Annotated in this window: 45 protein-coding genes and 1 rRNA gene (1 of these 46 only partly in view); 41 read left to right on the forward strand and 5 right to left on the reverse strand. The window is 46.3% G+C overall.

All coding sequences use genetic code 11. The features are described 5' to 3' along the window. Both cyoD and cyoE read left to right on the forward strand, forming a co-directional pair. On the forward strand, positions 1–28 hold the end of the coding sequence (cyoD, locus tag KO501_RS15555; protein WP_216030571.1) for a cytochrome o ubiquinol oxidase subunit IV. Its footprint begins 299 nt before the window's first position; the window shows 28 of its 327 coding nt (coding positions 300–327); its start codon lies beyond the left edge, outside the window; the stop codon is at positions 26–28. 55 nt (positions 29–83) lie between these two features. Continuing rightward, on the forward strand, positions 84–971 hold the full coding sequence (cyoE, locus tag KO501_RS15560; RefSeq protein WP_216030659.1) for a heme o synthase: 888 nt from the start codon (positions 84–86) through the stop codon (positions 969–971). A gap of 55 nt (positions 972–1026) precedes the next feature. Here cyoE and KO501_RS15565 read toward each other — a convergent pair whose 3' ends face one another. Then, positions 1027–1890 (reverse strand): alpha/beta hydrolase, encoded by an 864-nt coding sequence (locus KO501_RS15565; protein WP_216030572.1) that lies wholly within the window; start codon positions 1888–1890, stop codon positions 1027–1029. Positions 1891–2119: 229 nt separating this feature from the next. Between KO501_RS15565 and KO501_RS15570 the strand changes: the two genes are divergently transcribed. From KO501_RS15570 to KO501_RS15665, 20 genes are all read left to right on the forward strand, one after another. Next, positions 2120–2710 (forward strand): porin family protein, encoded by a 591-nt coding sequence (locus KO501_RS15570; protein WP_216030573.1) that lies wholly within the window; start codon positions 2120–2122, stop codon positions 2708–2710. A gap of 319 nt (positions 2711–3029) precedes the next feature. Further along, entirely contained in the window at positions 3030–3743 is a 714-nt protein-coding gene (locus tag KO501_RS15575) for a beta-ketoacyl synthase chain length factor (RefSeq protein WP_216030574.1), read from the forward strand. Beyond that, entirely contained in the window at positions 3740–4507 is a 768-nt protein-coding gene (locus KO501_RS15580) for a lysophospholipid acyltransferase family protein (RefSeq protein ID WP_216030575.1), read from the forward strand. The genes KO501_RS15575 and KO501_RS15580 overlap by 4 nt, the downstream gene beginning before the upstream one ends. Then, complete coding sequence (locus KO501_RS15585) at positions 4500–4757, forward strand: phosphopantetheine-binding protein (RefSeq protein WP_216030576.1); 258 nt, start codon at positions 4500–4502, stop codon at positions 4755–4757. Before KO501_RS15580 ends, KO501_RS15585 begins: the two co-directional genes overlap by 8 nt. 5 nt (positions 4758–4762) lie before the next feature. Continuing rightward, the gene (locus tag KO501_RS15590) at positions 4763–5008 is read left to right on the forward strand and encodes an acyl carrier protein (protein WP_216030660.1); all 246 of its coding nucleotides are present in this window, start codon (positions 4763–4765) and stop codon (positions 5006–5008) included. A 5-nt stretch (positions 5009–5013) separates the two neighbouring features. Then, positions 5014–5568: a hypothetical protein gene (locus KO501_RS15595; RefSeq protein WP_216030577.1), complete on the forward strand. Its 555-nt coding sequence runs from the start codon at positions 5014–5016 to the stop codon at positions 5566–5568. Positions 5569–5570: 2 nt separating this feature from the next. After that, positions 5571–6911 (forward strand): AMP-binding protein, encoded by a 1341-nt coding sequence (locus tag KO501_RS15600; protein ID WP_216030578.1) that lies wholly within the window; start codon positions 5571–5573, stop codon positions 6909–6911. Then, on the forward strand, positions 6904–7263 hold the full coding sequence (locus tag KO501_RS15605) for a thioester dehydrase (RefSeq protein WP_216030579.1): 360 nt from the start codon (positions 6904–6906) through the stop codon (positions 7261–7263). Before KO501_RS15600 ends, KO501_RS15605 begins: the two co-directional genes overlap by 8 nt. Beyond that, the gene (locus KO501_RS15610) at positions 7256–7993 is read left to right on the forward strand and encodes a glycosyltransferase family 2 protein (RefSeq protein ID WP_216030580.1); all 738 of its coding nucleotides are present in this window, start codon (positions 7256–7258) and stop codon (positions 7991–7993) included. The genes KO501_RS15605 and KO501_RS15610 overlap by 8 nt, the downstream gene beginning before the upstream one ends. Further along, on the forward strand, positions 7990–8946 hold the full coding sequence (locus KO501_RS15615; RefSeq protein WP_216030581.1) for an acyltransferase: 957 nt from the start codon (positions 7990–7992) through the stop codon (positions 8944–8946). The genes KO501_RS15610 and KO501_RS15615 overlap by 4 nt, the downstream gene beginning before the upstream one ends. Before the next feature lies 1 nt (position 8947). After that, on the forward strand, positions 8948–10498 hold the full coding sequence (locus KO501_RS15620; protein WP_216030582.1) for an aromatic amino acid ammonia-lyase: 1551 nt from the start codon (positions 8948–8950) through the stop codon (positions 10496–10498). Then, complete coding sequence (locus KO501_RS15625) at positions 10485–10913, forward strand: acyl-CoA thioesterase (RefSeq protein WP_216030583.1); 429 nt, start codon at positions 10485–10487, stop codon at positions 10911–10913. The genes KO501_RS15620 and KO501_RS15625 overlap by 14 nt, the downstream gene beginning before the upstream one ends. Then, positions 10910–11461 (forward strand): outer membrane lipoprotein carrier protein LolA, encoded by a 552-nt coding sequence (locus KO501_RS15630; RefSeq protein WP_216030584.1) that lies wholly within the window; start codon positions 10910–10912, stop codon positions 11459–11461. Before KO501_RS15625 ends, KO501_RS15630 begins: the two co-directional genes overlap by 4 nt. 10 nt (positions 11462–11471) lie before the next feature. Then, the gene (locus KO501_RS15635) at positions 11472–13688 is read left to right on the forward strand and encodes an MMPL family transporter (RefSeq protein WP_216030585.1); all 2217 of its coding nucleotides are present in this window, start codon (positions 11472–11474) and stop codon (positions 13686–13688) included. Then, positions 13685–14923 (forward strand): NAD(P)/FAD-dependent oxidoreductase, encoded by a 1239-nt coding sequence (locus tag KO501_RS15640; RefSeq protein ID WP_216030586.1) that lies wholly within the window; start codon positions 13685–13687, stop codon positions 14921–14923. Before KO501_RS15635 ends, KO501_RS15640 begins: the two co-directional genes overlap by 4 nt. 122 nt (positions 14924–15045) lie before the next feature. After that, positions 15046–15492, forward strand: coding sequence for a DUF3261 domain-containing protein (locus KO501_RS15645; protein WP_216030587.1), 447 nt, complete (start codon positions 15046–15048; stop codon positions 15490–15492). Positions 15493–15494: 2 nt separating this feature from the next. Continuing rightward, positions 15495–16688 (forward strand): beta-ketoacyl-ACP synthase, encoded by a 1194-nt coding sequence (locus KO501_RS15650; RefSeq protein WP_216030588.1) that lies wholly within the window; start codon positions 15495–15497, stop codon positions 16686–16688. After that, the gene (locus KO501_RS15655) at positions 16675–17100 is read left to right on the forward strand and encodes a 3-hydroxylacyl-ACP dehydratase (RefSeq protein WP_216030589.1); all 426 of its coding nucleotides are present in this window, start codon (positions 16675–16677) and stop codon (positions 17098–17100) included. Before KO501_RS15650 ends, KO501_RS15655 begins: the two co-directional genes overlap by 14 nt. Positions 17101–17121: 21 nt before the next feature. Continuing rightward, positions 17122–17847 carry a 3-oxoacyl-ACP reductase FabG gene (gene fabG / locus KO501_RS15660; protein ID WP_216030590.1) on the forward strand — a complete coding sequence of 242 codons (726 nt, stop codon included), beginning with the start codon at positions 17122–17124 and terminating at the stop codon, positions 17845–17847. Further along, entirely contained in the window at positions 17847–19070 is a 1224-nt protein-coding gene (locus KO501_RS15665; protein WP_216030591.1) for a beta-ketoacyl-ACP synthase, read from the forward strand. Before fabG ends, KO501_RS15665 begins: the two co-directional genes overlap by 1 nt. Before the next feature lie 46 nt (positions 19071–19116). Here the strand turns inward: KO501_RS15665 and KO501_RS15670 are convergent, their stop codons facing one another. Continuing rightward, a complete protein-coding gene (locus KO501_RS15670) occupies positions 19117–19500 on the reverse strand; it encodes a hypothetical protein (RefSeq protein ID WP_216030592.1) in 384 nt (127 codons plus the stop codon). A gap of 144 nt (positions 19501–19644) precedes the next feature. On the opposite strand from KO501_RS15670, the gene KO501_RS15675 reads away from it, so the two are divergent. The 3 genes from KO501_RS15675 to KO501_RS15685 all read left to right on the forward strand — a co-directional run bounded on the left by KO501_RS15675 (position 19645) and on the right by KO501_RS15685 (position 23317). Then, a complete protein-coding gene (locus KO501_RS15675) occupies positions 19645–20202 on the forward strand; it encodes a 4'-phosphopantetheinyl transferase superfamily protein (protein ID WP_216030593.1) in 558 nt (185 codons plus the stop codon). 233 nt (positions 20203–20435) lie between these two features. Beyond that, a complete protein-coding gene (locus KO501_RS15680; RefSeq protein WP_216030594.1) occupies positions 20436–22628 on the forward strand; it encodes a VTT domain-containing protein in 2193 nt (730 codons plus the stop codon). Next, positions 22616–23317 (forward strand): endonuclease/exonuclease/phosphatase family protein, encoded by a 702-nt coding sequence (locus tag KO501_RS15685; RefSeq protein ID WP_216030595.1) that lies wholly within the window; start codon positions 22616–22618, stop codon positions 23315–23317. The genes KO501_RS15680 and KO501_RS15685 overlap by 13 nt, the downstream gene beginning before the upstream one ends. Before the next feature lie 16 nt (positions 23318–23333). Here the strand turns inward: KO501_RS15685 and KO501_RS15690 are convergent, their stop codons facing one another. Beyond that, positions 23334–24308, reverse strand: a complete 975-nt coding sequence (locus tag KO501_RS15690) for a LysR family transcriptional regulator (protein WP_216030596.1) — start codon at positions 24306–24308, stop codon at positions 23334–23336. 791 nt (positions 24309–25099) lie between these two features. Between KO501_RS15690 and KO501_RS15695 the strand changes: the two genes are divergently transcribed. The 16 genes from KO501_RS15695 (at position 25100) to KO501_RS15770 (ending at position 44376) form a co-directional block, all read left to right on the forward strand. Beyond that, positions 25100–25921: a sulfite exporter TauE/SafE family protein gene (locus KO501_RS15695; protein WP_216030597.1), complete on the forward strand. Its 822-nt coding sequence runs from the start codon at positions 25100–25102 to the stop codon at positions 25919–25921. Between the two features lie 32 nt (positions 25922–25953). Next, entirely contained in the window at positions 25954–27123 is a 1170-nt protein-coding gene (locus KO501_RS15700) for a histidinol-phosphate transaminase (protein ID WP_216030598.1), read from the forward strand. A gap of 277 nt (positions 27124–27400) precedes the next feature. Further along, complete coding sequence (locus tag KO501_RS18510; protein ID WP_216030599.1) at positions 27401–28588, forward strand: methyl-accepting chemotaxis protein; 1188 nt, start codon at positions 27401–27403, stop codon at positions 28586–28588. 86 nt (positions 28589–28674) lie between these two features. Beyond that, positions 28675–29040: a response regulator gene (locus KO501_RS15710; RefSeq protein WP_216030600.1), complete on the forward strand. Its 366-nt coding sequence runs from the start codon at positions 28675–28677 to the stop codon at positions 29038–29040. A 20-nt stretch (positions 29041–29060) separates the two neighbouring features. After that, the gene (locus KO501_RS15715) at positions 29061–31061 is read left to right on the forward strand and encodes a chemotaxis protein CheA (RefSeq protein WP_216030601.1); all 2001 of its coding nucleotides are present in this window, start codon (positions 29061–29063) and stop codon (positions 31059–31061) included. 15 nt (positions 31062–31076) lie between these two features. After that, positions 31077–31913, forward strand: a complete 837-nt coding sequence (locus tag KO501_RS15720; RefSeq protein WP_216030602.1) for a CheR family methyltransferase — start codon at positions 31077–31079, stop codon at positions 31911–31913. Continuing rightward, positions 31906–32517, forward strand: coding sequence for a chemoreceptor glutamine deamidase CheD (locus KO501_RS15725; protein WP_216030603.1), 612 nt, complete (start codon positions 31906–31908; stop codon positions 32515–32517). Before KO501_RS15720 ends, KO501_RS15725 begins: the two co-directional genes overlap by 8 nt. Before the next feature lie 11 nt (positions 32518–32528). After that, positions 32529–33575, forward strand: coding sequence for a chemotaxis response regulator protein-glutamate methylesterase (locus KO501_RS15730; RefSeq protein ID WP_216030604.1), 1047 nt, complete (start codon positions 32529–32531; stop codon positions 33573–33575). A gap of 180 nt (positions 33576–33755) precedes the next feature. Continuing rightward, positions 33756–34121, forward strand: coding sequence for a response regulator (locus KO501_RS15735; RefSeq protein ID WP_216030605.1), 366 nt, complete (start codon positions 33756–33758; stop codon positions 34119–34121). Next, entirely contained in the window at positions 34118–34702 is a 585-nt protein-coding gene (locus KO501_RS15740; RefSeq protein WP_216030606.1) for a chemotaxis protein CheC, read from the forward strand. The genes KO501_RS15735 and KO501_RS15740 overlap by 4 nt, the downstream gene beginning before the upstream one ends. Beyond that, positions 34702–35970, forward strand: coding sequence for an ATP-binding protein (locus tag KO501_RS15745; protein ID WP_216030607.1), 1269 nt, complete (start codon positions 34702–34704; stop codon positions 35968–35970). The genes KO501_RS15740 and KO501_RS15745 overlap by 1 nt, the downstream gene beginning before the upstream one ends. A gap of 136 nt (positions 35971–36106) precedes the next feature. Beyond that, entirely contained in the window at positions 36107–37915 is a 1809-nt protein-coding gene (locus KO501_RS15750) for a GGDEF domain-containing protein (RefSeq protein ID WP_216030608.1), read from the forward strand. Between the two features lie 3 nt (positions 37916–37918). Continuing rightward, positions 37919–40297 (forward strand): DNA polymerase II, encoded by a 2379-nt coding sequence (locus KO501_RS15755; protein WP_216030609.1) that lies wholly within the window; start codon positions 37919–37921, stop codon positions 40295–40297. A 102-nt stretch (positions 40298–40399) separates the two neighbouring features. Beyond that, the gene (locus KO501_RS15760) at positions 40400–40612 is read left to right on the forward strand and encodes a hypothetical protein (protein ID WP_216030610.1); all 213 of its coding nucleotides are present in this window, start codon (positions 40400–40402) and stop codon (positions 40610–40612) included. Positions 40613–40731: 119 nt separating this feature from the next. Beyond that, entirely contained in the window at positions 40732–44016 is a 3285-nt protein-coding gene (locus tag KO501_RS15765; RefSeq protein ID WP_216030611.1) for a winged helix-turn-helix domain-containing protein, read from the forward strand. Next, on the forward strand, positions 44017–44376 hold the full coding sequence (locus KO501_RS15770; RefSeq protein ID WP_216030612.1) for a DP-EP family protein: 360 nt from the start codon (positions 44017–44019) through the stop codon (positions 44374–44376). 57 nt (positions 44377–44433) lie between these two features. Here the strand turns inward: KO501_RS15770 and KO501_RS15775 are convergent, their stop codons facing one another. Continuing rightward, positions 44434–45381, reverse strand: a complete 948-nt coding sequence (locus tag KO501_RS15775; protein WP_216030613.1) for a sensor domain-containing diguanylate cyclase — start codon at positions 45379–45381, stop codon at positions 44434–44436. A 430-nt stretch (positions 45382–45811) separates the two neighbouring features. Continuing rightward, positions 45812–45927: ribosomal RNA gene (gene rrf / locus KO501_RS15780) — 5S ribosomal RNA — on the reverse strand. Positions 45928–46051: the final 124 nt, after the last annotated feature.

Below are 46051 nucleotides of genomic sequence, written 5' to 3' on the forward strand. Positions count from 1 at the left end.
CGAGTCCAACGCGATGATGATGTACTAGCTTCGGCTAGTGCATCTTACGCACGGTGAATACTGTGAACGGGAGAATACACCCCATGTTTCGTCGTTACTTAACTGTGACTAAGCCTGGCATCATAATGGGCAATCTGATTTCCGTAGCCGGCGGTTTCTTACTGGCTTCTCGGGGAGATATTGATCTCGTACTGATGGCGGCAACGCTCGTTGGTTTGTCTTTGGTTGTGGCCTCTGGGTGTGCAATCAACAACTGCATTGACCGAGATATTGACGCTAAGATGGCTCGCACCCGCTCGCGGGTGACCGTCACTGGCGAAATGTCTGTTAGAGCAGCATTCTGGCATGGTGTGGTGTTAGGCATCATGGGGTTCAGCCTGTTAGCGTTTTTTACCAATGCCACCGCCGTGTTCTTCGCAGCTCTAGGCTATGTGGTGTACGTAGGCATATACAGCCTATATATGAAACGCAACTCAGTCTATGGCACCTTGGTAGGTAGTCTATCTGGCGCAGTCCCTCCTGTTGTGGGGTATTGTGCGGTAAGCGGCCAATTTGATGCCGCGGCAGCGATTTTGCTAGTGATGTTTAGTTTGTGGCAAATGCCCCATTCTTATGCCATCGCGATTTTCCGTTTTGATGACTACGAAGCAGCAGGAATACCTGTACTGCCCGTAGCTGAAGGGATCAGCAAAGCCAAGCGTCACATAGTGCTATACATTGCCGTATTTGCCTTGGTTACCTTGTTGCTTCCCATTAGCGGTTATACAGGCATAGGTTTTATGGCTGTTGCTGCCACCACCAGCTTTTGGTGGCTGCTAATGGCGCTGCGCGGCTATCGTCCCGATATCGATGTTAATGGCTGGGCACGTCAGGTATTTGGTTTTTCTATACTCAATATTACCTTACTGTCTATTGCCATGGCGGTTGACTATCACGAAGCAGGGTCGGCTTTATTTGCCTTCACCCTTTAAGTGCTTACTCAATTAAAAAAGCCCGATTTTATCGGGCTTTTTTTTGCTTTGCTGTTTAGTCCCCATAACCTTGAATGGCAAGCCACTCGGCTAAGTTAGCCAGCCAATCGGTCTGGTTATGGACACCAAAACCATGCCCACCTTTGGGTAAAAGTAACATCTGAACGGGCACCCGCTTTTCTACAAGTGCCTGATGAAAACAGAGCGCATTTGCCACAGGCACCGACTTATCATCGTTGGCATGTACGATAAATGCTTGCGGTGTATTGCTGGTCACCTGCTTGTGAGCACAAAATTCCTCCACCTGTTGGTGAGATGGATTTTGCCCTAGCAGCGCATGACGTGAACCTAAGTGGGTTATTCCGTTTTCCATAGATATAACGGGGTAAATCAGTATCTGAAAATCGGGCCGCAGCCTTTTTTTCCCATAATGCTCTCGCTGTGGTTTTTTAAACCAGGTAGATAAAGTAGCGGCAAGATGCCCTCCTGCAGAAAACCCCATTACCCCCACTTTGGCTTCATCAATAGCAAAATGCGCAGCCTGTGAACGGATAGTCCATATCGCTTGTTGGGCATCTTCTATTGGCCCAACTGACGGGTTAGGCATACGGTTGGCACAGGGCAAACGATATTTCAAAACAAATACTGTGATCCCCCTGTGCGCTAATCGCGACGCTACATGAAATCCTTCTTTATCCATCGCCAAGCGCTCGTAGCCACCCCCTGGGCACAGTAAAATAGCGGTGCCGTTGCGCTTCTGACGCGGTGGAGCCACCAGCGTCAGTTCGGGTTTATCAGCCCCCACCACCGACATTTCACCTTCCCGATTTGTAGTGATAAATTCCGTTGATGGCTGAGCATTTTCCACTAAGCTACCTGCAGGATATAAATCTATCGCATGTCGAATTATCGTGCTCACCCTATCTCCGCGTTAATGTTTTACACCACTGCGTCTCAATACGCCTTGTAAACCCTACAAACATTTTGCATCTGTTTCACGCTCTTTGTTTTCCCTGTTCACTATTCCCACAAATTTAAGGTTTACCTCCCTTATTTCGTCCAATTTTCAAACAACCCAAATGGCATGAGGATTGAAATAGATAATGTGTTCCATTCAATTAAGTTAATCTAAAAAGAGGACATTTAGGATGAAAAAATCACTTCCAATCTTCGCGGGCATTGCAGCGCTAACCTCACTGACTTCCACTGCCGCTTTTTCACAGTCTTTAGATACACCGTGGCAGGATGATCCTGGATTCTATGTTGGTGGTAACTACGGTTACCTAAAAGTGGATGGCAATGACGATTTTGATGACGACAACGACGTTCTGCAAGGTATTGTGGGGTATCGCTTCAATCGTTACTTCGCCGTTGAAGGCTCTGCCATCGACTTTGGTGATTATGGTAACGACATTTCAAGCGCCGACACCGATGGTTGGACGGCCGGAGTAAAAGGGATATTACCCATTACCAACAAATTTGCAGTGTATGCGAAAGCCGGACAACTCTGGTGGGAAACCGACTACGACGTAGCCGGGGTATCGGGAAGCTATGACGACGAAAGCTTGTTTATTGGCGCAGGTCTGTCGTACAACATCACCGAAAACTTCCTAGTCAATGCCGAATACACGGTGTACGACGCCGATATGGATGCGGATACCTTCTCCGATGACATCGATGATGCTGATTTTGACACTGATCTTAAACAAGCAAGCATTGGTGTAGAATACCGCTTTTAATGAATTGATAACCGAATAAAAAGAAGCTGCGGTTTACCGCAGCTTCTTTTTTTGTGCCTAAGTTTCTCCCTAGACTAAAATTTAATGTTATTACCCACCTAAAAATAACGCCCCAAATAGAACAAAAAAATCTTATTTTATCAAAATCTTGCCTTAGTGCTTTTGGCGTAAAGCCGGGCTCATGTCTGGCACCCGTTAAGGTGGCTTCAATAGACTGTATCTCGCCCTAATGGTAAGATTTCGCTCTTTTTAAGCAGTTACGTAGTAGTTAACGGAAATTACGGATAGTCTCTGTTCGGTAAACTGGCATGTATAGACAATGGATTTAACCTTTCATTTAACCAACATGACTTATTGGCAGAAAGCCCATGAGTCAGATAGCCTCCCCCAAGCGGCCGGCGATCCTATTGCCGTGGATAAAAAAGGCTGGCCGACACTGCCGTGGGTGCCTGCTATGCAAAGACGAAGATTATCGCCATTTATGAAGATGGCCTTACACTGTGCCTATGAAACCAGTACCGCCTACAATCAGCCTTTAGCCACGGTGTTTAGCTCTCGCCATGGCGATTTAACCCAAACGTCATCGTTATTAGAAACCCTGGCAAACAACGATCCCCTTTCACCTACTGGGTTTAGCTTATCGGTGCATAATGCGGTAGCGGGCTTATTTTCAATATTAAATGCCTCAACGACCCCTTCAACAACAATCGCCGCGGGACAAGACACCCTTGCAATGGCCATCGTCGATGCCATAGCCAAAGCGCAACAACAGCAAGCCCCAATATTGCTTGTCCATGCAGATCAGGCAATGCCTTCCCGCTATGCCGACTTTGAAGATGAACGGCAGATAAGCCATGCCCTGGCTTTTATCATCGAACCGACGCTAAAAGCCAATGTACGGTTAACGCGAATTCCATCATCCACCTCCCAACCGACAACCGTGCCATTTTCGGTCGCGTTTGGACAAAACATCTCTAGTGCTCAACAGACGGTAACACAAAGCCAAGACTGGCAATGGAAATACACGCCATGATAGCTTTTTTAGCGTATGCCTATCGTGTATTGGCAACCGGTTTTTGCTTTGCTGTGTTTGGTCTTGGCGGCCTGGTGCTTTCCTTCACGCTTTTTCCTTTGTTGTCGATAATTTATCGACAACCACACAAAAAGCAGCAAGCGGCAAAAAAATGGGTCAGCCGAACCTTCCGTTTTTTTGTGAATTTAATGCAATGGGTTGGCGTGGGTCACTTTCAGGTTCCTGATGCCCATTTACTGGCCCAGCAACAAGGCAAGCTGGTGATGGCAAATCATCCATCGCTGATTGATGTGGTAGTGCTTATTGCCTATTTGCCTAGTGCAGATTGTGTGGTTAAAGCGTCATTGCTTCGCAACCCTTTTATGAACCGTGTGATCCAGGCCACAGGCTACATTAGCAACGATGACCCCGAAACGGTTCTAAGTGCTTGCAAAGCGTCATTAGCAGCTGGAAACAACCTGATTATCTTTCCCGAAGGCACCCGCACAACCCCCGGACAGCCCCCAAAACTGCAACGAGGGGCGGCCAATATTGCGGTGCGATGCGGTGCAACGCCCTTGATCTTGGGTATTGATGTGTCGCCATCTACCCTCACCAAAGACAAACCTTGGTACCAGGTACCAAAAAAGAGATTTACCTTTTCGGTCAAGATAAAAGATAATGCACCGTTACCCATAGAAGGTGACGTAATTACAAAAGAAACGCGGCGCTATACCCGCTCGCTTCAAGCTTTTTTTTCAGAGGAAATACACCAATATGAGTGAGTTAAAACTCGAATTAAAAACGCTCATCATCGACGCCCTCGACCTAGAGGATATGACCCCCGAGGATATTAAAAACGATGAACCGCTTTTTGTTGATGGCTTAGGTTTAGATAGTATCGATGCACTGGAGCTCGGTTTGGCTATAAAAAAACAATATGCTATTAGCATTGATGCCAATGCGGAAAATACCAAACAACATTTTGCTACCATCGATAATTTGGCGGCGTTTATAGAATCACAAAAGCAGTAATCATGATGAAAACACAAGATGAACTTTTTACTATGCTCAAAGATGTGCTCATCGAGGACTTTGAAATTGAAGAAGACGCAATCACTACCCAAGCGCATCTTTATGAGGATTTAGATCTAGATAGCATTGATGCCATCGATCTGGTGGTCAAATTGCGAGAGCTAACCGGTAAGAAAATTGAAGCGGAAGCCTTTAAAAAAGTGCGCACCGTAGACGATGTTCTGTCCGAACTCCACGCTCTACTTAATTAAACAGAGTGAAAACCCTCATCATCTGGGGTATTGGTGCTGTGTTAGCCCTATACCCGTTTGTGGTGTATTTCGGTTTACAGGTGCTGTCTCCCGCAACGTTAGCTAGCATCCTTCTTTGCACTGTCGCGCTAAGGGTGTGGTTTTCTGCTGCCAGTCAATCAGTGTCGCCTTGGCTAACTTGGGCTCCATTAGCAGCAATCCCGGTTCTACTGGTGAGCTTTTTCGCCGATACTGCAACCGGCATTAAATTGTATCCCATTGCCATCAATCTCATGTTGCTTGTTATTTTCGCGGTCTCCTTGGTTAAACCGCCATCGATCATTGAAAGCTTAGCCAGATTACACCAGCCCAATTTGCCTTCTTCAGGGGTACGCTATACCCGCAATGTAACTGCAATTTGGTGCGTGTTTTTTATCGCAAACGGGCTGATTAGCGGTTATACCGCCATGTACAGCGACTTACAAAGTTGGATGTTGTATAACGGTTTTATTGCTTATATTGCCATGGGAGTGTTGTTTGCAGTGGAGTTTTTATTTCGCAAATGTGTGATGAAAGTATGACGATGGCCAATCTCTTATTGCCCTTAACCGGCGCACTGTTTTATAAAAATAACCAGTTTGTGGATGCACAAACCTGGCAACAAGACATCACCGCATTTAGGCAAAAAGTGCAAACGATGGCATTGGCCAATCAAACCGTACTTTTGTTCTGTGAAGACACTTATGAATTTGCTGTACGCTTGTTTGCCTTAGGCATGGAAAGCATCGATATTATTTTACCGCCCAACAACCAGCCACAAACCCACGCCGAATTGGCAAAACTGGCCAGTGCCTATTGTGGCGACAAAATCATAGATACCCCTCTTTCACGCATCGACGAGTACGCCGGGGAAAATGCCCTGCCCCACAATGACACCTTGTTTTGGCCTCATACTGGCAAGCTGATTTTTTTCACTTCAGGCTCCACGGGCAAGGCTAAACCTATTGTTAAGCATTGGTGGCAGGTCAATACCGAAGTGGCGTGTTTAATAAATAGCTTTTTTCCCACCCCGTCGCCAAGCAACACTGGCGTATTAAGCACCGTATCTCATCAGCACGTGTACGGATTATTATTTAAATTATTGTTGCCCCTTGCCTCGTCCATGACCATTTATCCTCAATACTTATACCCTGAAGATATGGCGGCAACCCTTACCCGTATAGAAAACGCGATTGTGATAGCCAGCCCCGCCTTCTTGGTGAGGCTAGTGCAAGATAACTTGCTTATTCGATATAAGGCACAGCTGAACAAGGTATTTTCGTCAGGGGCGCCTTTGCCCGATAAGGCCGCGACAACCTTGTACCAGCAACTGTCGTTGCCAGCCACCCAGGTGTACGGCAGTACGGAAACTGGGGGCATTGCTTGGCGAGAAATCACCGGCACCGACACGGGTTGGCGACCATTTGCTGGCATTGAAGTGGCATCAGGAGACGATGCAACATTGCGCATTCGCTCACCTTATTTGGTCGACGATTGGACGACCTTAGCCGACCGCGTCAAGATTACAGAAAACGGCACCTTTACCCTGCTTGGTCGCACTGACAGAATAGCCAAGGTGGAAGATAAACGGTTAGACATGGAAGACATGGAACGTCACCTGCAACACCACCGAGCAGTTCATCGTTGCCGACTCCTACAGCTAGCGGGTGAAAAACGCAGTCTTGCCATTGTGGTTGAACTCAAACCAGACTATCTCCCACAATCGGCGGCCAGCAAAAGAGCTTTAGTGACCCAATTAAAACAGTTTCTTACGGAGCGATTTGAGCCTGTTTGCTTCCCTCGCAAATGGCGCTTTGTTACTGAACTGCCATTTAATTCCCAAGGGAAATTATCTTACTCATCTCTGGAGGCACTTTTTGTCTGAACATTACCCTAAATTGCCCACACTCGTGAACTGTGAACAGTCCTCCGAATCAGTAAAACTCGATCTGTTTGTGCCGGCCAATTTGCATTGGTTTCGCGGCCATTTCCCCGAGCAACCGATTTTACCGGGCGTGGTACAGCTAGACTGGGCAAAACACTATGCTGCAACCTACTTGTCGTTATGTTCGTCACAGGTAAAGCAGGTAGAAGTACTGAAATTCCAAGTGGTGATTGTGCCACAGACACATATTACCCTTTCGCTAGAGCAGAAAAGCGACGAGAAGTTCCTGTTTAATTACACCTCATCAATGGGCACACATGCTTCCGGCCGTGTGATCTTATATCGTGACTAAGTATTGCATCATCATACCTAACTATAACCATCATCAGCAGATACATGAGGTGGTGCGCACATTGGCCCCGTTTAATTTGCCCATATTTATGGTCAATGACGCAAGTAGTGACAAAACACGTGATGTGCTAGAAGCGTTAGAACAAGATACACCGCTATTGACCCTGGTTCACCATCAAACCAATCAAGGTAAAGGTGGTGCTGTGCAAACCGGTCTGAATACCGCTTATGCCCAAGGCTTTACTCACGCCCTTCAAATTGATGCTGACGGTCAACACAACTTAGCCGATATTGCCCCCATGCTAGCCCTGAGTCAGAACAACCCAAAAGCGGTAATTAGTGGTGCGCCAGTCTTTGATGACAGCATTCCTAAACACCGTTTTATCAGCCGTTACATCACCCATTTTTGGGTCACCATCGAGACCCTTTCTTTTGCATTAAAAGACACCATGTGTGGTTTTCGTGTTTATCCGCTGGCCCCTTATGATTCGCTACAACGCCGTGTGCCATTGGGCAAAAGAATGGATTTCGACATCGAGATCCTGGTGCGTTTGTATTGGCAAAATACACCTGTGATTTTTAGGCCGACCAAGGTTACCTACCCGGAAGATGGAGCTTCACATTTTAAGCTGTTTAAAGACAACCTTTTAATTTCGTGGATGCACACCCGGTTGTTTTTCGGCATGCTGCGCCGAATTCCTTCACTATTGGGGCGTAAATTTCAGTCATGAGTGCACCGCAACACTGGTCTAAAATTCAAGAACGGGGCACCCTTGTTGGTATGCAGATCCTACTGGGTATCTACCGTGTGGCCGGCAGGCGTATTCTTATGTGTGTCATGGCGCCGGTGGTATTTTATTTTTATTTATCCGGTAAGCAAGCCCGCCATGCATCTGCGGTTTTTAGGCATCGGGCCGCCCGCTTCAATCCACAGGTCAATACGGGTTTTTGGAGTGGTTACAAACATTTTTTATGTTTCGCCAACGCCGCTTTTGACAAAATAGACGCATGGCTTGGACGGCTATCTATTGCCGACCTCACCTATACCAATGAAGCCTTATTCCAGCAAATTCGAACCTCGGGACGGGGAGCCATTTTTATCGGTTCCCACCTAGGAAACCTTGAAGTCTGTCGGGCCTTAAATGCCCACAAGTACGCCAGCCCCATCAATGTTCTGGTGTTTACCCAGCACGCCATTAAATTTAATACCCTACTGCAAAAAATCCATCCTGATGTCAGTATTAATATGATGGAAGTCAGCAATATTACACCGGCGTTGATGATCCAGTTACGAGATAAAATTGATGATGGTGAGTCTTTGGTTATTGTGGGCGATCGTACCAGTGCGTCAGTGTCTGGCAGAGTCAGTTACGTGGATTTCATGGGCCAACCGGCGCCGTTTTCCCAAGGCCCCTTTATTCTAGCTTCATTACTGGAATGCCCAGTTTACTTGCTGTTCTGCCTGCGAGAAAACAACGGCTATCACATGATATTTGAGCATTTCAGTGACCTACTCACGTTGCCAAGAAAAAACCGTCACATGCATCTTGATGAGGTGATTGCCCGTTACGCCCAGCGGCTTGCCCATTATGCCGGGCAATATCCTATGCAATGGTTCAATTTTTATGATTTTTGGCAGCAAGACGAATCTGTCACGCGGTCACCTAATACGGAGAATAATTAGTATGCACGGCAAACCTACCGTTGTTTTTGGCGAGCATCCTCTTACCATAGAAGACGTCAATGCCATCGCCTCTGGCAAGGCGTCAGTGAGTCTGTCAGAAAATTCAGCATTTTGCCGCAAAATCGACGCGGCATTAGCTTTTCTCGACAAGCTTTTAAAAGAAGATGGGGTGATTTATGGCGTGACCACCGGCTATGGCGACTCGGTGACCACCGCAGTGCCTCCTTCCTTGGTGCCAGCGTTACCCCTGCATTTGTCTCGATTCCATGGTTGTGGAATGGGAGAGTATTTTTCCCAATCTCAAGGACGTGCCATCTTAGCAGCTAGGCTGGCGTCACTGTCGAAAGGATACTCGGGGGTGAGCTGGGAACTGCTTCACCTGCTAATTAATATGGTTAACCACGACATCGTCCCACGGATCCCCCAAGAAGGCTCGGTGGGCGCAAGCGGAGATTTAACCCCATTGTCCTACGTTGCTGGCGCCCTAGTCGGAGAACGAGACGTGTATTTTGAAGGTACCGTCTGTCAAAGTAGCCATGCGTTTAAACAACGTCAACTATCGCCTATCGAGTTACGCCCCAAAGAGGGGCTAGCTATCATGAATGGTACCGCCGTCATGACCGCCATAGCCTGTGAAGCCTTTGGTCGCGCTGAGTACTTAATGCAATTAATGACCCGTATTACAGCGATGTGCAGCTTGGCGCTAAAAGGGAACAGCAACCATTTTGATGATAAACTGTTTGCCGCCAAGCCCCATCGGGGACAACAGCAAATCGCCGCTTGGATCCAACACGATCTTAACCATTTTACCCATCCGAGAAATTCCCACCGCTTACAAGATCGTTATTCTATAAGGTGTGCGCCCCATGTTATTGGTACCTTAGCGGATGCTTTACCTTGGTTACGTACACTCATAGAAAATGAACTCAATTCAGCCAACGATAACCCGCTGATTGATGGTGAGGGTGAGCACGTACTTCATGGCGGGCACTTCTATGGTGGGCACATTGCTATGGCCATGGACACCTTGAAAGTCTTGGTCGCCAATCAAGCTGATTTAGCCGACAGGCAACTCGCCTCACTGGTCGACACCCGTTACAATAATGGTTTAGCACCCAACTTAAGCGGCGCTGATCCTGCCACCCGTTTTATTAACCATGGTTTTAAAGCAGTGCAAATTGGCGCGTCTGCCTATACCGCAGAAGCCCTCAAACATACCATGCCTGCCAGCGTATTCTCTCGTTCTACAGAGTGCCATAATCAGGATAAAGTGAGCATGGGAACCATTGCATCACGGGATGCGTTACGGGTTTTACAACTTACCGAGCAGGTTTTGGCCAGTACGCTGTTAGCCGCCGTTCAGGGGCTACGTTTACGTTTTGCCCAAGGGGAATTAGAAAAATCCACCCTCACGCCACCGGTTATTGCTATGTATGATGATGTTGTGTCATTTTTTGAGCCTCTTACCGAAGACCGGCCATTAGAAGCACTGCTGCGCTTTACCGTTGAGGCCATAGAAAGTAAACGTTGGAGTTTGTATGAACAGTCGTAATAGCTTGCTCAGTGCCAAAGTAGAGATAGAGATCCCGTTTCATGACTGCGACCCCATGCAGGTAGTTTGGCATGGCAATTACCCTCGCTACATGGAGATTGCTCGTTGTGAACTACTGCGGTTATTTGACTACGACTACATACAAATGAATGCATCCGGTTACCTGTGGCCGATTATCGATATGCAAATTAAATACGTCAGTTCCGCCCGTTTTACCCAACGTATTGAAGTGACCGCCTACCTAAAGGAAACCGAAAACCGGCTTAAGATTGATTACTTAATCAAAGATAAAGCCACGCAAAAAACACTGACCAAAGCTTACACAGTACAGGTTGCAGTAGATATGGCTAGCGAAGAAATGCAATTTGCTAGCCCAGCAATCTTGCACGAAAAACTGGCAAAGGTTCTGTCATGATTCATCGATTTACCGTATTTGTTTGCTTATGGTTGCTCACTGTCTGTGCGTATGGAAAAGACATCAGTATTGATACTGCCAAAGCACGGCTTGCCTTAGAGGTTGAGCTGCCAGCTCAAGGCGATTTCACACAAGAAAAACACTTGGCAATATTGAAACACCCCTTTGTTTCCAGTGGCCGCTACCGTCTTAATCAGGAGCAGTTAGTCTGGGAAACCCTCGCTCCTGCGCCGCAAACTTTGACCATGGAAAAGCAAAACGTTTTTTTGTGGGATGAAGCCGCCGGTCGCAGAGAAATGCCCCAAGCCAAGCCCTTTGCCTCGTTAATACAGCAGTTATTAACCGGTAATCTTGATGCGTTAGCAAATAGTTTTACTTTTGCTGATGAGCCCAACCGCCCTAACTGCGTGTCTATGCAGCCGAAATCCCGTTCCATCGCCTCGGTTTTTGCAGGTTTTTTAGTGTGTGGAAAATCCCACATAACCACCATTACCATGACCGACAATGATGGCAATATCACCCTTATCTCTTTAACTCCAACGCGGTGATATGTCCCCTATGAAGCTTGGTCGAGGCCCATGGATTTATTTGATTTTAATAATCGGTTGCACGGTGTTTGCCGCCTACGATGTCATTACACAGCGCACCCAATACAATGCCGATATTCGCGCCGCTCTACCCGCGGCCAGTCATTCTCGCCAAGCTAACGCAGACCGCTATTTTTCTGCGCAGGCCATGCATCAAGGAATTATCTCTGTTCGTGCAGACAGCAATAAAACGCTGCTGTCAGCCATACATCAATACCTAGCTGAACACCATTTTGTGTCACAGCAGCAACCTGACAGACAACTGCAAACCTTGGCGCAATTTTACGCCCCTTATAGCCCGCTGATTACAAGTCCGCACTTTTCCCAAGCTCTACAAACATCGGCAAACTATTCTCGTTATTTTTATACTCGGCTTTCCGAAACCGCCTCGCCATTTGTATCAGCCTCAATGGCTTTAGATCCCACCCTCAATACGGCGGCGTTTCTTGCTTACATGACACAGCAAACCACCTTATTTAGCCTAGACAACGACAATCTGATTGTTAATGGTGAACGCGGCCCGCGGATTTTTATTTTCTTCGATTATCAGGGTCAAGAAAACACAGAAATTCAGCAATTTGATCACTTAGCTACTCACCTAAAACAATGGCAAATCTCGTATCCAAATGCTGATTTAATGTATTCTGGCGCCCCTTTTCACAATGCTGAAAACACCCAGCTAGCAAAGCAAGAAATGGCGCTATTTAGTACCCTTTCTTTGGTGATTCTTGTGGTGGTGATGGGCATCACATTCCGTAACCTTTATACCTTTATGTATATTCACTTATCGGTACTGGCTGCCATACTTGCCGGTTTTGGCGTGTTGCTGATGGTGTTTGCCACCGTACATGTTTTAGCTCTGGTCTTTGGTATTACCCTTATTGGTATCGCCGTTGACTATACTCTCCACGTTATCGCTCACCAAGATAGTGAGAAAAGCCCCTATCTGAAAACAATAAAGACAGCCATTTCCTTAGGTTTTGTTACCACGGTACTGGGATATTGCAGTTTCTTATTTACTGGGGTTTCAATGCTTATTCAGGTTGCGGTGTTTGTTGTGGCCGGATTAACGGCGGCGTGGGGGTTTGCCATGTGGATGGTGCCTGAGACGGCAACCCCCACCTTTAAAAACAGTGTACTTTTTCGGTTTTCGTTGCGCTATAACCGTGTTTTGTGTCAAGTTTCACCCCGTACCCTACTGACAATAAGTACACTGCTAATCATACTGGCATTGACTTACCTTCAGCCTCATTTTGTGCAATCACCCGCTGTACTTAATGCCAGTTCCGCCCAGCTAAAACAGCAGGAAGCCATTCACTATCAATACCTATTTGCCAATCAACAGCGCTACCTTGTACACGCTTCTTCAGCACAGCAGTATCTGGAAAAAGAAGCCAAACTTATTACGCAAATACAAACACACTATCCGAGCGCACGCTTCGATGCCATAAGCCTATGGCTCCCCCCGGTTTCCCAGCAATTGAAAAATCGGCAACATTGGCAGCAGGCGGTAAACACGGGCACTTTTTCTCCTGTTAGCGAATGGGTATCCGCGCCCATTCCTGCTCTCCCTGAGACACTGCTAAGGCCTAGTGATTTTACACGCCCCCCGTTAAGCACCCTCTATGATAGTCATATCTATGAACAGTCAGATGGGGTAACTGGGTGGTTTTCTGTCACCTTAGCGCCGGAAGCGGCATTCAGCGCCTCTTTGGATCTCGAGGAAGGGGTGAAATACGACAAAGTGCTTATCTTGTCTCAAGCGATGGCTAGCCTTATTCATCATGTAGCAATGATTGCCCTAATAACCCTTGGTATTATCTGTGTGGTTATTTTTGCCCGCCATGGAATAGGCCGCGCGCTGTTATCTCTTATTGTCCTTGTTAATATTGTTGGCGGCGCACTACTTGTAAGCTTTAGCATTGACGCCATGCTCACCTTATTTCATCTGCTTGCCGTGATGTTAATTCTTGCTCTTGCCGCCGACTATCTTATTTTTTATTTAAGTCAGGGCCGTGAGCCCAATACCCAGTTTGCCATCACACTGTCGGGCATAACCTCCCTAAGTGTGTTTGGCGTATTAGTCTTCAGTCAAACACCGGCTATCCACCAGCTAGGATTGACTGTCTTAACTGGCGTGCTGCTCACGCTCATTTTAACGCCACTTGTGACAAAGGAATTTACGTGACTACAGAGGATTATGATGTAGTAATTATTGGCGCAGGCCCAGCCGGCGCTTTGGCGGGAAGTTTGTTAGCCCAGGCGGGTTGGCGGGTGTTGGCATTAGAGAAATCCCACTTTCCCCGTTTCAGCATTGGTGAAAGCTTGCTACCCCAAAGTATGGTGTATTTAGAGGCGGCTGGATTTACTGACCGCTTACATGCCCATGCCAAAGACCTCGGGTTTCAGTTTAAAGACGGTGCAGCATTTGCCAAAAATGGGCATCAAACTCATTTTAACTTTAATCAGAAGTTCACGCCGGGGCCGGGCACCACTTACCAAGTAAAACGCGCTGCCTTCGATAAATTATTGGCCGATGAAGCCCAAAATAAAGGCTTAAACATTCGATTTGGCCATCAGGTTACCCGTGTTGAACTTTCCGATAACAAACAACTGCTTGATGTGAATGGCGACGCTGGAGATTACAAAGTCTCAGCGCAATTCGTATTGGATGCCAGCGGCTTTGGACGAGTACTGCCTCGACTTCTAGATCTTCATCGTCCCAGCTCTCAGCCCACCAGAAAGGCCATATTCACCCACGTAGAAGACAACATTTCAGATCCGAGCTTTGATCGTAACAAGATCCTCATTTCGGTACATCCACAACATGAAGATATTTGGTATTGGCTGATTCCTTTTTCTGACGGCACCTGTAGCCTAGGTGTGGTAGGGCTAAGTGAGCAAATCCAAAGTCAGAACTCCCCCTTAGCCACATTGCAGCGTTTTGTTGCACAATCAGATAATCTGCAGCCTTTGTTAGCGAATGCACAATGGCAACAAGAAGCAAAAACCTTGGGAGGATACAGCGCGAGCGTTTGTTCTCTTCATGGCAAAGGCTACGCATTACTTGGCAATGCCGGTGAATTTTTAGATCCTGTTTTTTCCTCTGGCGTGACCATCGCGTTGCATTCTGCTTCACTCATCGCGCCATTAGTGGATCGAATTTTACACGGAGAGTCTGTGGATTTAGAAAAAGAGTATGCCGAGCCGTTAAAACAAGGCATTGATTGTTTCCGCACCTTTGTGAATGCGTGGTACACCGGTGAATTTCAAACAGTTATCTTTTCTGCTGCCCAGCAGGACAAGGTGCGCGACATGATTTCATCCATTTTAGCTGGCTATGCGTGGGATACAACAAACCCTTATGTCGCCCAAAGTGAACGCCGACTCCGGGTGCTTCACAGTGTATGTAAAGAGCTGTGATCATGGGCCGATCCTCTGTACTTCTTGTGTTCCTAATCAGCCTCAGCCTTCTTTCAGGCTGTATAAGTACTCCAATTTCACACAACACCGAGAATAAGGTTAGCCTAAGTGACGGGATCTATTTGCAACTCTCTGCTCCCCCGGCGTCACTGTGGGGGACAAGCCGTGCAGAGCTGCTTACCGCTTATTACAACAACACAACAAAACAGGCCGTGGTGCAAACCGAATTTAGCGAAGGGCGTATTGTCATTGCTGCCTTTACCTTATCTGGCGTACCCATTATGACCATGGTTTGGCAACCAACAGTAGGAACAACCGCGAAAACCTATTTTGAGGTGGAAAATTTAACCCCATCCTTTATTATTGCCGACCTTCAACTGGCGCTATGGCCTGAAGCCGTTCTTAACGCGCATATAGAAGGCACGGAGGTAGCGGTGCATCTAGCCGGTGATAGCCGCGCAGTCACCCAGGCTGGCAAGGCTGTCGTACACATAAAGAAGAGCGGGGATACGATCTTTATCTCACATATCGATAAAGGCTATGAAATTTCGTTGGAGACCATTAAGTAACGATGCCTATTACTCTGGAGACATTGGGAGTGGTTTGCTCACTGGGCGCAGACAGTACCCGTGTGCGTGACAAGCTCACCGCCCCCGACCACAAGCCTGTCCATTTAACTTGCAATAGCCAATGGCATGTTGAGAAGCATCCGATGTGGGTGGGCGAAGTGACAGCCCCTTTACCTCCTATGCAGGCTATCCCAAGCTGTCACCAATCCAGAAATAACCAACTTGCCTTGGCTGCCTACCAGCAAATTTCCCATTCTGTAGATAGCTGGAAAGCCCAGCATTCATCCCAACGGCTTGGGGTGATCATTGGCACCAGTACATCCGGTATTGCCAGCGGTGAAAGTGCTGTAGCGCATTTTCTTCAACAGCAACATTGGCCCCATGGCTTCCACTACAGTAAGCAGGAAATGTCAGCCCCCGCCGATTTTCTTGCCTATTTGAGTGATGCAAAAGGTCCTGTGTATTCCGTATCTACAGCGTGTACATCCGGAGCCAAAGCCTTAGCTAGCGCTCGCGCTCTTATTAGCGCCGGCATCATTGACGCGGCCATTTGCGGCGGCGTAGATAGCTTAAGCGGATTGCCGATAAATGGCTTTAGCGCCTTAGAAGCCGTATCAAAAGGAATATGTCGCCCCTTCGATGCCCACCGTGATGGGATTAATTTAGGCGAAGGAGCCGCGCTATTTTTTATGACTAAAAACCCCCAAGGGATCGCATTATCTGGCGTCGGTGAATCATCGGACGCCTACCACATCTCTAGCCCTCATCCTGAAGGCGCCGGCGCCCAAGCCGCCATGAACAGTGCACTGCGAGACGCAGACTGCCGAGCTAAGGATATAAGCTATTTAAATCTTCACGGTACCGCTACGGTTAAAAATGATGAGATGGAATCCGCTGCGGTAGCCCGCGTGTTTAGTGCAGGGGTGCCTTGTAGTTCAACTAAACACCTTACCGGCCATACATTAGGTGCCGCCGGTGCCTTAGAAGCGGCCTTTTGCTGGCTATTGATGAAAAGCGAACAACAACAGGTTCAGCTACCGAGAAATCATACCCGTTGTGGAGATCCTAATTTACCGGCACTTGACTTGGTCGAGACCCAAACGGTAACCCAACCCAAATACTGTATGTCGAACTCCTTCGCCTTTGGCGGTAATAACATCAGTTTAATTCTGGAGCATGTATATGACAGCGTATGAAGTAGAAGACGTGCTGACTCATGAAGCCCCGATGATCCTTATTAATCGGTTGCATTCCTATACCGAAGAATCCGCCCAGTGTGAAGTTAGCATCAGTGAAACATCGCCATTTTTTGATCCCACCCTTAATGGTGTACCCTCTCATATTGGCATTGAATATATGGCTCAAACCATTGCCGCGTTTGCTGGTGCCAATGATTTAGATGCGGGTAGAGAAAAAAAGGTCGGTTTTCTATTGGGGTCACGCAAATACAACAGTACAATTCCCGTTTATAAAAACGGCTGTTCACTGCAGGTTACTGTTCAACGTTTATTCCAAGAAGAAAGTGGGCTTGGGGTTTTCGATTGCCACATTACACTATCGGAAAACCGGGTGAGTTCGGCCAAAGTGAATGTCTTTCAGCCCGTTTGACCAACATAAGCGAAGAATCGAATGAATAAAAGAGTACTAGTCACAGGCTCAAGCCGAGGCATTGGTAAAGCCATTGCCCTTCGCCTTGCCAGCGCTGGATTCGATATCGCCCTACACTGTCGACAACGTAGGGAGCAAGCTGAAGCGGTGAAACAAGCCATCGAAGGAATGGGAAGAACCGCCACCGTATTGCAATTTGATGTCTGTGATCGAGAACAAACCCAACAGGCCATCGTTGCCGATATAGACGCCAACGGCCCCTATTATGGTGTGGTCTGCAACGCCGGTACCACCCGCGACATGGCCTTCCCCGCCATGGAAGGAGACGATTGGGATAGCGTAATCAAGACCGGACTAGAAGGTTTTTATAACGTTATTCATCCTACCACTATGCCCATGGTACGCGCTAAGCAAGGGGGCAGAATCGTCACCATGTCTTCGGTATCGGGGATTGCCGGAAACCGCGGTCAGGTTAATTACAGTGCTGCCAAAGCCGGGGTAATAGGTGCAACCAAAGCGCTAGCGTTGGAATTAGCTAAGCGCAAGATCACCGTAAATTGTGTGGCACCCGGGCTCATTGAAACGGAAATGACCGCAGATTTACCCACCGATGAAATCTTAAAAATGGTACCACTTAGACGAATAGGAAGTGTCAATGAGGTTGCCAGCACCGTAAACTTCCTGATGTCTGACGAAGCGGCTTATATTACTCGCCAAGTGATTTCAGTGAACGGAGGCTTGATATAATGAAACGGGTTGTAATCACCGGCACATCAGCGGTAACCGCATTAGGAGATAGTTGGTCGGCGTTTTCCCATGGCTTGCGCGCAGAAAAAAATGCCGTACAAGTGATGCCGGAATGGGGGTTTATTGATGGCATGCAAACCCGTTTAGCGGCCCCCGTCACCGACTTTGTGGTGCCTTCTCATTATAAACGCAAAAAAATCCGTTCTATGGGACGTGTATCACTGATGTCTACCCGGGCCACAGAAATCGCACTGGAAGCAGCTGGACTGTTAAACACCGATACCCTCACTAATGGTGATACGGGCATTGCTTATGGTTCTTCCACCGGCTCAACAACACCGCTTAAAGCCTTCGGTAACATGATGAACACCGGCGAGATGAGCGGCGTAACAGCCACCAGCTATATACAAATGATGGCCCATACAGCCCCGGTCAATATAGGTGTATTTTTTTCAGTTAAAGGCCGTATTATTACCACCAGTTCAGCGTGTACCTCTGGCTCCCAAGGTATTGGCTATGCCTACGAAGCCATTAAATTTGGTCGGCAAAAGGTCATGATAGCCGGCGGAGCCGAAGAGCTTTGCGCCACTGAGGCCGCGGTGTTCGACACCCTCTTTGCCACTAGCTTAAAAAATGACACGCCAGAATTAACGCCCCGCCCTTTTGATGCCAACCGCGACGGATTGGTTATCGGAGAAGGCGCTTGCACCTTTATCCTCGAAGAGTTGACCCATGCCCAAGCACGAGGAGCGAAAATACTAGGCGAAGTTGTGGGCTTTGGATGCAACTCTGACGGCGATCATATTACGCAACCGCAATCTCATATGATGGAGCGGGTAATGAAAGACGCCATGACAGATGCGGGCATTGACGCCAGTGACATTGGCTACGTTAATGCACACGGCACGGCAACCCAAATTGGTGATATTGCCGAGACAACTGCCACCAAAAATGCACTTGGATATAAACCAATCAGCTCATTAAAAAGTTACCTAGGGCATACCCTTGGAGCCTGTGGAGCCATAGAAGCCTGGGCAAGTATCAACATGATGAACGATGGGTGGTTCGCACCTACCATCAACCTAAACACCCTTGATGAGCAATGTGCGGATCTTGATTATCTGGGATCAGGCGGGCGCAAAATAGACACCGGTTATGTTATGTCAAACAACTTTGCGTTTGGCGGCATCAATACGTCACTGATTTTAAAACGCTGGCATTAAAAAAGGCTGCCCATACCTGGCAGCCTTAAAATAAACGCCCATTGGCTCAGTCAGCCATCGAGGCATATCTCAATATTTCAGCCTCTAAAAATGCAATCCATTTGTTATAGTTTCGATGAATTTCATTATCATCGCCGTCGTAGTCTAAGTTTTTGCTATCGACATAACGAATAGAGAAACCATTAGTCGAATAAGGTATACGTATTTTTGCATAATGGCTACGCACGTATATTTCACCAATGACTTCTTGGGCATCAGCACTCACCACACGCCAGCGCTTATAATTTAGGGCTTGTTCAATTGCCTGCTTTGCCTTTTCGCTGGTCAGTGGTTGATAGAATTTCACATCATCAGCGTTATACAGTGGCTGCCCTGTCATACACGCCGTTAGCGCAACAACAGAAAAAAGAAAAAATAGCTTCCTTAACATTTTTCGTTTCCTCAATATAATATGACCCTCAAGTTTAATTCATTGGCAGATTAACGAACAGTGTTACTTTACGTTTCTCCCTCTCCACCTATATTGCCCTTATTTGTTTTTGCCTACCCAAGGCAACAGGAGCAGGCGAACTTAATGAATTGGCTTTCCCCCCAAGAACATGAGCAAGGTTTACAGCGTCGACATCCGAATAAACGAACGGAATTTATTTTCAGTCGGGCGCTAATAAAAAAGCAGTTGGGCATGACACAGCACCAAGCTAGCACCAGTACGCTAAAGTTAGAGAAGCACTTTTTAGTTTGCACAACCCTACCTGATACAGCCATTAGTCTCTCCCATAGCCACGGTCTTTTAGCCTTTTGTATTTATGATCCTAATCGGTTTCATATTGGTGTGGATGTCGAGTTGCAAAAACCACGGCAAAATTTCGCCGACTTAAGCGGTGTCTTTCATGAATCCGAATGCAGTGACGAGAGTGACCTGTTTTATTTACGGTGGACAGCAAAAGAAGCCCTCGCCAAAGCCCTATCTTTACCGCTAACTCAAATGCTCCCTCTTCCGGTAGCGGAAGTGTTATCCAAGCACGGCGTTAGCTTAAGCTCGGGGTTGTTCGGTAACCATCGCTGGTCAGTGGCCATGCCCGCCGATTCGTTCAACGAGATACGGATACATTCGCTTACTCTCCCCGAGTAAAACATCCCCCATCCCACTCGGAAATTTCTACACATCACACCGCAAACTTTCCCCAGTTCCTTTTCATCGGCTGTTACTAGCTTATCAGAAACACCCATCAACCCCCTTAATTTCAATGCCTTACAGAGTTTCTCATTGGTTTTTTTTCTGTGGAATAATTCCTGCAGCGGTAAGTGATGGTAAGACCAAGACTATTTACTGATCTCATTGTGGGGTTGGCATGAGGAGGAACAATGTCAGCATCTGGCTCGATATTTAAGGAAGGAGAAAACTGCTGGGTAACCAGTGAGGCAAGTTACGCCACTCCATTAATTGATTGCGCAAATTATTATTTGGCCCTGCATCAAGCCATTATAAAAGCAAAACACAGCATATTTATTGTCGGCTGGGACATAGACAGCCGCATTCGTTTGCTCCGTGGTAAAGATGAAGCTCAGTCTGACGCGCCCTCAGTTGTCAGTGATTTGTTGGCATGGAAAGCAGAGCAAAACCCAGATATCAAAATCTACTTATTACGCTGGGACTCCTCCTTGGCGTTTTTTGCCCAGCGGGAAATGTGGGCAAAAGAAGTGTGGGATGAAAAGACACCCGATAACGTCCGCACCGAACTTGATGACACCATCCCGATGGGAGGCAGTCAGCACCAGAAAATAGTGGTCATTGATGACGAATTGGTATTTTCCGGTGGTATGGACATTTCCACCAACCGGTGGGACACCCGGGATCATCCCGTAGAAAGCGCTGAACGCGAAGGTCCTGATGGCAGCTACTCGCCCTTGCATGACGTACAAATCGTGTCCGCTGGTCCGGTGGTACAGCGTTTCAGCGAACTGGTACGCTGGCGTTGGTTGCGGGTGGCGGAAGATAATCCGGTGACCATTCGTGAAACGGCAAAAAATGCCATTGATGATCCCCTTCCCGAGGCCTGGCCTGATAGTTTTGAACCTTGGTTTAAGCAAGCAGAGTGTGCATTGGCACGCACGATCCCTTTTATGGACGAAGTGGAACCTGTGCAAGAGGTTCGTCATATGTTGCTTGACCTTATTAGCCAAGCAGAACGGGTTATTTATATTGAAAACCAGTTTACCTCCCGCAACGAGATTGCCGAAGCCTTAAACCGACGCTTAAAACAAAAGCCGGAACTTAATGTCATTATTGTCAGTTCCTATGAACCAAAGGGTAAATTTGAATGTGAGGCATTTTGGGCTGGGCGAATAGGGTTTAAAAAAATTCTGATGGAAGGGATCAGTGATGATCGCGTCGTGATGTCATATTCTTCTATTACCGACGAATTTGGCCGTCACGCATCTAAGCGTATCCATTCCAAAGTCATGACAATTGACGACAAATACTTAGTCATTGGCTCATCAAACATCAGTAACCGTTCTATGTCTTTAGACACGGAAATCGATATGGTCTTGCACGGGAATACCGAGCACAACCGTAACCACATAGCAAAAGTAAGAAATGACCTACTGGCAGAACATAGCAACCGTACCCTTGAGGCGGTTTCATCATTGATGAGGGAAAAGCAGCCGGCGCGAGCCTTGATGGAAGGTCAACTGGCCCACGGTTATGTGTTAACCCAATTGCGCGATGAGATATTCACCGATCAAGCCTCGGGTAAAAACTTTTTCTCGTCTCTCTCAGATCCTGAAGAACCCCTTATTCCCCCGTTACCCACTCCCGGAGGAAGCATTATGCCAATAAGAAATCCACGTCGACGGACAATCATGATAGGCATCGGGGTACTCACTGTGGCGGTTTTCGCTGCACTATTGTTAACCGCCAGCCATTTTATTCCATGGTTATCCACCGACAACATCAATGCCTTTTTAGAGGAAAGCAGAGGTACCTATTTTGCCCTCCCCACGGTGTTATTGGTTTACGTGGTAGGTGGCTTCTTTTTCTTCCCCGTCACCGTGATGTCTTTAGCGGTGTCTGCCATTTTCGGTCCTATTTGGGGGCCCCTCTATGGCATCCTTGGCGCGCTGTTAAGCTCTGCCTGTATGTTTGCCATTGGCAAACTGGGAGGCAACGCGGGATTACGTAAAATAGGTGGCCCGAAAGTAGAAGCGGTGGACAATAAACTGAAATCGAGTGGCATTGTTGGGGTCGCCGCCATTCGAATGTTACCCATTGCGCCTTTTAGTTTGGTTAATCTAGTGGCGGGGATCTCCTCCATCGGCATCTTACAATTTCTCATCGGAACCTTCCTTGGCATGTTTCCGCCAATGATTGCCAAAGGGTTAGTGGGCGACTCAATCACTCAAATTTTTCGCAACCCATCACCAGAAACCATTTCCTATTTAGTGGGCGGTATTATTCTGTGGGGATTAATGATTTGGGGTTCACAGAAAATAGCAAAACGCTATCAAGCACGTAAACAAGCAAAAAAGACGAAGGCAGATGAATGTGTCGCATAATTACGTACAACATCCATAGTGGTGTAGGCCAAGACAAGAAGCATGACTATCGCCGTATTGGGAACTATTTAGCGGCGCAGAACGCCGATATTGTCTTGCTTCAAGAGATGGATACCCGTTCTGATATCAGAGATACCCAGACCGACATCAATAATATCTGTGCAGGTAAGGTCTTTGAGCTAGTTGCCTCTCCTGCGGTTTTTACCAAATGGGGCTGGTATGGCAATGCGGTACTCAGTCGTTACCCCATAATAAGTAATCGTACCCTAGATGTAAGCTACCAAGGCGTGGAACCGCGAAATATTCAAACCGTTGAGGTGGCCACGCCGCGTGGCCCATTAACGGTAATCAACACCCACAAAGGGTTGAAAAAAAGAGAGCGACGCTCCCAGTTTGCTCAGCTTCACGACTACATCGGCGAGATCCAACAGCACGCTTCCGCTCCGATTTTACTTGGTGGCGACTTTAACGAATGGCAATTTTTCACCCATGCGTTTCGCAGCATCGACAAGGTGTTGGCTCAGCACAAAGTGGGCGCAACCTTTCCTAGTCGATTTCCGCTGTTTTCACTAGATAGAGTTTGGACATCCTCAGATATCCAAGTCAAGCGTGTGAAAAAGCTTAAAAATAGCCAAACAAAAACCCTATCAGATCACTTACCTGTACTGGTAGACATTGCGCTGCCATAAGCACCTTCGATTCGGATTATGCACATACCGCATTAGGATGGGTAAATTGCATTTTTCCGCGCCAGTGATCAAGCGCTTGTTCTTGATGGGTAGCTCGGCGGATAACATCCTGCATTTTTATACACGCGTCTGTCATCGCCTTGCTTCGATTGGTGGCCATCAACACTTGCCGACGCATTTCAGGTTGTTCTATTTTTAACGCTTTCACCAGCCCGCTTTCTTCAAGATGAAATATGGCTGAAGAAGGTAAAATCATGGCACTGTCGCTTTGTAATAGCTGTCTAAGTCCCGTCATAAGCTGCCCGGAATACGCATTATTATGTTTAAGCGCAACCCCAGTAACATTTTCATAATGAGTGATAAGCTTTCCAAGGGCATCCCGAGGGCCAGGCGTTAACAAATCAAATTGACTGAGTTCCCAGAAATTAATGCTTGTGCGATCTTTTAGTTGTCGGTAGACCCCAGACTGGGGATGGGTACCAATAACCAAATACATATACTCTTCAATAAGAGGCTCACACAGCATTGCCAACGAATCAACGTCTTGTTCGTAAGTAATCGCAATATCAATATCATTGTTTTCCAACCAACCGCGTACGGTATAGGATGGGCCGGTACTGATATCCATTTTAAGTTTATTGCCAGCTTGCTTCACTTCCGAAATCAGTGTCATAGATAGGACGTTACCAATGGAAGGCAACATGCCTACACGCACGTTTCCGGATTGTTCTAAAATCAGTTGCTGAATATCCACTTTAGCGGCGTTGATTTCATCCACTAAACGACGGGCATGTGTGGCGAATATGGTTCCCGCACTAGTGAGTGTGACACCTTTGAAACTGCGTTCAAATAGCGGTGTACCCATTTCTCTCTCTAGGTTTCCAAGTTGTTGACTGATGGCCGGCTGGGCTATATCAAGCTCCCGCGAAGCTGCTGCGATACTTCCTTTCTGCAAAGTGACGAGGAAGTATTGTAGTTGCTTAGAGTTCATGTCACCCCTTCTCTTGATGATTGACGAATGTACTTTTCTGTCGTTGCGGTGCTTTTTTGTACTTTTTATTAGCAATAATTTTTGACTATCTGTCAAAGTGTAACTCTCTATTTTGAAAGCAATTTACATTCCACATTAGACAAAATATAACCAGCAAGCATGTAAATCAAATGTTACGCAGTCGTGAGCACAAAAATCATCTTCACAAAGAAAAATTTCATTACTATATGATTATTAGTATTTTTTGTGCCCCCTAAACATTTTTCTTATACCCCTATATATTCTTTTTTCTTCCAAGATATAGCTATATTTTTTTAATCTCTACGCACTTGGTAGTAAAGGCTTCGCGCAAGGCTTCTTTGGAAGTATGCCTTTTTATGGTGCTGCCATGGCCCATTTTTGGGCGTTGATGTTGCTTAGCAACCCTGTAGTCACTCAAAAATACCAATGACAATCCATTGGTGGACACAGAAGAATTCGGCCAAGAATTCTTTCTTTGATTTAGGAGGCGCTTAACCTATTACCGGTAGCCTTCCATTGAGTGCAGGAGCGCGGAACCGGTTCAACAATTCCCCTGATAATTATCCGAGTTAGGAGACAGTTGTTGTGGCGAGCTCTACGTTGCTGAGCCTTGTGATCTAGGGAGGTGCACTACTGCACCAAGCTGGTTTTCACCTTCTAGGAAGAACAACTGAGGTTAAGGATAACAAGTATCGTCGGCCTTCGAGTCGACATTAATTTGCGCAGTCATTGCGTACGTCCGAAATGTTAATATGTGGAGTTCTGCAACTATGGAAATTGAGTTGGTCTGGTTTGTTCTAACGTTGTGCGCAGCAGGTGCAATTGCTGGCATAACCTCAGGCCTGTTTGGAAATGGCGGTGGCTTTGTCGTGGTTCCCGCACTGTCTATTGTCTTCCCATTTTTCGTCCCCGATTCGGACGAAATTGTTAAAGTTGCGATTGGTACATCCCTCGCCTCTATTGTCGTTTCAAGTTTACGATCGGTGATTGCGCACAAAGCCAAAGGGGCGGTGGATTTTGAAGTACTAAAATCTTGGTCTATCTGGATTGTACTGGGTGTTATTGGTGGTTTATTAATTGCTGAAAACACCAGTGCTGGCGGGCTGAAAATCGTTTTTGCTGCCGGCGTCCTTGTCTACTCAATTTATTTCTTATTTCCCGATTTAGTGGTACGTCCCGGCGTCTACTTCTCCATGCCTAAAGGTATAGGTCGTGCCTCGCTGGCTTTTGTGCTTGGTGGTTTTTCCGCATTACTCGGCATTGGTGGAGGAACACCCACTGTAATCACCATGGTTATGTGTAAACGCTCTATCCAGCAAGCTGTGGCCACCGCCGCAGGAGTTGGTTTTTTAATCGGTCTACCCGGCGCGTTGGGCTTCTTACTCATGCGTCATTCAGAGGAAGCGGCTCTTCCTTTTGGAACCGTAGGTTACGTTAATCTGCCTGCCCTAGTAGCCATCAGTATTGGCTCTATTATGACAGCGCCAATCGGGGCAAATATGGCCCACAGCTTCAGCGAAAAAATGCTTAAGCGATTATTTGGTATTTATCTTGTCATCGTGTCCCTTGGCATGTTCTACAAAGCCATGTAATTCATCATCTTCGATAAAAACAGGAAAAAATAATGACTTATAACCCGTCCAGAAGAACATTTTTAGGTGGAAGTTTAGCCGCTACTGCCGCCAGTGCATCGGGTATTATCACCCCTGCCAGTTTCGCGGCTGGCCCAGCAATGGCAACTCCAGAGGTTATGTATGGACCCAAAGCCAGTGTGGCCAAACTAAACGCCAATGAAAACCCTTATGGCCCTAGCCCAGCAGCGCTTAAAGCCATTGCTCATGCCTCTTCTACCGGCGGCGCATACTACGCTTATGAAGCGGGCATGTATCTTACGGACATGATCGCCGAAAAATACAGTTTGTCCCCGAAGAATATTTCCGTTACCGCCGGATCTAGCCTTATTCTTGCGTTTGCTGCTTTTGCTGCCACCAGCAAGGGTGTGATCCTAGGCCCAGATTTATTCTGGGATACCACGTCAAAAGCGCCAATTAGTCAAGGTGGGCCAGAAATCAAACGCGTCCCCAATACTGCCGGTCTGGATATTGATCTCGACGCCATGTACAACGCCATCGACGATAATGTGGCCATGGTCCATATTTGTAACCCGAATAACCCCACGGGTAAAATTCTTGATACCGCAAAATTACGTGAATTTTGTATTAAGGCATCGAAGAAAACCTTGGTCTTGGTGGATGAAGCTTACAATGAGCTAATCCAAGATGGACCAAAACATTCCATGATCCCGCTGATCAAAGAAGGTCACAATATCATTGTGGCACGTACCTTCTCTAAAATTTATGGTCTAGCCGGTATGCGTGTTGGGTACATGCTAGGCTCAGAAGAAAATATCGAATTTATTAATCGTTATGGTCTTGGCGGCTACTCATTAAACCAAGCAGGTCTTGCTGCCGCTATTGCTAGCTATAACGATGAAGCTTTTAAAGATTTTTCTCGGGACAAAGTGACTGAGGCAAAAGGCATGATCATGGAAGCGGTAAAAGCGAACGGTTTAACCGCCATTCCGTCTAGCACTAACTTCGTGTTTGTCAATCTCGGCGAAAATGGCAGTGCCAATGCTTTTCGTGCCGCCATGGAAGAACAAAGTGTACTTATCCGCGGACAATATCGTAGCTACACACCGTGGTCACGGGTGAGCACAGGCCGTATTGAACATGTAAAAATGTACGTCGACGCCATGCCTAAGGCATTGGAAGCCATGTACAAGATGGCGTAAATTTAACATGAAACACAGGGCTTCTGTTCCTTGAAGCCCTTCTCCCTGCCCCAATTTGTCACATAAATCCAACTAATGACTAAGTGACAAACACGACTTGTCATACTTGTATTAATTTTTTGTTCCCTTTCCTTTCATTACTGAAATTCTTGTCTATAACTAAAATATCCAATCTCAAATAGCGTGAATGTGGGTAGGTGTGTCCCATTATTCAATGGAATTCCCTCCGGCGGGGTTTTCTAAATCGCCATAGGCAGTAACACTTGCGGAACGAAAAATGAATAATAACGTGTCTTTTGTAGCAGGCTTAAGAAGTACCCCTCTATTGGCCTATGTCGCGGCGCTCATCAGCTTGGCGGTGGGTATCGGCTTACTGTATGCGGGTTTAGTATATCCAGCTATACTTATTACATTCGTTGGCACCTTTTTATCTGCTCGCCTCAATGACGCGCCAGCGCCAGTAACTTCAGCCCCTATTGACGCTCGCGATGCCACTGAATTCACGCCCTCCAGCATGGATGAGGATTGGTCTGATATTTCCCTCAACATGACCACGGTACTCGACGACTGTGAACAAAACATGTCAGATATTTTTAACACCCAAAATGATGCGGTAACGACCTTAAGCGACGCCTTTATGAACCTGCAACGGCTTGTAGGTGAACAAAATAATTGTATTACCTTATTAATTCACGCCGATGCCGATAGCGGAGAAATGTACTCCAACAGAATGCGTAAGTTTGCCGATGAAACAGAAAAATCTCTCGATAAATTTTTGTCATCCACGGAAGTGATTTCGCAAGGAACCACCACGATTTTAGAAAAGGTCAATCGTATTTATGACACCATGCCCACAGTGCTTAAAGCATTGGGCGACATAGATGATATCTCTTCTCAAACTAATTTGTTGGCGCTAAATGCCGCCATTGAAGCCGCTCGTGCCGGTGAGGCCGGACGAGGCTTTGCCGTGGTTGCTGACGAAGTAAGGGCCCTCTCTAATCGCTCCACTCAATTTAGTGGCGTAATCAAAAAGCAGATGGAAAACATTGGCGTTCAAATCGATGAGCTTACTCAAGATGTAAGAACTCTTGCCGCCCAAGATACAAGTTACATCATTGAAGCTAAACGAGATATTCAGGGTGAGCTCGATCAAATCATTGTTAAAGCAGAAAGCGATGCACAAACCACCACAGAATTGGAAGGCATTTCCACTCAGCTAGACAGCGCCATTAGTGCGGCTATCCGAGGCATGCAATTTGGCGATATTAATGGCCAGAACCTTACCTATACGCAGGAAATGCTGCGATTCGTCAACGAACAATTGCCTCTAATGGGTCAGGGCGAGACCGCGCGCATAAAAGACAATTTTAATAGGTTTCAAAATAACATGAAACAACGGGCCAATGTAGACCATAACCCGGTGTCGGCCAGTAGTGTAGATGCAGGAGAAGTCGAGTTTTTTTAAGCGCCTTTGCACACCAACCTTAAGTAAACGAATTAACTAACCAACGCCTTCACTAAGGCCAATTTGAGAATAAAGCCGGGAGTACTATGAGCAAGAACATCCTTATCGTTGATGATTCACCATCAATAAGACAGATGGTGGAAGTCACATTAAAGTCCGCCAGTTATCCTGTTACAACTGCGGTTGACGGTCAGGATGCACTGGATCAATGCAAGTTTAAGCGTTTTGATTTTGTGCTCACTGATCAGAACATGCCACGGATGGATGGGCTTACGCTTATCAAAAATCTTCGCGGTATGACCGCTTATGCCCGAACTCCCATTATTGTACTGACAACCGAAGCCGGTAACGATATGAAAGCCAAAGGCAAAGCCGCTGGCGCTACGGGCTGGATGGTCAAGCCCTTCGATCCAGCTAAACTGCTTGCGGTTGTTGGCAAAGTCCTCGGTTAGTTATTTTAGGAGGCAGTCACATGTCCATCGATATAGAACAATTCCACGCCGTGTTTTTTGACGAAAGTCAGGAACACCTGGATGACATGGAACGACTGCTTATGGCGTTAGATGTCGAAAACCCTGATCTTGAAGAGCTAAATAGTATTTTCAGAGCGGCCCACTCCATTAAAGGCGGCAGCGGCATATTTGGTTTTGATGCCCTCATGGGGTTAACCCATATTATGGAGAATTTGCTCGACAAAGCGCGCAATCAAACCATATCCCTTGATGTTCCTACGGTCGATTTGTTCTTAGAAACCGTTGATCTGCTAAAAATTATTCTGGATGCATACCGTTCCGATACGCCGTTACCCGAGCAAGATATTGAAGCTGGATCTGCCGCTTTGGAAAAGGCGCTGGCAAACAGTGACCAACACGCTGGCGCAACACCGAATCAAGGCAGCCCTAGCGAAGAGTCCATTGAAGGGTTTGGTTTCTTTGATGACGATGATGACAACAATGAAGAGATAGACGGTTTTGGCTTTTTTGATGACGACGATGACGCCACCGTTACTGGTGATACCGAAATCCACGCTGAGCAGCCGACTGATAACAGCCAACAAACCCATGATGCAGCGTTAGCTGCCCCATCTGAAAACCAGCCAAAGAGTGAAGAACTACAAGGGTTCGGCTTTTTTGATTCGCCCCAACCTAAGCCTCTGTCTAAAGAAGACAAAGACGGTTATGGGTTTTATAAGCCGCTAAAAGAGGTTACCGAAGATGCCCGCGCGGCGCAAAAAGGTGTACCTAAGCAGCCAGCAAACGTTAAAAGTAAACCGGCAAGTGGGAATAAAGAGGCATCGTCTATACGTGTAGATACCGCAAAAATTGATGCTATGGTCAATTTAGTCGGAGAGTTGGTGATCACCCAATCGATGCTGGCAATGATTGGTGATGAAGTAACCGGCGCGGTAGGACAAAAGTTACAATCGGCCATCGCCGAATTGCAACGCAATACCCGAGAGATTCAAGAGTCCGCCATGTCCATGCGCATGTTGCCTGTGAACATGACCTTTAACCGCTTTCCTCGAGTGGTTCGCGATCTTTCTACCAAGCTAGGTAAGAAAGTGGAATTACTCATTGAAGGCGGTGCGACGGAAATCGATAAGAGCATGATTGAAAAGCTTGCCGACCCACTCACTCACCTTGTTAGAAACAGTATTGATCATGGAATCGAAACCACCGAGGCCCGTCGAGCTGCAGGTAAAAATGAAAAAGGCACGGTTACCTTACGGGCAGCACAAAAAGGTAGCACTATCTTAATCAGTATCATTGATGACGGCGCAGGGCTAAGCAGAGAACGTATTTTAAGTAAAGCAGAGGAAAATGGGTTAGCTGTTTCACCGGACATGCCAGACAGCGAAGTATGGCAATTGATTTTCCAAGCCGGCTTTTCCACCGCGGCAGAAGTCACCGACGTTTCTGGCCGTGGCGTAGGCATGGATGTGGTCAGGCGAAATATCGAAGCCATCGGTGGGCGTATCGATATTGAATCCCATAAAGGACTAGGTTCAGCTTTTCACATACATTTACCCCTAACCTTAGCCATTGTTGACGGTATCTGTGCCGCCGTAGGTGATCAAACCTTTGTGATCCCACTAGTGAATATTGTGGAGTCTTTGCAGCCAACCTCTGAACAAATCAAGTTAATAGGTAATGACCATTTACTTTGGATCCGCGATCAATATTGGCCATTGTTGGCCGTGCATAAAACCATGCATATAGACAATGCCATCACCCATCCATCTAAAGGAATTGTCGTTTTGATGGAAAGCGGAAAGCGTCGCTTCGCCGTACAGGTCGATTCCCTGCTAGGGCAACAACAAGTAGTGATTAAGAGTTTAGAACAACATTACCGTAAAGTACCGGGGATTTCCGGCGCCACTATTATGGGGGACGGGCAAGTCGCCATGATTTTAGATGCAGACGCCGTTGCAGACTTGTGTTCGCCAGCCACTACTGAGGAAGCGGCCTCATGACACAGAGCCAGGTACATGGCTAGGCACGATCAACAGGAGTTCGTCTACGAACCCGATGATTTTGAGCAAATAAGACACGCCCTGTACCTCAAATCGGGGATCCGGCTTATCGACAGCAAGGATACTCTTGTGTATAGCCGGCTGACACCGCGATTGCGCGCATTGTCTTTGCATAAATTTAGCCATTACCTTTCTTATCTAAACGCCACCCCGGATGAAGATGAGTATTTCATTAATGCCCTTACCACTAACCTCACATCCTTTTTTCGTGAACCTCATCATTTTGATACGCTAGCGACCTATTTACGTCGCAACCCGGGGAGCAAAACCATTTGGTGTGCAGCAAGTAGCACCGGAGAGGAAGCCTATTCCATTGCCATGACCGTGGCAGAAGTTTTTGGTTGCTTTGATAACCCCGTTACCATCATTGCCTCAGATATTGACAGTGAGGTACTGCGCACAGCCAAACAGGGGATTTATCGGCGCGAGGCTATTGAAAAGCTTTCTTCAGAGCATAAGCGGTGCTTTTTTCACCGCGGAAAAGGCACCTATAAAGACCAGGTGCGAATCGTACCGGAATTGGCCAAAAACGTGAGCTTTCGTCGCATTAATCTCATGGAACCGAATTGGCCATTAAGCGGGCCTGTGGACATTATATTTTGCCGCAATGTGATGATCTACTTTGATAAACAAACCCAGCTTACCATTTTAAAAAGAATGGTCGCATTAATGCCCGACAACGGTATGTATGTGGCCGGACACTCTGAAAACTACAATAAGAACCCTGAGTTAGTGACACCCGTGGGAAAAACCCTTTACCGACCAAACCGAGAAGTACAATGTTATGGCTAACCGCTTTGTTAACGGGAAGGCAATCGATGCCAATGTTTACTACGACCCTCGATTTGTTCAACAGGCAATAAAAGTATTGCCCGGAGAGTATTGTGTAACCGACAAGGACACCATGCTGGTAAGTGTGATCGGAACTTGCGTGTCTGCCTGTTTGATCGATGTAAAAAATAAAATTGCCGGTATAAATAACTTTTTGCTCCCCTCTCATGTCCATTACGACGATCCCTTCGGTGAAGCAGCGCGTTTCGGCATGAATACCGTTGAGCAACTCATCGATGAAATGATGAAACAGGGGGCAGACAAACGCCACCTACAAGCTAAAATTTTTGGAGGGGGTAATGTGGTGTCCGGGCTATCGGCAATCAACGAAGGCCGTCTCAATGCGGATTTTCTTGCCCGTTACTTAAGACAAGAATCTATACCCGTTATTGCCAGCGATGTACTCGGCGATGAGGCAAGAAAAATTTATTTTTTCCCAGAGACAGGGCAAGTGTTAGTGAAGCGTATAAAACAGTATAACAACTCCACAATTATGGACAGGGAAAGTGCATTTCGCATGCGGCTACGACAATCACGAGAAGAAGAAAACATTGAATTTTTTTAAATAGGTAAGCCATGACTATAAAAGTACTTGTTGTAGACGACTCTGCATTAATTCGCAGCTTGCTTGGTGAAATCATCAACCATGAACCTGACATGACACTGGTGGGCGCCGCGCCTGATGCTTATGTTGCAAAAAAAATGGTGCAGGATTTTTCTCCGGATGTCATCACCCTCGATATTGAAATGCCTAAAGTAGACGGCTTACGTTTTCTTGGTGTGTTAATGAAGGCCCGTCCTACCCCCGTCATTATGATTTCAACGCTGACAGAATCAGGGGCTGATGCCACCATGCGCTCCTTAGAACTTGGCGCAGTGGATTTTATTCCTAAACCTAAACTTGGGGTTGTGCAAGGAATAGAAGACTATCGCCATTTGATACTAACCAAAATACGAACCGCAGCGAGATCTAAAGTACGACAACCTCAAAGCCAGCCTACTCAGGTCACCTCCAACCTCAACTATTCAGGCACTGAAAAAATCATAGCCATCGGGGCGTCTACCGGTGGCACCGAAGCCATTAAAAGTATTGTGCAATCGCTACCGGCAAATGCACCGGCCACTGTGATCACCCAGCACATGCCACCTGGCTATACCAGCACGTTTGCCCAGCGGCTAAATGCCTGTAGCAAACTGAAAATCGTGGAAGCCAAAGGCAACGAACGGCTGTTACCAGGACATGGCTATCTTGCGCCGGGCGACAGGCATATGCTGATAGTACGTAGTGGTGCCGACTATCGAATTCAACTTAATGACGGTGAACGCGTAAGCGGTCACCGCCCCTCAGTAGATGTAATGTTCCACTCGCTGGCACAAACCGCAGGCAATAATGTGGTGGCTTGTTTATTAACTGGTATGGGTAAAGATGGTGCCGAAGGCCTATTGAGCCTGAAAAATTTGGGCGCCTATACATTATGTCAAAACGAAAACACCTGTGTGGTATTTGGAATGCCTAAAGCCGCCATTGCATTGGGGGCAGCCACGAAAGTACTGCCGCTGGAGAATATTGCTCAATCCATGGTGTCACAGCTGCAAAAAATGCAGGCCGGCAGTCGACTTTAACGTAAATAACCAAGGACAAATGCGACTAAAAGATAAAACAAAGAAGAGCATGCTCATCTATACTTATCTTCGTATCGCAGCCCGGTTATTATCATTTTAGGGAGTCGCACTCGGTAGCTAGGCCGTAAACAGAGTGCAAAAAAGATAACTTTTACACTCCCACATTGTTTGGAGATTAGCATGGCAGTACCGCTACTAGTAGCTGACGACTCGCGTCTTTCAAGACGCTGTGTTGTAAAGGCCCTTCCGCCTGAAATCGAGTTCACCATTACCGAAGCCAGTAACGGTAAGGAAGCTATCGAACACTTAAAGCACAATGAATGCAAGTTGCTGCTTTTAGATCTCACTATGCCCGAAATTGATGGTATTGGCGTGTTAGAGTTTTTATCACAATCGGATATCTCGTTAGACGTTATCGTCATCAGTGCAGACTTTCAGCCTGAAAAACAACGATTAGTGATGGACCTAGGGGCGCGTAAATTTATTAGAAAGCCGTTAGATAGCGAAGAACTGGCCATGACACTGTTTGAACTGGGGTACTTATGAACTCGGTGATCACCCTTAGCGAAGACCAAAGAGATGCCTTACAGGAACTAATGAATATTTCCATGGGGCAAGCGGCAAATTCCTTGGCACACCTTATTGAAACCCAAATCGGCATATCCATTCCTAAGATATCGTCGGTGACCCCTTCAGAACTCTTTACCATGATTAAGCAGAGCAATGACGGCTTCTACACCCGTCAATCATTTCTAGGGGATATTCAAGGGGAAGTCATGTCGGTGGTGTCTCACCATGGGCTGACCGAAGTCGCGAGCTTGTTGGAGTATGAGGCCCCCTTAAGTCAGGCCGATACAGAAGAAACCATTTTAGAGTTGTCGAATATTTTAGCAGGAGCTTGTCTCGCTGGCTTATCTAGCCAACTGGAACTGGTGACAAATTTAAATATGCCGACGTTATTTTCTCCTAACAAGGCCTCCTTTGTCGACTTAAACTGGCAACACAGTCTTGTTATGGAAGTACAGTTTGACATTGAACTTTCGTCTTTTTCCATGCGCGTGGTGTTCTGTTTAGACCGTCCATCACTGATCAAGTTAACCGAAACATTAGATGAACTGCTAAGCTAATGTTTGAGCAGTTAGTTGGCAAATTACCGGTAGGGATCTGCATCGTCAATGAAGCCTACCAGGTCATCTTTCTCAACCACTTTTTTCTTGATCGAATGCCCTCCCAACCGGCGCAAGACTACATCAGTACCCCCGTAACCACATTGTTTCCCGAACAAGCAAAGTTTCTTAAGCGCAGAATAAAATCTGTTTTTGTTTTACAACACCCTAGCTTCAGTTATTGGCAACAACGGCCCCATATTTTTCCTTTTAAAAGTAGTCGCCCGATTACGGGGGAAGAAACACAGATGTTTCAGAATATGGAAATCGTGCCGATTTCGTCACCAGAACACGGCAAGCTAGCCTGCATTTTCTTACAAGATGTCACCGCCCAAGCCAGCTATTACCTTGCTCAGCAAGAACTAGCCGCCGCCTTAAAGAAAGAGCACGAAGAGCAACTGGCACTAATCAAAAAGCTCGATAGCGCACAAAGCCAATTAATTCAGGCTGAGAAAATGGCTTCTACCGGGCAGTTAGCGGCAGGCATTGCCCATGAAATCAATAACCCCATTGGCTTCGTCACGGCAAATTTAGACACCTTACGGGAATATGGTGAGCACCTCATTGGCCTTTGTGATGCCCTGCACAACCGTATTTTGGCACATCAAGAAGCTCCCCCCATCCCTGTTGAACAATTGCTTGATGACTATCACTACGACTTACTAAAAGACGATATGCCTCCTCTTATTGATGAATCCCGAGAAGGTTTAGATAGGGTCAGGGATATTGTCGAAAACCTTAAAAAGTTTGCTTTAGAAGATACCGGCGGTTGGCAAAGCATTAATCTTAACGACACACTAGATCAAATGATCCAGTTGATCAGTGTGCAATACAAAACTCCGGTATTTAAGGTGACCAGCCACCCTGATGTTATCAACCTTTACTGCGAGCCAGGCAGCCTGAAGCAAGCCGTGATGAACATCGCCCTTAATGCGGCTCAAGCTATCGAGGGTAAAGGCTTTGTTAAAATTGAACTAAGGCAAAGCGCGGTGTCCACATCGATAAAGGTTATTGATAACGGAAGTGGGATAGAAAACCAGCACGTTAAGAAAATATTTGATCCTTTCTTTACCACTAAACCGGAAGGTTTAGGGCAAGGATTAGGACTATCGGTGGCATACACCGCTATTGAAAAACACCAAGGACGCATAACCGTAAGCAGCAATCTTGGCAAAGGTACCGTGTTTGAAGTTATTTTACCGTTAATCGAACCAGTACCTGAGACGTAAGTATTTGATATAAGAATGAGCTACAGGCTATTATTCTGCACAATCTGTGCAACCATGCCTCGTAGGACATTTAATGGCGCAAAGCGTAAGGTTATTTTGTTTTCGGCTGCGGTGTTTCACCTTCAGCTTTTTGCTTATGTGCTTTTCTGTTCAATCTGCACCTTGGCATGCCAACGATGCACTTTTACTTAAAGACATTCGCGTGAACCCACAACGTGTTTTAGACTCGCTGGCTCAGGCCCCTTCTGAGCAGTCACCCAAATCTAAAGCCATTCGCTTTTATATTGAAAGCCGCGCCTATAGCGCGTTAATTTTACATGAGAAAGCCCGTCAATCTGCTTTAGGCGGGCTAGCGCTTGTCAGTGACACAAACACCCCCTTATATCACTACCTAACACTGGCCTATGCCGAAGCCATGGATGGCGTAGGCAACGCTGAGGATGCGCTTAAACAAGCCCAAATATCCTTAACGTGGGCATTGCAACACGGCGACGACGACCTAATGGACTATGGGCTAAGCGTCAATGGTTATCTGAATATTACCCTCAATAACTTTGCCGAAGCCTTACGCTATTTTCAGCAGGGGTACCAACGTCATCACAATGCAGAGTCTATGTTCCAACAAAGTGATTTTGCCGCAATGCTGGCGCTGGTTTACGAATATCGACAAGAACCCGCCCACGCTATCTCCTATTACACCGAAGCTGAAAAGTACTACCGAGACAATGACGTAACCCTTGAATTGGCCAACACGTTATTTGGGTTAGGTAAAAACTATATACTGTTAGATGAGATTAACGATGGCCTTTCGTTATTTCTAGAATCGGCGGACTTAGCCCTAGAGATACAAGATTTACAAGGTGCGGCGTATAGTTATGAAGCCATTGCATCGGTACTGATCAATAAGGCGATGTTTGAAAAAGCCGGCTCTTTTCTTGATGACGCCCTTGCGCTTTTTACCCAGGCCGAAAACCCATTTATGCAAATCAAAGTGCTAGGGGAAAAAGCGACCATTGCCCTGGCCATGAATTCCCCTAACAAAGGGTTGGATTTTCTCGCCCAAGCCGATGCCCTGATTGACGGTGACTCTTTTCTTTCTCAGCGTATCGCAATTAACGATATTCGCGCACAAGCCTTTGTGATGTTAAACGACTATCAGTCAGCTTATGAAGCATTGGCTCAAAATAGGAAAAACCGCTTGCGCTGGCATAAAGAAGTAAACTCTAAGCGCTTACTCGAACTTCAAACTCGGTTTGAATTACAACAACAACAAACAAAGAATGCCCTGCTAGAAGAGCAAAACTTACGCCAGCAGAATCAAATTAACAACCAACAAAAAATCAAACATTTCACCATCTTACTCATTGCTTTATTGTTGTTGGTGACGGCATTGTTATTTTGGTTATTTATTAATACTAAACGCCATCAAAAACGGTTAGAACAATTGGCAAATAGCGACAACCTCACCGGTTTACTTACCCGTAGAAAAGCCATGGAAGATGCTGAACAGCAATTTCAACTGGCGATTCGGCATAAAACACCGCTGGCCAGTGCCATTATAGATTTAGATCATTTTAAACAAATTAATGATAATTTTGGCCATCAAACGGGTGATAAAGTGCTACAACTCTTTGGCGCTTTGGCGCAAAAACACTTCCGTCAAACAGACATCCTAGGCCGCATCGGCGGCGAAGAGTTTTTGTTTATGTTTCCTAATACTAGCGTGAAAGAGGCCAAAGAAATGCTACATCGCTTCTCCAGCTTACTCACTACCATGGGTGACACCCTTAACAATCAAGAGTTGAATATTACGATTTCGGTGGGGTTGGTCGCTGCAGAGTACTGTGATGATATTACCCAGGTCATAGCACAAGCGGATGGTGCCTTATACCACACTAAACGAAATGGTCGGAACTTTATTAAAGTTGCCCAACTTAGTGCATAACTGATGACCCCTAATAGCGCCCCCCACCTTCCGCCTCAGGGACAAGGGTTAATATTAAGCCGGCGCACGCTGAGACGACAAAATAAAGACATCATCGAACTTTGGCTGGCTACTCCCCAAGGCGCGGTATGTGTACACTCTAACGAGCAATCTAGCGTGTGCTTCGCCGCCAAAACTCATAGCGCTTCCCTTTATACCCTCATTAAACGTCACCAGTTAGCCATACAAATAGAAGATAGGGCCTTTCAAACCCTCGACCATGAACCGGTGATCTTACTGCGCAGCGAAAATGAAATGACTCAGCATCAGTTAAGGCGTTATGCTGAGGCAGAAAACATTGTTTTATTTGAAGCTGACATTAAACCCGCGGATCGGTTTCTTATGGAACGGTTTGCCTACGGAGCAGTAAGTTATAAAGGGACACCCAATCACCACACCATTGTTGATGCCAATGTAAAAGGTTGCCAATTTCGTCCAGAGTTAAAAAGTGCTTCCATTGATATTGAATGTGATGAGCATGAAAATCTGTTTTCTATTGCCATTGCCTCTGACAAGGGTAATTACGTCTTTCTTAACTGCGCCCATACATCGTCAGACATTCTGCCGCCTAAAAACTTGACCCTTCAATGCTTAAAAGACGAAAAGCAAACCCTGCTCACGTTTTGCCAAACCCTCATTCATCTCGACCCTGATATTATTCTAGGCTGGAATGTAAAACAGTTTGATATGGCCGTTTTGTATCGCATGGCCGAGCGCAACAATATCAAGTTAAAAATCGGACGCGCAGGCTCTGCGTTGCATGTAAGAAAGTGGGATGATGGCACCCAAGTGGCCGTTGACGTGCCTGGCCGCTGTGTAATTGATGGTATCGAAGCGCTAAAAACAATGACCTATCAATTCGAGCGCTTTACCCTCGATAATGTGGCTCATGAACTCCTCGGTAAAAGGAAGTTAATCCAAAGCGACGACCGTCTTGAAGAAATCAAACAACTGTACAAACAGACACCGGATAAACTGATCCAATACAACCTACAGGATTGTATTTTAGTTAACGACATCGCCGCTAAAACAAAGTTAATTGATTTTCTGGTATTGCGCAGTGCTCTTACTGGATTAGACATGAGCCGTCCTGGGGGCTCTGTCGCAGCGTTTATAAACGTATATCTACCCAAGCTGCACCGGGCAGGATATGTGTCGGGGGTACGGCCAAAATCCGGCGGCTTAGCCAGTCCAGGCGGATACGTAATGACCTCGAAACCAGGCTTGTACGAAAATGTGCTCGTGCTCGACTTTAAAAGTCTGTATCCATCTATCATTCGCACCTTTCTTATTGATCCTATGGGTCTAGCAGAAGGACTAAAAGCGCCCGATAAGGCCATTAGCGGATTTAAAGGCGCCTGTTTTTCAAGGGATAAACATTTTCTTCCAGCCATCATTACCCGGCTTTGGGCCCAACGTGATGAAGCGAAACGTACCCATGATACGGCGCGCTCTCAAGCGATTAAAATTTTGATGAATTCATTTTACGGCGTGCTAGGCAGTTCAGGCTGCCCGTTTTACGATCCTCGATTAGCCAGCTCCATTACCTTACGAGGCCACGAGATCATGCAAACCACGGCGAAATGGATTGAAGAGAAAGGCTATGAAGTTATATACGGCGATACCGATTCAACCTTCGTTCATATTGGCCAAGCCTGTGATGAAAAAGAAGCGCAAGACATTGGTCACGATTTACAAAACACCATCAACCAACGTTGGCAGCACAAGCTTGAACAGGAATTTAACCTACCCTGTCACCTAGAAATTGAATTTGAAACCCACTTCCATCGCTTTTTTATGCCAACCATTCGCGGTTCTGAAGAAGGCAGCAAAAAACGCTATGCGGGGGTCACCGTAAAGGGGAACAAGAAAAAACTCATTTTTAAAGGTCTTGAAAACGTACGTTCCGATTGGACTCCCCTGGCCCGACAGTTTCAAGAAGCACTTTACACCCGTATCTTTGACGAGATGCCCGTCACCGAATTTATTGTCGAACAATTACGTACCTTACGACAGGGGAAATCTGATGATTTGCTGGTGTACAGCCGACGACTAAGAAAGCCCCTTTCCAGCTATACTCGCACCCAGCCTCCTCACGTCAAAGCGGCACGACACGCCAATGCCCAGAACCTAGCTGCAGGCAAGCCACCCCGCTATCAAAATAGCACAACGGTACAGTACGTCATGACGATGCAAGGACCCCAAACCGTTGAACATGCAACGGTGCCTTACAATTATGAACACTACGTTGATAAGCAAATTAAACCAATCGCAGACAGTATTCTTGCTGCAATAGGTCAACATTTTGATGACATCGACAATCAGCAATTGGGGTTATTTTAACCACTTGCCGCGAGCCCCCTGCAATCAAACGCACAGTCATTCCACCCATACCAGTATTTCGCTATAAGTGAAGGCGTAGATTTGAATAACATGGTAATGCCAATGACGCAGTGGAAACTATTTTTCAATATAAAGAAATGGGGCTTTGTTTATAAGCATTTGGGGTTACTAGGTTTTGCTTGGGTAGCGAGTTTGCTATTTTATCACCTAGACTTTATTACCCACCACCAAGTGCCCCTCACTATGTTACTGGCCTTCTTTTCGTTGGAGTGGATGCAATTATCTCAATCTCGCACCTCCAACGAACAAACTTAGATCAGCAAAGCTCGCTAAATTAATCAAATTGCTGGCCTTTCTAGCCAATATGAATGAGTATTGTTGTTAACAACAATAAGCGTAATGGTTGACGGGATAGTACAAGATTCCGTTAGTAGATGATGAATACAGCGCAGTTTCATATTGGCGAATGGCAGGTCGATCCCTCTGACAACAGCGTCACGAAGGGGAAAGTTAAACGTGTGGTCGAACCCCGAGCGATGGACGTTTTGCTTTTACTTTGCCAACAACACGGCGAGGTTGTCAGTAGCGATGAAATTATCTCCCAATGCTGGGTAAATATCGACGTCGGTGACAACCCTGTTCATAAAGCCATTACCCAGCTGCGCCGAGCGCTAAATGATAAGGCCACCGCTCCTCAATATATAGAAACCATCCGTAAGCGTGGATACCGCATTATTGCGGACGTGGACTTCATTTACGATGAACAAACTAAAGCCGCGGGGGCAAGCTGGACTCAGGGCTCGCCGTTTCCCGGATTACATGCGTTTTGTGAACAACACGCCGATGTGTTCTATGGCAGAGCCAGTGCTGTCGATGCATTAATCCACCTTTTAAAAAAACAGCTGACCCAGCGACAACTTCTCACCGTTATTTTAGGTCCAAGCGGCAGTGGCAAAAGCTCGCTGGTTAACGCCGGATTACTTCCGCGCCTGAAAGATTGTCATGGTCATCACGGCATACAGGTTATCAGTGATACCCGTATCGATGGCGCAGACGTCTCACCTTGCCAGCTATTTATAGAACTGGCCGGTGCTTTACTCGACTGGGAAATCAGCGAGACACCTATTTTTGAAGGTTATAGTGCCGAACAGTTAGCAAAACAACTACAAGATGAACCCGAAGTGTTACGAGAACACTTTGAATCCCGGTTAAATTTACTGACACCTAACGCCACCGCTCCGGCCTGCATATTGATTTTTGATCGACTGGAAGCCGTGCTTTCTCATCAGCACATCAGCCAGGCAGAAAAAGAATTATTTTTTCACGTCGTCGACTGTTTATCCACAGGGACATCCTTGTTGGTTTACCTTATCTGTCGAAATGATTTCTATCCGTTGCTATCCCATTACCCTGCGCTTATTCAGTTGAAAAACCGAGGTGGGCATTTTGATTTATTGCCTCCCTCTGCCATCGAAATGAGTCAAATGATTCGTTTACCCGCGGCGGCTGCGGGTTTGCTTTGGGAAAGAGATCCTCATACGGGCGTGGGCTTGGATGACCGCTTATGCATGGATGCGGTTAACCACCCCGACGGCTTGCCTTTACTACAGTACACACTGCAAGAACTGTATTTGCAACGACAGGGCAATACGCTACAGCTAAGTACCTATAACACCTTAGGTGGCGTAGAAGGTGCCATTGGCGTAAAGGCAGAAAGCCTCTATGCTTCGCTAGAAGCCCCGGTTCAAAAAGCCTTTGCTTCGATCATGTCAAAACTCATAAACCTATCTTACGGTAATGAGCAATTAACCAGTCGTTCGGTACAGTGGCGTAGTTTGCGTTCCCCCCATGAAAGAGTCTTTGTGCAACACATGGTGGAGCAGCGCCTTTTTGTGTCTCATTTACATCAATCAGAAGCCTGTTTTAATGTCACTCACGAGGCATTGCTACGCCGTTGGCAAAGGGTGCAGGATTGGGTAAAGCAACACCAATCAGCCCTCACAATAAAAAACCGACTTGCCCTACAAACCCAGCAATGGGTAGGGGATAATCGCAGTCGAGCCTTCTTGCTATCAAGAGGCAAACCTTTGGTCGAAGCCCTCGAATTACGCCAAGATGTCATTATTCCCCTTACTGATGATGAACATGCCCTGATAGACGCCTCTGTACGCAGCGTGAACCAAAAAGGCTGGTTAAAGCGGGGCATTGTGGTCGCATTGACGTGTTTGACTCTCTTTGCCTTTGTGGCGCTCATTAACAGTCAGCAAGCCCAGTCGATGGCAGAGCGAAAAAGGAAAGAAGCAGAAAATTTAATGGGGTTTATGATCGGCGATTTCGCCGATAAGCTTCGTAGCGTAAAACGTATGGACTTACTTGAGGGGATCAGTAAACAGGCACTGAAATACGTCGAGCAATCCCAGCAGGACAATGATCAGGGCTTTTTTTCCCCTTCACTGCCTCCTCCTAGCTTTGAATTGCGTTTCCAACATGCTTTATCGTTACAAGCTATGGCCGAAGTTCGCTATTACCGGAATAATGTCAAAGAGGCCAAACAATTTTATGAAGAGGCCCAAACACGACTAACGCAATTGTTAAAAGAAGCCCCTCATCATTTTGAATTATTAAAAGCCGCCGGTGCCAATGCATTCTGGTTAGGCCAAATTGCTTATGACAAGCAGGATCTCGACACCGCCCAACAGGCATTTAGTCGTTATACCGCCCTAAGTAATAAAATGGTCGATTTGTATCCAGACAACGCTGATGCGCAACTAGAACTTTCCTATGCCTACAATACCTTGGGCAGCGTGGCATTCGAAGCGCAAAACTACGAACAAGCCCTCGATTACTTCAAACAATCACTGGTAATCAAAAAACATCATCTCGCCTTTTTAGACGATACGACCCAAGCAGAAATCTATATAAACGATACTTACTCGTGGATTGCCAGCACGCTAATTAACCTAGGAAGGTTATCCGATGCCATTGCCAATATTGAGTTAGCAGAACAACGGGCGCGCTCCCTTTACGAAAAAAACAACACCAATGCCGCAGTAATAGAAGCCTACATTTACACTTTAGAGAGACTTGCTGACTACTTAACCTTGCGGGGTAACTACGAAAAGACCGTTTCGTTATTGCTGGGCGCTAAAAAAGCGGTGAAGGCGTTACTCCAACAAGACGCAGACAACAGTACATGGAATAACGATAATGCGAGGGTCACGGTGTCGTTGATGAAAGCGCTCTTGTATGCAAACCATACCTCAGATTCCGTAGACTATGGAAAAACCTTAGATGAGCTTGAGCGTGTTACGTCTTCCGAAGATATCACCCACACTCTGAACCTCTCCCTTGCCGCTTTTTATCAAGATGAGAATCAATGGGCAAAAAGTAAACGCATACTTAATGAGTTAAACCATACCAAGGAAACACAAGATAGCGGCAATGGCAGGACTAACGAGCGAATTAGCACCTTGGTATTACAGATACGACAAAGTCACCATGAGGGTGAAGAAGTAAAGCTGCAACAATATTGCCGAGACTTAGACGGCGTATCTGAGGTGCAAATGACACTGAATGCCAATCCTAACTATTTAATTGCCAACACCTTCGCAGCCCTGTGTTTAGGTAAACAAACTAAAAGCCAACAAATGTTGGTACAGTTAGCGGACCAGGACGTCACTGTCCCGCCCTATTTCAGTATCTTTAACAAGGAGAAGTAAATGGCTTTATGCACTTATAACTATACGGTTTCGGTCAATACGCAAAAATCCCCTCCGGTATATACCATCTATGATTCTGATGATAACCCTACCGATGGCCCGCTTTCTGTAAAGAATAAAAATACGGTGATTACCTATACGTTAAACAAAGACAGTAATCATCTTCGATTTATTGAACCTGAAATTTCCGGCGACCCGGATCACGATCTTTCCTACACCCTGTCGGCAGATGGTCAAACCCTCATTATTATTGATGCCAACACCGATGAGGAAGACATTTGTCTTAAACTGGTTACTATTCCGGGACGACAGACCTATATCAGCCCTGATCCCCAGATCTTAAATCGCCCTAAGTCCTAACAGTCATTCGGTGATAGACCCCGTTTAACAAAGAAGCTGCGCTTTGCTTCTTTGTTATTATTCTAAACAAATTTGATTTCTACCCTGAGATTTCGCTCGATACAGTAGAACATCGGCGGCATCAAGAAAAGAAGCCACATTTTGAAAACGTTGATTAACCTGAGTAGCCACGCCAACACTCACGGTTAAAAACGGCACAGACCCCGTGGATAATTCTTTAAAGGTCAATTGGGCGATGTGTCGCTTAATCCTGATAGCCAACAGATGGGCGGTATGGCTGTTGCAATGGGGTAGAATTAGCGCGAACTCTTCTCCCCCGTAACGTGCAGCAAGCGCATCACGATGGGGTAAACTGAGTTTAATGGTCTCGCCTATACGTTTTAAACACTTATCCCCAGCTAAATGACCAAAGGTATCATTAACTTGCTTAAAATGATCAATATCCAAGAGGATGAGACTTAAAGGCGTGGATTCGCGATTTGCAGAAGTCCAATGCTGATCTAGCATTTCGGCAAAATGATGCCGATTAGCAAGGCCGGTTAGTTGATCAGTGGTCGCTTTTTCTTTAAGCACTGAAAACTCCGCTTTGTGGGCAGTTAAATCGTGAATAATACAAAGATAAAGCGCGTCACTATTATCGGTACTTTTCTCTAATAAGGAGATAGATAAGTCAACAGCCACACTGCTACCGTCTTTTCTGACCAATCTAACCTCTTGTGGGGCTGTGCTCAGATCCACCGCACAGCCGTAATTAGCACTTGAGATAATCTGTTTTTTCAAGGTTAGGCAAGTATCACTGATATATATAAGAATGCTCTCGCCAAGTAATTCTTCGCGCCGAGCACCAAATAAAGTGGCGCCATGATTATTGATAATTTCAATATGTCCGCGAGAAGACAAGACCAATACAGGTTCATTTATAAAATTAACCATTCTAGGTAAATTTGCATCACCGTAATTTGGAAACACATCCTTACTTAACACTTCACGTTTGTTGTCAGCCATCTTATTAACCCCGTCTAACGCCCCAAAGAGAAAGCCATAGTACGAGATTGTGCAAACCGATACCTTCCGGAAACCTTACCTATTAACTATTTGTTTTATATATGATATTTAGAACATCAAACGCAAAAAAGCCACCTTTAAACGTCGCTTTTACTTGCCTTTTAAGCCTGCAGCGTGCTGCATTCAGATAAGGACACCCATAACCTAAGCAAATAAAGAGTGTTATTTTTGCCCTGTGAACAACGCAGGCTAGAAGTGTGGTTGGGAACAAAGCATCAGTAGGGTTCAGGCCATTGCAGTGGCACGCCATTGCCATATACACAAAACGTGGGGGAAAGGCGGTTGGTTTTGCCTAAATCGGCGAGGCATTTTTAATGCCTCAAACGCAAAAAAGGCCACTCGTATGAGTGGCCTTTTTCTTGAATTGGGAGCCTGGCGGTGTGCTACTCTCACATGGGGAAACCCCACACTACCATCGCCGCTAATGCGTTTCACTACTGAGTTCGGAATGGGATCAGGTGGTACCACATCGCTATTGCCGCCAGGCAAAAAACTTTGTTTAACAATTTCGGAAAGCTTGATATCAATGTCAATCAGAGTAACTACTACTCTAACTTACTTAAATTAGTCAGTCATTTAACTTACAACACATAAGTATAAAGCTACTTAG

The organism is Alteromonas sp. C1M14 (assembly GCF_018860965.1).
Taxonomy (GTDB): domain Bacteria; phylum Pseudomonadota; class Gammaproteobacteria; order Enterobacterales; family Alteromonadaceae; genus Alteromonas.

Coding starts and splice junctions, on each gene's coding strand:
- cyoE (WP_216030659.1), top strand. CDS start 84: ATGTTTCGTCGTTACTTAACTGTGACTAAGCCTGGCATCATAATGGGC.
- KO501_RS15570 (WP_216030573.1), top strand. CDS start 2,120: ATGAAAAAATCACTTCCAATCTTCGCGGGCATTGCAGCGCTAACCTCA.
- KO501_RS15575 (WP_216030574.1), top strand. CDS start 3,030: ATGGATTTAACCTTTCATTTAACCAACATGACTTATTGGCAGAAAGCC.
- KO501_RS15580 (WP_216030575.1), top strand. CDS start 3,740: ATGATAGCTTTTTTAGCGTATGCCTATCGTGTATTGGCAACCGGTTTT.
- KO501_RS15585 (WP_216030576.1), top strand. CDS start 4,500: ATGAGTGAGTTAAAACTCGAATTAAAAACGCTCATCATCGACGCCCTC.
- KO501_RS15590 (WP_216030660.1), top strand. CDS start 4,763: ATGAAAACACAAGATGAACTTTTTACTATGCTCAAAGATGTGCTCATC.
- KO501_RS15600 (WP_216030578.1), top strand. CDS start 5,571: ATGGCCAATCTCTTATTGCCCTTAACCGGCGCACTGTTTTATAAAAAT.
- KO501_RS15615 (WP_216030581.1), top strand. CDS start 7,990: ATGAGTGCACCGCAACACTGGTCTAAAATTCAAGAACGGGGCACCCTT.
- KO501_RS15620 (WP_216030582.1), top strand. CDS start 8,948: ATGCACGGCAAACCTACCGTTGTTTTTGGCGAGCATCCTCTTACCATA.
- KO501_RS15625 (WP_216030583.1), top strand. CDS start 10,485: ATGAACAGTCGTAATAGCTTGCTCAGTGCCAAAGTAGAGATAGAGATC.
- KO501_RS15630 (WP_216030584.1), top strand. CDS start 10,910: ATGATTCATCGATTTACCGTATTTGTTTGCTTATGGTTGCTCACTGTC.
- KO501_RS15635 (WP_216030585.1), top strand. CDS start 11,472: ATGAAGCTTGGTCGAGGCCCATGGATTTATTTGATTTTAATAATCGGT.
- KO501_RS15650 (WP_216030588.1), top strand. CDS start 15,495: ATGCCTATTACTCTGGAGACATTGGGAGTGGTTTGCTCACTGGGCGCA.
- KO501_RS15655 (WP_216030589.1), top strand. CDS start 16,675: ATGACAGCGTATGAAGTAGAAGACGTGCTGACTCATGAAGCCCCGATG.
- fabG (WP_216030590.1), top strand. CDS start 17,122: ATGAATAAAAGAGTACTAGTCACAGGCTCAAGCCGAGGCATTGGTAAA.
- KO501_RS15665 (WP_216030591.1), top strand. CDS start 17,847: ATGAAACGGGTTGTAATCACCGGCACATCAGCGGTAACCGCATTAGGA.
- KO501_RS15670 (WP_216030592.1), bottom strand. CDS start 19,500: ATGTTAAGGAAGCTATTTTTTCTTTTTTCTGTTGTTGCGCTAACGGCG.
- KO501_RS15675 (WP_216030593.1), top strand. CDS start 19,645: ATGAATTGGCTTTCCCCCCAAGAACATGAGCAAGGTTTACAGCGTCGA.
- KO501_RS15680 (WP_216030594.1), top strand. CDS start 20,436: ATGTCAGCATCTGGCTCGATATTTAAGGAAGGAGAAAACTGCTGGGTA.
- KO501_RS15685 (WP_216030595.1), top strand. CDS start 22,616: ATGTGTCGCATAATTACGTACAACATCCATAGTGGTGTAGGCCAAGAC.
- KO501_RS15690 (WP_216030596.1), bottom strand. CDS start 24,308: ATGAACTCTAAGCAACTACAATACTTCCTCGTCACTTTGCAGAAAGGA.
- KO501_RS15695 (WP_216030597.1), top strand. CDS start 25,100: ATGGAAATTGAGTTGGTCTGGTTTGTTCTAACGTTGTGCGCAGCAGGT.
- KO501_RS15700 (WP_216030598.1), top strand. CDS start 25,954: ATGACTTATAACCCGTCCAGAAGAACATTTTTAGGTGGAAGTTTAGCC.
- KO501_RS18510 (WP_216030599.1), top strand. CDS start 27,401: ATGAATAATAACGTGTCTTTTGTAGCAGGCTTAAGAAGTACCCCTCTA.
- KO501_RS15710 (WP_216030600.1), top strand. CDS start 28,675: ATGAGCAAGAACATCCTTATCGTTGATGATTCACCATCAATAAGACAG.
- KO501_RS15715 (WP_216030601.1), top strand. CDS start 29,061: ATGTCCATCGATATAGAACAATTCCACGCCGTGTTTTTTGACGAAAGT.
- KO501_RS15720 (WP_216030602.1), top strand. CDS start 31,077: ATGGCTAGGCACGATCAACAGGAGTTCGTCTACGAACCCGATGATTTT.
- KO501_RS15725 (WP_216030603.1), top strand. CDS start 31,906: ATGGCTAACCGCTTTGTTAACGGGAAGGCAATCGATGCCAATGTTTAC.
- KO501_RS15730 (WP_216030604.1), top strand. CDS start 32,529: ATGACTATAAAAGTACTTGTTGTAGACGACTCTGCATTAATTCGCAGC.
- KO501_RS15735 (WP_216030605.1), top strand. CDS start 33,756: ATGGCAGTACCGCTACTAGTAGCTGACGACTCGCGTCTTTCAAGACGC.
- KO501_RS15740 (WP_216030606.1), top strand. CDS start 34,118: ATGAACTCGGTGATCACCCTTAGCGAAGACCAAAGAGATGCCTTACAG.
- KO501_RS15745 (WP_216030607.1), top strand. CDS start 34,702: ATGTTTGAGCAGTTAGTTGGCAAATTACCGGTAGGGATCTGCATCGTC.
- KO501_RS15750 (WP_216030608.1), top strand. CDS start 36,107: ATGTGCTTTTCTGTTCAATCTGCACCTTGGCATGCCAACGATGCACTT.
- KO501_RS15755 (WP_216030609.1), top strand. CDS start 37,919: ATGACCCCTAATAGCGCCCCCCACCTTCCGCCTCAGGGACAAGGGTTA.
- KO501_RS15760 (WP_216030610.1), top strand. CDS start 40,400: ATGACGCAGTGGAAACTATTTTTCAATATAAAGAAATGGGGCTTTGTT.
- KO501_RS15765 (WP_216030611.1), top strand. CDS start 40,732: ATGATGAATACAGCGCAGTTTCATATTGGCGAATGGCAGGTCGATCCC.
- KO501_RS15770 (WP_216030612.1), top strand. CDS start 44,017: ATGGCTTTATGCACTTATAACTATACGGTTTCGGTCAATACGCAAAAA.
- KO501_RS15775 (WP_216030613.1), bottom strand. CDS start 45,381: ATGGCTGACAACAAACGTGAAGTGTTAAGTAAGGATGTGTTTCCAAAT.